Genomic DNA, 57,671 nt, shown 5'->3' with positions numbered 1-57,671 from the left:
GGGTCACCACCCTAGAAGAAACCCCGAACATTAATGAACCTACTATTCTAATTATCAATCAAGCCGAGCAATTAATCGGCCTGTGTGTAGACCGCTCCTGGGGAGAGCGAGAAGTTACCGTGCGTCAAGTAGAAGGAACCCTAGGGTTACCTGATGGATTTAGCGGCTGTACCATTCTCGGCAACGGTCGAGTGGTTCCCCTGGTAGACGCCAATGCCATGGTACGCTGGATAATCAGTTGTCAGCGCACCAGTAACCTAGAGAGTTTATCCCCACAATATGGCTCCACCTCAAAGGGATTTGTGGAGCAACAACCTCCCTCGATCGGGATACAACCAAGTACTAAAGACACCATCTTAATCATTGACGACTCGATTAACGTGCGCCGGATGTTGGCATTGGGGTTAGAAAAAGCTGGGTATATTGTAGAACACGCCAAAGATGGTCAGGATGGGATAGAAAAACTGCTTCGGGGATTAGAGGTTAAAGCCATTATTTGTGACATCGAAATGCCCAGGCTGGATGGCTACGGCTTTTTAACTCGGGTCAAAGGAGAGCCAAGCTTAAAGACCTTACCCATTATTATGCTCACCTCCCGGAGTGGTTCTAAGCATCGCAAACTAGCTATGACTTTAGGTGCATCTGCTTATTTTTCTAAGCCTTACAATGAGCGGGAGTTATTGAAAACGTTAAATGAAATTATGGTAGAAGACGTATTGATTTAATATTGTTGGTAATATAATGTCCGGTTGACTACTTATCATTTTTAGTTGTTCGTCAATTAACGATTAATAATTAACGATTTACCTAAAGACGAAGTGATTAACCGGACTCGTTCGCGTAGCGTAGCCCTTCGGGCTAATCGCTTTTAGCGGAAGCTTAGCTTCATCGCGAAGCGTGGCCTTAGGCCAATCTCTTGGTGCGCGTTCACGCTTAGCTCCCACGAAAACGCTGGGTCGCACCGGATCATGGGTTATTTCGTCAAAGTTTCAGCGTTAACGAGGGTGCTATTGAGATCAGACTTAAAAAATAACTCTTCCTAGCTCAACTCCCCCAAACTCGACGATATTGCTTGAGCTTCTCCGAACCAGGGCAGTCTGCACATAGTAGTAGTAATTGAAATGGTCAAAGGTATGACCTGATTCACTACTGGTTGAACTTCCCTCGAAGGTATAAGCAGTTTCGCTTCTGGTATCCGAATTAAAAACTAATCCAGAGACAGTATTAACAGCACCATCACGCTTTCTAATGCGTCGTAGTGCTGCTGTGACACGAGCATTCGTACTTCTTCCCGTCGAATCACGGTAGGAAACACTAATGTTGTTGGCATTTTTAACATTAACAGACACTGGACAAATGACAGTAATTGAACCGGTTTTTTCTGGTTTGAACTTAATCCGTCCCGCCGTGATCAGATAAAGGTCTTGTTGTATAGCAGAATCAATGGGAACACATCCTGCTCCATCCATCACCCAATCAGGAACCTGAGCCAGGGCTTTACTAGCACCAAATGTTGTAGTCTGGGCCAATAACGCTCCGATTAATAGTGCTTTTTTCATGTTTATTTCCTCATCACAACTTGCTCAAGTCAATCTGGGATGCACCTATATAGTTATCACCCAAGTCTTTCCTTTTTACGCAAGAGGATAAATTTCACCTAGAGCAGGGGTGGAGGAATCAGAAAACTCACCCCCCATCCTCTCACTCATAAGGGTAGGTTTTTTACTTTGACGTCAGGTGTGGGGTGTGGGGTGTGGGGTGTGGGGTGTGGGGTGTGGGGGATAAGAAAATATACCATTATTGTCGTTAAAAATCATCATTGTCTTGATGCAGCGCGGTCATGGGGGTTTCCCCCATGACCGCGCTGCATCGCTTGTTCGTTGTTTTCCTTTTCCTCTCCCTCTGGGTCGTCCCATGTTTTACCCAAATGTAAAAAACCTACCCCTGTGAGCCATCCTCTCATCCCTCATTAGATATACAGATATATACAGAGTATGCGATCGCATTCGCTAGTTTTGCGTTGTTTGTTTTGCGTTGTTTTTGAATGAGTACACACGGCTTTTGAGATATCCTGTATCGATCCCTTTCCCTAAAAAAAATAAGAGAGCCGTCTTCAAGCTCTCTTGATCATCAGGGTGCATCTACAATAATCACAATATAGCAGTTTTAATGAGGGGTGTCACCCCTCAGCTTAATTTTGCCAAATGGCTGTGCCTTCCACTTCCAGTTAACCCTTGGCACTACCTAGGACAGGTGATGAGAAAGTTTAATCAAATTTGGACAGATTTTCCCTTAGAGCGTTGGTCAACTAATACAAGCTAACAAAATGCTGAACATATGAATCAAACGAAAATCTAGATCATCCCATGCCCCAATTTATCCATTTACCCCTATACCCATGATCAAATTCGATTCCGGAAGAGTTACTGAGGGTGGAATATTCTCGAATCAATGATTAGTACAGGACTTAGACACCAAGACCCTTAAAACCCGGTTTCTCTTATCAGTCAAAGGCTGAAATCGGTGTAATTACCCTCAATAACCGGGTTTGCGCCGTAAATCCTATAGGATTTGTCGAACGTTACGAATTCATAGGCTTTTTAAACAAAGTTTAAGTTAAGCAAATTTCTCTGAACAGAGTCTACCAAAAGTTCAGCCAAGTTGATACATTAATCATAGGCACACAAACCAATCGGAATTCAGGACTGTGCCTCCTGTCCTGAAGAACTTACAGCCCTAGAAACTTAGTCATAGAGATTAACAAGACATGTAGGGTAAGGTAGGCGTTAAATCAGCATGAATGGGAGTAATTGAGTTTAATTACCACCTACCCTAGACAACTAAAACCATGTCTAGCCCTAATTGGTCGATGTTTTAACTAGCTAGTGGTAATGATCTGAAGCATCTTTGTTCAGCGTCTTAGGCTAGCCAAACTGTTAAAACATCAAAAGCCAAACCACTCAGGAAAGTAAGTAATGGAGGAATATACTTTTTTGTTGAGCGTCGGCTGTAAGACTCTGTAAACCCTAGCTAGATATTTTGTTGAATAAGTATAACCATGAACCAGGTACCGTTACCTGGTTCATGTTAGTTTTAGCCACTATCAAAAGAAGCTCTACGCTATACCGCCTCAACTAGCTCACTGATTGAACCACAGCAAAAACAAATCTCCCCCCAGCCACAACCGATAGAACGCAACAGATAGAACTATTCAAGCAAGAGCTGTCTGCCTGTGAAATTGCGATCGCTATTCCTGCATCCCGGCATACAACAAACGTGCAAATAGCCGTACCCCATCATCCTGCTTCAGCTCTTCATAGGAGGGGGGCTGCCGCAAGCCCACCACCCGCAGATCTGCCAGCAATTCGGGATGAAACTGACAGGTAAACGATCGCCGAACGGTTTTACTTTCAAAATCTATGTAATTGATGCAAGTCCCAGAACACTCTGTCAAAACCTGATCATCATCATCCGCCGTCGAGCACAAAATTTCAACAGCATCAGGGAGCTGGATAAGCCAAGACAAAGCACTATTCGCTACAATGTGACGGCTGGGAATGAGAGCATCATGAATTAACCGATACGCCCAGTTTGCAAATAAGATTGCCTCTTCGTTGACCTCGTCCGAATGAAACATGGCAATGTTGAGTTCATGCTCATAGGCAATCGACGTATCAATCACCCCTTCGTGCTCATCAGCAGTAATCTCATGGGCAACAATCACTGCCTCAGGAACACCGGAGGTCTCATGGTCAGGGGATTCATACTGGCGCAGCTGGCGATCACCAATCTCTTTTGCTTCGTTGTGAGCCACCGCAAACTCCTGATGCTCCCAATTGTCTGCCACCACACGGCCATCCCGCTTCTTGACGACCAGGGACTGCCCTACTGCCTGGATTTCTTGACAGACAAGTTGTAAAGCCCTTAAAGCCTTGCCATTGCCATCCCCCTCCAAAACATCTAGAGCCAACACTTCCCTGACTGCCCGACGAATCAGGCTGATGTGAGCCTGAGCCGCAAGCTGGTGCCCTAAACAAATAAATATGGCAGGTGCGCTTGCAGGAGTCCGAGAGAGGAGAATCTGCTCAGATAGACGGAGAAGATCCTGATGGGAGCAACTTGCCCCTGCAAAGGTAGATGGATTCCGGACAGATGGATCCCCCCCCTCTACCACAATTGCCAATCCTGAGCTGATGACGGGGATCAGTCGCTCCAAATCTAACGGACCTGAGGCCCAATAGGGAAAGAGAATTGAATCACAGTCAGCAACTTTTTGCGCCAAATAAGCCACATTAACCGAGGCACGGACCTCCTCACCTAGGGGGTTACAGCCCACATGTTTCCAGGGTTCAATAATTGCGATCGCATGTCGAAACAACTGAGGATTTGCTATCAACGCCGCAAAAGCTTCTGGAGAGTCGATCACTTTTTCGAATGGCTGCCCCTTGCCCCATTCACAGCTGGGATTGTCGGACAGTAAAGAGCCAGTCGATAGAGGATTAGAGGAATGGCGATCGGCCAAAAACCGTCCCAAAAGAATGTGAACGGACTCAAACTGAGAGCCACTATAGCTCAGATAACCTGGCTTGAGTCGCCAGTTACTTGGTGGTGACTGAGTAATCATCAGAATAATTTCACATTGTCTTCAGTATCTTTGTCTTCTCGACCCCGACAAGAATCGGTTCCTAAGAAACCAAGTCTTAGGCCATTGAAGATAGCGGTGCGACACCGACTACCAGGTAAAAACAAATTACAACACCCCCCAGAGGTTATGCTGGGGTAAATGGTGTGGGATTTGCTGGCTTTAAATCAGTATCGATAAGCACTCAATGAAAGTATCACACTTAGGGACAAGTGGCAAAGTTTCGCGCCTTAAAAACTGAATAACCGTGACGGTGGTTGTTTGTGTGTTTGGCCTTCCCCCCAGGGCAGGGTAAACGCATCTTATTTGGTATAAATGGTAACATACAAAAAATTGATTAACTCAATTTTTTGTGAAATTCGAATAAATCCCATCCTAAAGCAGTTTTTTTTGTTCAAAGTCAACAAATTTTCCGCTGACTTTGAACAAAAATCAAAGTCGGATTTGCGTACGAAACCAGAATGTAGAGTACTCTCAAATCGACCAAGGATAACACGGCCAATAATTGAGAATAAGTTGCGCTTATTGAGAATCAACAGGGTAATTCTAGATTTTTGATACTATTGTTTATTTTTTCACTGTAAATTTTAATACAAATTTAGATGCGTTTACCCTGCCCCCCAGGGCAAACACATCTAAATAAATTAGATTTACAAATCTCCGCCCAGCAGCAACAGATAGAACGCAACAGATAGAACTATTCAAGCAACAGCTCCACCAGCTCAAAAACCGTTCCGCCAAAAACAGGGATGGGGAGAGACTTTATCCCATCACAGGCTGGTGGTAGTCTGCCTGGATTACAGAAAAGGTTCAAGTTGGGATTGGGCAACCACTGGGATTGGGCAACTACAACAACAGCAATTGCAACACCTACTGAATTAAACTCCTTGAGACTATAACTATCTTATCGGTCTGGGAAAGGATGATGCTCCACAAGAGTTGCTACATCTCATTGACAGAGTTTATAGTTAGATAAATCTAACCAAAAAGCTACTCTGGCAAATAGTTAAAACTTGAACATTCCAGATCATGATTGGTAAAAATTGTAATCAACTTAGTTTTCCCATAACCATTTTTTTTTATCGATATTGTAATCACTTACAGCTTGAAGCCAGGGATTTATGTTTATGTAATTATCATTGTAATACTTATATTCAATACGAGTTGTTTATAGAAATATATAATCCAGAATGTAAACTTGCTTTATTAAAGCTAATTCAATGTCCTTATCAAAAAAGTAGCCAGGGTAAAACTTATGATTGATCATCTGCCGTTATCAAGGAAAATAGGTATTTAGGAATCTTGGCTGGAGCAATAATTTAATTTTTATCTAGTTTAATTATTCACTTCGTTATAATTTAAAGTTAAATTTAAACAATAAATAAAATTACCTAAAATGTAATTAATATTCTATTGAATATAGACTGTACTGTGTATAAAACAAATTTTCAAAACTAAGAGCTTCGTGTCTTTGATTTCCTTCCTAGCACCCCTTGAAACAACTCTGCTTTTTTAAGGGGGATGGAAGGGGGTTAATCAGGCAGAGGGAGTAAGCATTCAGCGGTCAGCGCTCAGCGGTCAGCTTATTTTATTCAAAAGGTGCGACCCGTGGCGAATTTAATAATTAGATGCGGAAAGCGCACCTAAGCATCTCAAGTAGCGTGGCCACAGGCCTTTAGCTGATAGCTGTTCGCGTAGCGTGCGCGTAGCGCATTAGCTGATAGCTGATAGCTGATAGCTGATAGCTTACCAGAGGGATTTAGGGGAATCAGAATTTTTTGACCAACAATCTCTTAGCAACCGCCCCAATACTTCTGTAACTGCTACAGGACATGGTTGATTGCTCTTATTCACAAGGATCCTTCTTTATACTATGTTGTATTCACCAAAAGCTATAGTAAAAGAACTGGCTTCAACGCCTACTACACTATGCTAGAATCTGGGAAAGTCCTCCAAAATCGCTATTACCTCCAGCAGCAGCTGAATGACAATCCAGTGCGCCAGACTTGGCTAGCACTGGATTCCGAGTCTGACACGCAAGTCGTAGTCAAGCTTTTGGCTTTAGGTGGTCCCGTACAATGGGACGATTTGAAACTATTTGAGCGGGAAGCGCAAGTTCTCAAACAACTGGATCATCCTCGGATTCCCAAGTATCGGGATTATTTTTCCCTCGATGAGAGTATCCTATGGTTTGGACTGGTTCAGGAGTATATCCCCGGTCTATCCCTGAAACAGCAACAGTCTCAAGGGTTTAGATTCTCTCAGCAGCAGGTAAATACTATCGCAGCTGATATTTTAGAAATTCTTCAGTACTTACATCAGCTCAACCCCCCAGTCTTACACCGAGATATCAAGCCAAGCAATCTAATTTGGGGTGAGGACGAGCAGGTATATTTAATCGATTTTGGAGCAGTGCAGGCTCAACCAACTACTGCGGGTGCCACATTTACAGTGGTGGGAACCTATGGTTATACACCCATGGAACAGTTTGGGGGTCAAGCTGTGCCTGCTTCTGATTTGTATGCCTTAGGGGTGACCTTGATTGAACTGCTGACTGGAGTGGCACCTGCTGAGTTACCTCAGGAAAATTTGCGGATTCAATTTCGTCAACTACTCGGTTCTACTGTTGAGCCTGGCTTGGTGACGTGGCTAGAGAAAATTACAGAACCAGCTGTGGAGCGTCGCTTCAGTGATGCTAAACAAGCTACTGAAGCGCTATACACTAACCCAGTGGTTCCATCAAACAACACCTCCCCAACTGGTCTGCCAGACACTGTTGTCCGTATTCATAAATCAGCAGAACAACTAATCATTGATATCCCCTCCCACTGGGAAATGATAGTGATGAAACCCTTCAAACATGCCCTAAAACAAGCTAGAGGGGTGGTAAAGGGGGTATTTTCTTACTCACTACAGCGATTCAAGACCTTAGAAAAGTCTAGGCAACACCGGATATTAGTTGGTGTTGGGTTGGGAGTAGTTGTAGCAATTTTACTGGATTTATTTAAGCACCTTATTCTTCAAATATTAGTAATATTATTAGCAATTCCAGTCTCATTACTGCCTTTAGCAATACCAATTTTTTTAGTGATGTGGATAACATCATTAAACTCAGAAAAAGACTTTTCTGAGGCAGTTCGTATTTGTTTTGATAACAAAAAATTTGAAATTATTAAGGCATCCTTGAGCCGCAAAAAATGGGATCGAGGAGAAAACTCACAAATTAAAGAAGTTTATATTACTGCCTATCGGGATGCACAAGGCAGATACCATCGGGGGATTGCGATCACTACTCAGGTAGAACGACCATCACCCTTTGGTCAAAAATCCCAAACCTACATCTTTGGCGAACAATTACCAGAAGCTGAATTGAATTGGTTAGTTGAAGAAATCCGAGCTTGGTTGGATGTCAAATCTAGTGATTCATCACCAAGTCCAGAAGTTTGAAGGTTTAAAGTTGAAGGTTTAAGGTTGAAGGTTGAAGGTTGAAGGCAAAATAAAAAACCAATCAATACCGAAATTCAGCAACTAAGGCTAGATAGAGACGATGATTTTGCCAGCCTCATATTTGGTGCTCAACTTAACCAGATGTTTATTTACCATATTTTTGCTTACTTGTCAATTTAATTTTAGATGCGTTTGCCCTGGTCCCTACCCCAGATGCGCCCCATTTTTTGGAGTTGCCCTCATAACACTCATAACAGTTAGTCTTCTTAAGTGTTCTGGATTACCACCACCCGAATTTATAACTTCCAAAGTTCCCTCTAGAAACTTAATCCGACAAGCTTGACGCATTATCTTGCCACTTGAAGTTTTAGGAATGCTACCTGGTTGGATCAATGCTATTGCATAAACCTGTAGTTCGTGTTGCTCCATCAACGCCTGACGAATATCTCCATTTACTTCATCGAAATCCAGTTTTCGCAGCCAACTTCGCTCCACCTCCTGAACAACGACTAATTTCTCTTCGCCATCTACCTCAACCCCAAATGCTGCCTCAGAATTTTTACGCAGTGCTGGGTGGCTCTGTTCAACCGTAAATTCAATATCCTGAGGATAATGATTTTGACCTCGAATGATGATTACATCCTTCAAGCGCCCAGTGACAAATAGCTGACCATTCTTGATGAACCCCAAGTCACCAGTACGTAGAAATGGACCTTCACCAGTATCTGCTAGATATGCCTCAAATGTATGCTTTGTTTCTTCTGGTCTATTCCAATAACCTTGAGCAACACTTAAATCTGATACCCAAATTTCGCCAACTTCATCTGACGCACACCTAGTTAAAGTATTGAGATTGACGATAATTACTTTTATTCCACAAATCGGGAAACCACAACTAACCACATATCGACTTCCCTTTTGATTTCCATCGCACTCAACAATCTGATTTTTTTCTAGTGCTGATGCAGCAATTGAGGCAATTTCAGGCACATCATTGTGAGACTTGGTAGCAACTAACAAAGTTGCTTCTGCAAGACCATAAGCTGGAAAAAAAGCTGTGGCACGGAACCCACAAGGTTCAAATGTTTTAATAAATTTTTCTATAGTGTCTTTACGAATTGGCTCTGCTCCATTACTAGCTGTTTTCCAACTCCTAAGATCTAAATTAGTTATTTGTTCTGATGTAACTTGACGAACACAGTAGTCATAGCCAAAGTTTGGACTTTGGCTATGGGTTACCTTATACTTAGAAATAACCTCTAGCCAGCAGGTCGGTCTTCTAACAAATGTCAATGGTGACATTACGTAACAAGTAATACCAGAATAAATAGGCTGTATAAGTCCATCAATCAAACCATAATCATGGAAGTAAGGCATCCAAGTGGCAGCAATACTATCTGAAGTGTAGTTCCATGCTTGCTTGATATAGGCAGAATGGTGCATTACATTGTTATGGGTCACTATTACTCCTTTCGGTGTAGATGTAGACCCAGAAGTATATTGTAAATAAGCTATGGCATCTAGATTAATTTTTAATTCTTGCCATTGGTTTGCTAGTTGCTCTGATATCTCCTCAGTAAACAACCATAACAACATATTATTATACCCAAAGTCTTTTTGCCATTCACTTGGGAACTGAGAAGAAATTTGAGATGTAGTCAGCACTAGAGAAACTTGGGCATCCTTAACACAAGCTTGAAGTCGAGGCAGAGTTCGCTTCAATCGAATTGCATCAGGTGGAGGAGCCGGAATAGCAATGACTCCTGCATATAAACATCCAAAGAAAGCACAAATGAAATCTAGAGGCTGTGAATAGAGCAGCAATGCTCGTTCCCCCCTGGTTACCCCCATCTCCTGAAGCTGAGCTGCGATTGCTCGTGACCGCTTTTCCAATTCTCCATAAGTCAAGCTGGCTGTCTCTGTTTTTCCATTAGAAATAAAGGTATAGGCTTTTTGGTTCGGTTCATTTGTTACTCTATAACATAGCAGGTCTATCAAAGAGGTAAATTTTTTCTTAGTATTCATAAAATTTGTCCTTCATTCATTAATCATCCATCAATTCCTGAATTTTCGGCGTTACTGGAGTTTAGACTAAAGGGATAGGAGCAAACTATAAACAAAAGCCAAAAACCGCCTCAGCGCTCAAATATCTGAAAATTTCAGCATAGCTCCTAAGTGATTTTAGAATTTTTTGGAAAATGACAAAGTTTTTATTACCAGACGACTAATCCTTTGTCTTCAGGTATTATTTAATCTTTCAATATGATTAGTTTTACCAGTTTTTTTTGCTACTGGTTTGTGACGCTGTCTTGATGCAAAGCGCGAGTGGGGGAACCCCCTTTGGCGGCACTGCCTCCCCAAGACCGTAATGGTGCTTTTGACCCGTAATTAAATTCGCCACGGGTCGCACCTCTGCATTGCTTTTGTCGTATTACTGTTCTTGATGCAGTCGCTCATGGGGGAAACCCCCAAGACCGCGCTGCATCGCTTTTATAAGCTTCCCAAAAATCTGTATAACACACAGCACATTGTCGAACCACTGGAGGGAAAGACTGCTACAGTGTAAAGCTTTGAGTTTTGGAAAATGTGCAATTAATTTTTTGCACCTGCTTAAAGGCAATGTTGTATCACTACATGTTTATCACTACCAATTAATTACCTACTCTGGATCTCTGTAACCCTTACATTGCAAGGCTTTGAGTTTCATTAAATGTGCAATTAATTTTTTGCACCTGCTTAGTTTAGCATAACAGGTACGGAAGAAGCAAATTTTTAAGAAAATCTATTCGGCTATAGTAAATTTACTTTTTAGTTGGTATAATCCGGAGCAAATTGTCAACAGGTAGGTTTTATGCTAATAAAATATTTACCTGTTTTTCCCACAAAACCTACCTTACTTATTTTTACCATAAAATTCTACAACCTTTACATAGCCAGCATTTGACCCTGTTTCGTTACCCCGTAAGAACATAGATAATGAACAGCTTTACAAAATGTTACACTAATAAAGTGCATTTCAGAATAGCTTCTGTTAAGCTACTGGATGATACTTTGTATCAGTATAAAAAACTAACCAATACAGTGTTTTTTTATACCATTACAGTAGTGATATAGAAAGGATTGAACCCTGAATATGCTCACACAAAACCAGATTCAACACTTTGAAGAAAAGGGATGGTTAGGCCCCCTGGATATATTTACAAGTTCAGAAGTAGAATCTGTTAAAAAATGTATACAAACTAATAGTTCACTTAAAGAAGTAGAGGGTCAGCCGATGATGATGCTCTACAACAATGTCCTGAACGTCAACACATCTCGTGACCTTCATTTGTTTCATCAACCGATAGCCGAGATGTTTAAAAACAACAAAATTGTTCGGGTACTAAACCAGTTGGGTGGGGACAATTTACTATTGTGGAACAGTAATGTTTTTTGCAAAATGCCAGGGGAAGGAGATATCAAATGGCATCAAGTTTATGATTCTTACGACCCCAGCGCCTATGATCCTCAAAAGCCAGCACTGCTTTACCCCAATACTGAAGATATTATAAATATATCAGTATGGATAGCTTTAGATGATGCTACTCTCGAAAATGGCTGCTTACATTTTGCTAATGGGACACACAAGGAAAAATTTGGGCGAGTGCAGGTACCTGCTGAGGAGGGAATGTTTGCGGGTATAAAAAACCATAAAATGGTTTGGCAAGGGCGGAGAAAATACTCAGTAGTGTTTGACTTCGATGACAATGAATGGGAAGTGGAAGCTGTACCAGCGCGCATGGGGCAAGCTATTATTTTTACCGAAAGAGTTATGCATTCCTCTCCCCCCAATAAGTCCAAGCAACAACGCCGACTAGGTATTAATGGACGTTATGTTCCTCCCAGCGTACAGGTTTATCCACACCGTTTAAAAGGCGATTTCATCGACGAAAATTTTCATAATATCAAAAAGCATTTTTGTATCCTGGTATCAGGGCAAGATGATTATGGAATCAATGTCGTTCGTGATTCTCATGATCTAGACAATATAGAGTTAGAATTTCAGACCATGTCCAACTTAGTTCGCTTTGGTCATGTTCAACTACCTAAAGGCAAGAAAGAAATAGAGCTTGAGACTCTCTATCAACAAGCAATGGAAGGGGATTGTCTAGAGGAGGAGCCAGATCCGATTCTGCAACCTAGAAAGTATATTCAATGGCAAGCCTGGAATCAACTTAAAGGCATGAGTTGCAGTGAGGCGATGAAGCAATACAGTCAAATAGTAGCCAAACTGCCAGTAGTGGATCAAAAAAAGGAGCTGCCTCTAGAAGAAAAAATTAAAGCTTGGTTAGTCGCTTACATAGCCAAAGTTTTCAACATTGAAGCAGATGAGGTGAATAGTACTCTTCCTTTTGAGCGCTATGCTCTAGGATCGGCTGATGCAGCAACTCTAGTTGCTGAGTTGGGAGCTTGGCTAGAACGAGATATTCCTGCTACTGCGCTTTATAGTTACCCAACTATAGAGTTTTTGGCTAAGCATTTAGTTTCGTCATCCTGAAGATAAGGTGCAAATTACATGGATCCAACCGCGATTATAGGTATTGGTTGTCGTTTTCCAAGTGCTGGAAATCCAGAAAGCTTTTGGGATTTGCTGCGGCATGGGGTGCATACCATCACTGAAGTTCCGTCAAATCGATGGGATGTTGATGCCTTGTATCATCCAGATCCAGCTACACCAGGAAAAATGAACACCCGTTGGGGCGCTTTTCTGGAACAGATAGATATGTTTGAACCGAGTTTCTTCGGAATTTCTCCCCGAGAAGCAGAGTCAATGGATCCCCAGCATAGACTAGTCTTAGAGGTAGCCTGGGAAGCTCTGGAAAATGCAGGACTGGCACCAAATAAGTTAGCTGACAGCCAAACAGGTGTGTTTATAGGAATCGTTGCTAGTGATTATGGCCGACTGGTGTTCAATGATCACCTTAATATAGATGCTTATGGCGGCATTGGCATCACGCCTGGTATTGCAGCGAATCGTCTCTCCTATATACTGAATTTGCACGGACCTAGCTTGGCGATAGACACAGCTTGCTCGTCATCGCTGGTAGCATTGCATTTTGCCTGTCAAAGCCTGCAAAGCGGTGAATCTAATTTGTGCTTGGTTGGAGGGGTGAATTTGGTTTTGTCCCCCGAATACACTCTCACTTTTTCTCAAGCTCGGATGATGGCGTCGGACGGTTTTTGTAAGACTTTTGACAAAGACGCCGATGGTTATGTACGAGGGGAAGGATGTGGTGTAATTGTCCTCAAACGCCTCTGTGATGCCCTCCGGGATAGAGACAATATTTTAGCAGTTATCAAAGGCTCGGCAGTTAACCATGATGGTCTAAGTAATGGAATGACTGCACCCAATGGGGTTTCACAGCAGGCAGTTATCAGGCAAGCATTAAAAAATGCTGGTGTAGCGCCAGCCCAGATTAGTTATGTTGAAGCTCACGGTACTGGCACTTCCTTGGGAGACCCAATAGAAGTTGAATCCATAAAAGCAGTACTGGGTCAAGGGCGATCGCCTCTTGATTCCTGTGGGATTGGTTCAATTAAGACCAATATCGGTCATTTGGAAGCTGCGGCGGGAATAGTTGGTCTAATCAAGACAGTTCTATCACTACAACATCAGCAAATACCATCCCACCTGCACCTCAAACAACTGAATCCCTTAATTCAGTTAGAAGGTACACCCTTTTTTATACCTACTGAGTGCCAACCTTGGTCTGTTGCTACAGAACCTCGCTTGGCTGGGGTCAGTTCGTTTAGCTTTGGTGGCACAAATTGCCATGTGATCTTGTCGGAAGCTCCCAAACAAGAAACCAAAGCTAATGAAATTGAACGCCCTGCTCACATTCTTGCTCTCTCAGCCAAAAATCAGAAGGCTTTGAGTGAATTAGTAGAGCGCTATCAGGCTCATCTGAAATCAAACTCATCCGCAAAGCTGGCAGACGTTTGTTTCACTGCTAATACAGGAAGAACGCATTTTGATCGCCGCCTTTTCGTTACGGCAACATCTACAAAAGAGATGCAAAAGGCTCTGCACGATCTTGCGGAGGGCAAAGATACAGTGCCAACCGGTCAAATATGCAGTCCCAAGCGCCAGAAAATAGCGTTCTTATTTACTGGTCAAGGGTCTGTGTATCTGAATATGGGGCGTCAACTCTACGATACCCAACCGACATTTCGTAATTGCCTCAAACGCTGTGAAGAAATTTTGCGTCCCTATCTGGAAGAACCACTACTCTGTGTTCTCTATCCAGATATTGATTTGTCTTCTACAACATCTGGCGAGGCAAACCAAAAGTTATACAACACGGCCTATACTCAACCTGCTTTATTCGCTCTGGAATATGCCCTATGCCAATTATGGAAATCTTGGGGCATAGAGGCGGATGCTGTCATCGGTCATAGTGTGGGGGAATATGTCGCTGCCTGTGTTGCTGGGGTTTTTAGCCTGGAAGACGGTCTCAAATTGATTGCAATGCGGGGACAATTAATGCAACAATTGCCTTCAGGTGGTGAGATGTTGTCCTTGCTCGCATCAGAATCTCAAGTGCGAGAAGTGATTGCTCCCTATGGCGATCAAGTTGCGATCGCAGCTCTCAATGGCCCCAGCAGTATAGTAATTTCTGGTAAAAGTGAAGCCATCCAGGAGATTTACAGCAGCGTGTCAACGCAAGGAATAAAAGCAAAATTTTTGCAAGTATCCCATGCTTTTCACTCTCCGCTGATGGAACCAATGCTAGGGCAGTTTGAGGTAGCAGCATGGCAAATCTCCTACAACAAGCCTCAGATTCCTCTAATTTCTAATGTTACTGGGCAACGAATAGGCGATGACACTAGCACTCCTGAGTATTGGGTGAATCATATACGACAACCAGTCCGCTTTGCTGATGGTATGCAGACTTTAGACCAGGAAGGCTGTCAAATTTTCTTGGAAATCGGACCCCAGGCAATTTTGCTGGGAATGGGACGCCAATGCTTGCCAGAGGAAACGGGGGTTTGGTTGCCTTCTCTGCGCAAAGATCGCGAAGACTGGCAACAATTGCTAGAGAGCTTAGGGGAATTGTACGTAAGAGGTCTAGAGGTAGACTGGTCAGGCCTTGACAAAGATTATATCCGTGAGAAAGTAGTATTACCTACTTATCCTTTCCAAAGAGAACGGTTCTGGACTAAAGCAACTAACTTTAAAGCAACTGACTTTGTAGATAAAGAAGAGTTCCGGGATTGGTTATACGAAGTAGAATGGCGACCTCAAGCTAGTTTTGGCAGCCAGTTTCCATCAGAGGAACTTCTAGACCCATTGACCATTAACCAGAAACTACAACCTTTGGTGTCGTCTTTAGCCTCTGTTAATAACTTGGATAGCTACAGTCAACTTGTGAGACAATTAGAAACTTTGAGTGTGGAATATGTCTTGCAAGCCTTTGACAAAATGGGATGGTCATTTAAATTGGGGGAAAACTTCTCCACTGAATCCCTAGCCCAAAGATTAGGTGTAGCACCACAATATAAACAACTTTTGAACCTGTTGTTAGAGATGCTAGCAGAAGTAGAAATTCTGCGCTACACCGAAAACCAGTGGGTGACACTTCAAACTCCTGAAAAAGTCAATCTACAACAAAAAAATCAGACCTTACTTGCTCAATTTCCCAGCGCTAATGCAGAACTAACTATGTTAGAGCGTTGTGGTTCCCAATTGAAAGCAGTTTTGCAGGGAACTATAGATCCGCTGCAAGTTGTCTTCCCTGAAGGGGATTTAACTATAGCTACTCAAATATATGAAAAGTCTCCTGAAGCACAATTTACCAACACTTTAGTCCAGCGTGCGATCGCTACTGCCCTGGAAAATTTACCTCCAAGCCGAGGGGTGCGATTATTAGAAATTGGAGCTGGGACAGGGGGAACTACTAGCTATATATTGCCTCATCTGAATCCAGAGCAAACAGAATATATCTTCACCGATATCGGGACCTTATTTACCAGCAAAGCACAGGATAAATTTAAGGATTACCCATTCATACACTATCAAAACTTAGACATTGAAAAAAATCCCGAACTTCAAGGATTTGAACCCCATCAGTACGATGTAATAGTGGCAGCTAACGTAATCCATGCTACAGCCTCTTTGCGTAAAACTCTAGAGCATGTGAGGCAGTTGTTGAGACCTGGAGGGATGTTGGTGTTGTTGGAAATCACAACTCCCAGGCGGTGGGTAACTTTATTTGCTGGAATGTTAGACGGATGGTGGAATTTTAGGGATTTTGATTTACGACCTAATCAACCCCTACTAAGTGTATCAAAGTGGCAGAAATTGCTAATAGAAAGCGGTTTTCCCAAAGTGGTAAACCTGCCCAATATTCAGGGAACAGAAGAGGTTCTATCTTCCCAGAGTGTAATTATTGCTCAAACTGCAACTACTCCATCGTTGTCGCCCAGTGAGGGATGGTTAATTTTTGCAGACCAACAAGGTATCGCTCAACAGTTGGCAAATCGACTGCGGACCTGCGGACAAGTCTGTAATTTGGTGTTTCCAGGAAAGGAGTACCAACAGATAGCATCAGATGAGTTTACTATAAACCCGGAAAATTCTGATGACTACTTAAAACTGGTGACAGAGGTAAAAGCTAATCTGCCCGATTTTAAAGGAGTGTTGCATCTATGGAGCTTAGATACTCCAAGAGCAGAGGAACTAACACTAGAAGACCTGAAAGTAGCTTCAATACAGGGATGTGGAACTGCATTATATTTGGTTCGAGCCTTGAACGAGGCAAAATTTCAGCTTTCGCCTCATCTGTGGCTTGTGACCAGAGATGCACAGCCTGTTGTTCCCATCAAGGATTCGGGATCGGGATTAGCACAATCACCTTTATGGGGAATGGGTAGAGTTATCTCTCTAGAACATCCTGAATTGTCGGTACGAATGATAGATTTAGACCCTAATTCAGGGTTGGAACCTTCCTGTGCCAAACTTTTAGCAGAAATCGGGGATTCAAATGGTGAAAACCATATTGTCTTTCGAGATGAACAGCGTTACGTCGCACGCCTAGTGCATAAGAACTTCATAGAATCTCAAAGTCTCCAGTTCCGGTCGGATGTTACTTACTTAATTACTGGTGGTACTGGTTACTTGGGGCTGAAGTTCGCCCAATATATGGTAGAGCAAGGAGCTCGCCAGCTAGCATTAATCGGACGCAAAGGCCTTCCCGAACGGGAACATTGGACCAACCTTGACCAAGAGAGTCATGAATGGAAACAGGTTCAAGCTATTCAGCTCATGGAAGAGAAGGGAGCTAGCGTAACAGTGTACCCATCTGATGTTACCGACCAAGCTCAAATGTCCTCAATTATTAAGTCGATCCATACTGTTCAAAAACCACTGCGGGGTATTATTCATGCTGCTGGTTTAAGTGACCAACACAAATTAAGTCAGATGACTCATCAAATACTTGAATCGATACTTAGCCCGAAGACAGTTGGAACGTGGGTTCTTCATCAACTAACCAAAGAAATAAACCTAGACTTCTTTATCTGCTTTTCTTCGATTGCGTCAGTATGGGGTTCCCTAGGTCACGGACATTATGATGCAGCTAACCACTTTCTTAATGTTTTAGCTTCTTATCGTCGTTCGATCGGGCTCCCAGCATTAAGTATAAATTGGGGAAGTCTCGGTGTTGGGGGAATGGTTTCTGACGAAAGTTATGTACAATGGATGAAGCAGATTGGCTTAGGAGAATTACGACCACAGCAAGGATTTAATGCCTTAAGTTTTCTTTTAAAAACCAATGCTATCCAACCACTAGTGACAAAGGTAGATTGGTCTACATTTAATAAATATTATGAAGTAAGGGGATTAGGAAAGCTATTTAGTGACCTGATGACTCTCTCTACTGTGGATATGAAAACCCCTTCAATAGAGACAATAGAGAGTCAGGAGTCTAGCATTTTAGAACAATTAAAAGCAGCTTACCCAAGTAAAATAGAAAACATTTTATTGACTCATTTTCAAAATGAAATTGCGAAATCATTACGGACAAGCGCTTCAGAAATAAGCTTACAAAAACCTTTAAATAGTATGGGACTTGATTCCCTAATGGCTGTAGAATTGCGAAATATGAGTCTAGTGAAGCTAGGGATAGATATTCCTACTGTAAAATTTATAGAAGGGCTTAGTATTGCCGATATAGTAACTGAGGTAAAATATCAACTGAACGAGATTGATCTCAGTCAAAAAGTTGAGGGAGAAAATCACCAACAACTTTACACAAAGGAACCAGACCAGATAGAACGAGTAAGGGGTGAATTATGAATTTAGTTGAGTTTTTACAAGAGCTTTCAATTAAAGGTTGGCAGATCTGGAGTGAAGGTTCGCAGTTACGCTACGATGCTCCCAAAGAAGAATCAACTGCATCAGTATTGGCTCTGCTGAAGCAACATAAGACAGAGATTTTACAGTTACTGTGTGACAACCCAGATCTTCTCGATGTTCATCCCCTTTCCTACGGACAACAGGCAATGTGGTTTCTCTGGAAACTAGCACCTGGTAGTTGTGTTTATAACGTGTCCGTACCTGTTCGTATTTGCTCCCAGGTGGATGTGACAGCTTGGAGGAAAGCTTTTCAAGCTCTATGCCAACGTCACCTCATGCTCTCAAGCACATTTACTAAGCTAGGTCAAGTACCAATTCAACAAGTACATCGCGATCAAGACGTGGACTTTTTGCAGGTTGATGCCTCTGCTTGGAGTAAAGAGGAATTAAATCAGAGAGTGATTGAAGCTCACAAACACCCTTTTAACCTTGAAAAAGAATCGGCGATGCGCGTCAGGTGGTTTGTGCGGTCATTTCAAGAGCATATCCTACTGCTGACAATACACCACATTGCCTGTGATGGCTGGTCTTTAGACATCATCTTTCAGGAATTACCTAAACTGTACCAAGCTCAACAGACCAATTTACCAGCATCTCTTCCCCCTCTAAAGTATTCATATCAAGATTATGTTCGCGCTCAAAGGAAAATTTTAGATAGCCCCAGAGGAGAAATCCTTTGGCAATACTGGAAACAAAAACTAGCGGGCGAATTACCAAGCTTAAATCTACCCACAGACAAACCACGTCCGCCCATACAAACCTACGAGGGGGCAGCCTACCATTTTAGATTATCTGAAAAACTCAGTCAGCAACTTATAGAATTAGCTCAGAAGGAAAATATCACGCTCTACACACTATTGTTGGCAGTCTTTGGTGTCTTTCTTTATCGTTACACAGGTCAAGAGGATATTTTAGTTGGTTCTCCCACGTCAGGTAGAAATAGGGCTGAAGAGGCTCCAATTGTGGGCTTCTTTGCTAACTCGGTTGTTATGAGGATGTCGGCCTCGGAAAATCTAAGTTTTAAGGAGTTTCTCACTAAAGTTCAGCATACTGTATTAGAAGCAGTAAACTATCAAGATTACCCTTTCGCATTGTTAGTAGAGCGATTGCTGCCAAAGCGCGACCCTAGCCGATCTCCGATTTTTCAAGTTTTTTTCCTGCTACAGCAAATGTCTGAATGGCGGAAGCTGCTCTCTGGTGAAATGAAGACGTCTTCGGATTGGCAAGGACTTAAGTTAGAAGCCTTTGACAGACCAACGAAGGAGTGTCAATTTGATTTCATACTAGAAATGATACAGGTTGGCTCGTCCCTTGGTGGACTTATTAAGTACAGTACTGATCTATTTGAGGAACAGACTATTGCCAGAATGGTGGAGCATTTCCAGACATTATTACAAGCAATAGTAACAAAGCCGACTGCTAACATAGATCGATTACCATTACTAACAGCAACCGAGCGGCAGCAGTGCCTAGCAGTCGGAAATAACTTGGGGAGAAAACAGGGGCAGAATAAATTTATCTATCAATTCTTTGAGGATTTATTTGGCTATCCAGGAGAGGTTAGTGGCAAGCAAACTCAGTTGGGAGAGTATACAGAAGTAGTGCCTGTAAATCTTCCGACTGATTTTTCAGTTTATGTTTTAGATTCCTATGGAGAACCAGTACCTCCAGGAGTAACAGGAGAGGTTTATGTTAGAGGTGGCAATTTAACTGAGAGTGACATAAATCGGACCCAACAAGCCCCAGTTAGTTTTGTAGAGCATCCCGAACTTGGTAGTTTATTGAAAACTGGGGAACGAGGTTGTCTTCGTGCCAATGGTTGTCTGGAATTGCAAGGATTTGGGCAACGTTGGGCTTGGATTAAAGGGCATCGGGTGGAGTTGCAGGCTATAGAAAAAGCCTTACTGGCAATTACTGGGGTGGAAGACTGCTATGTGATGATGCGACAACGACAACTAGTTGCTTATGTAGTAACCTCTAAATCTTTCTTGTCAGAGTCTCTCCACAACCAGTTAAAGACCGAATTACCCAGCTATATGCTGCCAAGTGCCTATGTAACAGTATCTAACCTGACCTTAACAGGCAAAGGACTAATAGATGAATCAGCGTTAGCCCAATTGGAGGTGATTGACTCCGAGTTAGTGTCACGTTGGGAACAACAGTTGCGTACGCTGCCAGAAATAGAGCAAGTAGCAGTGGTAGTTCAGCCACAAGTAAAAACTCTTCCCAGATTACATATTTCTGATTTAGTCCCCTCGCCCCCAAAGGGAATGGGTACAGATTCTCCTCAAGTTGAAACTGACAACTTGATAGACAAAGTTAACAAGAACTTGCCACAGGAAGTAAACCAGCCCGCCATCAGCCAAGGAGAGCCTCTAACAGAGCCAGATGCACAAACCTTAGGGGAGATACTGCAACGAGCAGCTCTAGAGAATCCGACTAAAGGTGTAGTATATATCCAACCCGATGGAACTGAGTTCGTACAGTCCTATAAAAATTTATTAGAGGATGCCCAAAGACTATTGGGAGGATTGAGAAAACTCGGTCTCAAGCCCCAAGACAAAGTAATTTTTCAACTAGCAGACAATCAAAACTTTATTAGTGCATTTTGGGGATGTATTCTTGGAGGATTTATACCTGTACCAATTTCCGCAACAGGCAATTTGAACAAGCTGCAAAATAGCTGGCAGATGCTAGGAAAGCCATTGGTACTATCAGAGCAAAAGTTAGCTCCAAAACTTCATCAGTGGGCAGAAGAATTAAAATTAGAAAACTTTCAGATAGAACCCATAGAACCATTAAAAAATTCAGAGGCAGATCGCAATTGGCATAAATCCAACTCAGAGGACTTGGTGCTATTGCTGCTAACTTCCGGCAGTACAGGTATGCCCAAAGCAGTCATGCACAACCACCGTAGTTTGTTAAGCCGTAGTGCATCAACCGTTCAATTCAACGGCTTTAGCAAAGAAGACATTTCCTTAAATTGGTTTAGCCTCGACCATGTTGGGGGAATAGTCATGTTCCATCTGAGGGACGTTTATTTGGGATGTCAGCAAATCCATGCTCCAACAGAACTGGTGTTGCAAGAACCGACACGGTGGTTAGATTGGATTTGCCACTATCGAGCCACAATTACTTGGGCTCCAAACTTTGCTTATGGGCTAATTGTTCAAGAACTAGAAAATCGACAAAAGACTGGCAGTCAACAAGAAAATCACCGAGGATGGGATTTGTCCTCTATGCAATTTATTCTCAATGCTGGAGAGGCAATTGTTGCAAAAACCGTCAGGCGATTTTTAGAAGTATTAGGTCAAGATCAGCTCCAAGATCGCGCGATGCATCCAGCATGGGGCATGTCAGAAACCTCAAGTGCGGTAACGTTTTCATCCAAATTTTTGCTGTCCTCAACTACAGACGAGCAAAAATTTGTCGAAGTTGGTTCCCCAGTGCCAGGGTTCGCCATCAGAATAGTAGATAATCAAAACCAGATAGTGAAAGAGACAATGGCGGGTCGAGTACAAGTAAAAGGACCGTCTGTCACATCTGGTTACTATCAAAATACAGAAGCAAACCAAGACGCTTTTACAGAAGATGGTTGGTTTAATACTGGAGACATAGGCTTCCTGCGACAGGGGTGTTTAACAATAACTGGACGGCAAAAAGATATTATCATCATCAACGGTTTAAATTACTATAGTCATGAAATTGAAGCAGCAATAGAAGAAATAGAAGGTGTAGAAGTTTCTTATACGGCAGCTTGTGCTGTCAGAGATGCCGAAAGCGATACAGACAAATTAGCCATATTTTTTAACCCAGCCAAAACCGCAAGGGATCGAGAAGCAGATTTGTTAAAGGAAGTTCGCTTACTAGTAGTGGATCGTTTTGGGATTAATCCTGATTATTTGATTCCTGTAGAACGAGACGTTATTCCCAAAACAGCGATCGGTAAAATTCAACGTTCTCAACTAAAACAGCGTTTTGAAACAGGTGAATTTAACACCATTCTCAAACGGGTAGATTTATTACTATTGAATGTAAATACTATCCCAAGCTGGTTTTACCGTAAAGTCTGGCAAGCCAAAGTCGCTGTTTTTAATCTGTCTTCCCAGACAACTACAACCCTAATATTTAGCGATACTTTAGGGCTAGGAACAGTCTTATCTGAGGAATTAGAAAAACATCACCAGCCCTGTATCCAAGTGTCTGTCGGTGAAAACTTTACCAAAATCAGTCACAATCATTATTGTCTGGTGCCCGACCGAGCAGAACACTATCAGATGCTTTTAGAGCAATTGGCACAAGAAAACAAAACGATTGGCCAGATTGTCTGCTTGTGGGAATACGATCAATATAGAGGAGAAATTGCTCACTTAGAAGGGCTGGAGCAGTCACAAAAGCAAGGGTTGTTTCGTTTGCTTTTCTTAGTTAAAGCATTAGAAAAATCTAGGAGTGAAGAGCAGTCGGTGCAATTACTGTGGGTATCAAGTTACAGTCAGTCGATAGTACCGAGTGATAAGATAGCCTATGAGAAAGGGACAGTTTTGGGCTTATTGAAAACAATTGGTCAAGAAATGACCTGGTTGAACTGTCGCCACATCGATCTGCCAGTACTAGAGGTTGAACTCAATAAGGAATACATTCGGCAAGAACTGGGCAATTTTGCCAAAGAAACAGAAGTAGCCTACAGAGACGGAAAACGCTTGGTTTGTGGAATCGAATCTGTAAATCTAGCAGAAGAACCAAAGCAAGAATTACCCTTCATAACAGGTGGTATCTACTTAATAAGTGGAGGGCTGGGAGGTATTGGAACTGAAATTGCTAGTTTCCTACTTAAGAATTATCAAGCACGGTTGCTGATAGTTGGTCGCACTTCTCTACCCGATCAAAATACTTGGTCAACTCATTTAGATAGTGGAAATGAACTGGCAAATAAAATCCAAGCTTATCAACAATTGCAGCAACTACCAGGGGCAGTCATTTATGAAGATGTAGATATCTGTGATTATGCTCAGTTGCAGCAGCTATTGACAACAACTCTATCCAAATGGGGAGGCCAGCTTGATGGGATTATCCATCTGGCAGGAGTATTCACCGAACAACTATTAGTATCCCAAACCCTAGAAAGTCTCACTGCCGTTCTTCGTCCCAAATTCCTTGGGACTTGGGCCTTACATAAACTACTGCTGGAAGATAATCCTCAAGGTTTGTTTGTTCATTTTTCGTCCATCAATGGTTTCTTTGGCGGTACCACTGTAGGTGCTTATGCTGCTGCCTCTAGTTTTATGGAAGCCTTTTGCGATTACCAGCAGACCTATACTACCCTGCAAAGCTACTGCTTATCATGGAGTATGTGGGATGAAATCGGCATGAGTCTGGGCTATCAAATGAAAGACTTGACCCATGCTAAAGGCTACTTTTCGATTAATAAGGCACAAGGGATGTGCTCTTTATTAGCCGCGTTGTCTCGTGGTCAACGTCATTTGTTTGTGGGTTTGGATGGGAGTAAACCCAACATTGAACGTTTAACTATTACCTCAGAACCTCAAAACCTACAGCAGTTAACGGCTTATTTCACCTCCAAGGTAGAACAATTACCAGTGAGTCATTTAGAAGCCTTGGAATTACGCGATCGCTTTGGCAGACTCAGCCGTTGTGTGTGGGCACAACTTGCCGAGATGCCTCTAACTGAAACTGGAGAAATTGTTCGAGAAAAGCTGATTGGACTTAGCACAGGTATTGGTCTTTTTGAACAAACAAAACCACGCAACCAAGTAGAACATCAACTCGTTGAAATTTTCCAGCAGGTACTAGAAGTGCCTGTTACTAGTATCCATGACAATTTCTTTGCTCTGGGTGGAAATTCTCTGCTAGCAGTGCAAGTTGTTTATCGTATACAGCAAGTCTTTAATCAAGAAATTTCTCTGCATATACTGTTTCAAGCACCTACAGTTGGTGAACTGGGGCAAACCATAATCAAAGAAAATCTCCTACCAGGGCAAAAATCAGATGCCAGTTTACCAACCCTTGTACCTGACCCAGAAAAACGCTACGAACCCTTCCCCCTAACTGATATTCAACAAGCTTATTGGCTAGGTCGCAATCAAGCCTTTGATTTAGGTAATGTTGCTAGCCATATTTACATAGAGATCGATTGTGAAAACTTAGATATAGAACGCTTAAACCAGGCTTGGCAGAAATTAGTTGACCACTATGATATGCTGCGAGCCGTAGTGTTACCCGACGGACAACAGCAAGTCAAACAACAAGTACCAGCCTATCAAATACAAGTTTTTGATTTGCAAAACCAGCCAGAACCAGCAGTTAGTGACCACCTCAAGGCAATTCGGGAGCAAATGTCTCACGAAATATTACCCTCTGAGCAATGGCCATTGTTCAAGTTGCAGGCCACTCACTTCAATGAAAAGCACTATCGCCTCCATCTGAGTTTTGATGCTTTAATTGCTGATAGCTGGAGCCTAATGCTATTGGGGCAGTATTGGCTGCAACTGTATCGAGACCCAGAAAGTTCCCTGCCTTCATTGGAACTGTCATTTCGCGACTATGTACTGGCTAAAATAGGGCTGGATGTTACACCACAGTATCAGCGTTCTCAAGATTACTGGTTCGAGCGCTTGTCTACTCTCCCACCAGCACCAGAATTACCCTTTGCCAAGCAGATAGTTGCTCTAGAGCAACCCCAGTTTACACGTCGCAGTGGGCGATTAAATGTTGTTGATTGGCAGCGATTAAAAGACAAGGCAAGTCAGGCAAATTTGACTAATTCTACGGTTTTATTAGCTGCTTTTGCTGACATCTTAACCTGTTGGAGCAAGAGTTCTAAGTTTACCATTAACCTGACCCTGTTTAATCGCTTACCCTTACATCCCCAAGTTAATGAGGTACTTGGAGATTTCACATCCCTGACGCTCCTAGAAGTTGACAACTCAAAACCGACTCCTTTTATTAAGCGTGCTCAACAGCTACAGAAACAACTGTGGCAAGATTTAGACCACCGTTATGTCAGTGGTGTGGAAGTGCAGCGAGAATTACGTCGCCTCTATGGAAGTTATCAAGCTATGGGGGTTGTCTTTACTAGCGTTCTGGGGGCTGGTATCGAGTCGGAAGAACAATTGTGGGTTAATCAGCTAGGAAAAATGGTCTATAGCATTAGCCAAACCCCTCAAGTCTGGCTAGACCATCAAGTGCTTGAAGAACAAGGCGAATTAATATTTCAGTGGGATATAGTTGAAGAGCTTTTCTGTGAAGGTGTTATTGATAATATGTTCCAGAGTTACACAGATTATCTGCAACACCTGGCAACCTCAGAATCTGCTTGGATAGACCTCTACCCTCAACTGTTACCAAAAGCCCAACTCCAACAACTTGCAAAACTTAACCAGATGAATCTACCTGTTCCCCAACAAACCTTACACGGTTTGTTTCTGCAGCAGGTGGAACAAAATTATCAAGAATTGGCAGTGATTACCCCAGAGCGCTGCTTAACCTATGGAGACTTACACCAACGCGCCCGTAACATCGGCCATTGGTTGCAACAACTGGGAGTTTCGCGCAATAGCTTAGTCGCTGTAGTAATGTTCAAGGGATGGGAACAAGTTGTTGCAGTCTTGGCAATCTTGATGGCTGGTGCGGCCTATGTGCCTATTGACCCCGAACTCCCCCAGGAGCGAAGAGAATTTTTACTGACCCAAGGGGAAGTGAAGGTGGTTCTGACCCAAGAACCTCTGTTAGAACAACTAGCAATACCAGAGGGAATTGAGTGTTTGTCTGTAGATACTTTTGAGTCAAGAAAAAATGATTCAATATCCTTCGTCCCCGTACATAATCCAGAAGATTTAGCCTATGTAATTTATACGTCTGGCTCTACAGGTTTACCCAAAGGGGTGATCATTAAGCATCAAGCAGTAGTAAACACCATCCTCGACATCAACCAGCGATTCAATGTTACAGCTAATGACCGAATACTAGCTGTGTCGGCGTTGAATTTTGACCTGTCAGTATATGACATTTTTGGGCTCTTGGCTGTTGGAGGAACTTTGGTCATCCCATCTGCGATTGATGCCAAAGATCCTGCTCGTTGGTACGAGTTAATTGTTAAACACCAAGTTACATTGTGGAACTCTGTACCCGCACTAATGCAAATGTTAGTTGAGTACTTGTCTGGGCAGCTCAACCAGTCCCATGGTCCCCTACGATTAGCATTGCTTAGTGGCGATTGGATACCGCTAACGTTACCAGAGCGAATTAAACAGTTGTGGAGCCAGATCCAAATTGTTAGCTTAGGTGGTGCAACTGAAGCCTCAATTTGGTCAATTTATTATCCGATCGAACAAATTTCCCCTGTAACTAAGAGCATTCCTTACGGTAAATCCCTTGCAAATCAAACTGTTTCTGTCCTCAACGATCTAATGCAGCCTACTCCAGTCTGGGTATGTGGAGATCTTTATATCGGAGGAGTTGGTTTAGCTTCTGGGTATTTATTAGATGATAAAAAGACAAACGCAAGTTTTATTACTCACCCAGTTACTCACGAACGATTGTACAAAACCGGTGATTTGGGACGATATTTGCCTGATGGTAATATTGAATTTCTTGGGCGCTCAGATTTCCAAGTTAAAATCAATGGCTATCGCGTTGAATTGGGTGAAATTGAGGCGGCATTAAGCGAGCATTCTACTGTCAAGGATACTGTTGTTATGGCCCTTGGTGAGTCGGAACACAAACGTTTAGTCGCTTATGTTGTCCCCAGTGAGCCCTCTGTTGAAAAAGCAAAGCTACCAGGATATAGTTTTCTTGGAGACCAGATTGACCCAGTCCAAACTAAACAGGTGTTCGGTAAACCTTCAGAGGAAGAAAAATCTATTCCACAACAACTACACGAGCATTTACAAGGAAAATTGCCACAGTATATGCTGCCCAATGATTATGTGTTGATGGATGTCTTCCCTTTAACTGCAAATGGGAAAGTTAACCGTAAAGCTCTACCGGCTCGTGAGGTGTCAGTACAAAAAAGAAGTTTCCAGCCCCCCAGTACTCCTATTGAGGAGAAGTTAGCTGGCATCTGGGCAACAATATTAGAGTTAGAGGTAAATCAAGTTGGTGTTAATGATAATTTCTTTGACCTTGGTGGCAATTCATTACTTGCGACTCAGTTAACTTCTAGAATTCGAAAACTTTACCAAGTCGATCTACCACTGTCTGACTTTTTTGAAGAACCGACAATTGCTGGTTTGGTTGAACACATTGAAGTGATTAGTTGGATGGAGCAAGATATACAATATTCAGAAACCACAAATATAAATATAGAGGAGATAGAATTATGAAAAATCAAACAATTGTCAAGTTCCTTTCTCAACTGCGTAAACTTAATATTCAAGTTTCGTCTGATGGAGAAAAATTACGCTGTCAAGCTCCTGAAGGTGTGTTAACACCTGAAATATCGCGGCAGATAGCTGAACGCAAAGCAGAAATTTTGGCGTATTTGAAACAAGTTAGACAAAAAACAGATAGCAATATTCCACCCGCTATTTCGGTTGTCCCCAGAGACAAAAACTTGCCCCTCTCTTTTTCTCAAGAAAGACTCTGGTTCTTAGACCAACTTGAGGGTTCAACAGCTCCTTACATTCAGCAGGGAGCCATGGAAATAAGCGGGAATCTCAATATCCCAGTCCTCCAGCAAGCCTTTTGTGAAATTATTCGACGCCATGAAGTATTCCGAACCCGCTTTCACTCAGTCAATGGCATACCGATGCAGGTCATTGTTTCCGATACTGCTTTGGAAATATCAGTTGTAGATTTGAAGCATTTACCAAAAACACAACAGAAAACAGAAATAAAACAGTATGCCCAGATACAAGGACAAACCCCCTTTAACCTGTCCGAAGATTTGCTCCTGCGAGTGAGTCTGCTACAAGTATCACAGCAGGACTTTATCATGCTGGTTACCATGCATCACATTGTTACTGATGTTTGGTCAGGTGGAATATTAGTTGAAGAATTATCAGTACTGTATGAGGCTTACAGTCAGGGCAAACCCTCCCCTTTATCCGAGGTATCTATCCAGTATGCTGACTTTGCTTCTTGGCAAAGACAATGGTTATCAGCGGAATTACAACACAAGCAACTGGAATACTGGAAACAGCAATTAGCTAATGCTCCTGCCTTGTTGCAGTTGCCGATCGATAAATCAAGGCCACCAATACAGACTTACGAGGGTAACATTCAAACCTTTGCTGTTGGCCAACACTTGACTAAGCAACTTCAAGAACTTAGCCAGCATTCGGAAACCACCCTTTTTATGACAACGTTCGCAGTGTTTGCTGTGTTTCTGTTTCGCTACAGTGCTCAGAATGATATGGTGATTGGTTCGCTAATTGCTAACCGCAACTATTCAGAAGTAGAATCCCTGATTGGCTTTTTCGCTAATACTCTACCCTTAAGGATGAACCTGCAAGGTAATTTAAGTTTTGAGCAGTTGCTCAGGCAGGTCCGTCAAGTAACTTTGTCAGCATATGCCCATCAAGATGTCCCTTTTGAACAGGTGGTAGAAGCCCTGCAACCAGAGCGTTCTTTGAGTTACGCACCTCTAGTTCAGGTGATGTATCTGTACCAAGATGCTCCAGTGAAGCCTTTAGAGTTATCTGGCGTCACTATCAAACCCTTGCCACAGATACATCCAGGGACATCCAAGTTTGAATTGTCCTTATCAATGGAACAGACAGAATCTGGGCTGATAGGAACCTGGGAATATAATACTGACTTATTTGAAGAACAAACAATTACTAGGATGACGGAACATTTCCAGACCCTGTTAGCAGCGGTCGTGGAAGCTCCCCAAGAGCATATAGATAAACTGCCTTTGCTTAGTGAGAGAGAACGCCATCAATTATTAATTGAATGGAATGATACTGCCAGGGAATATCCAACAGATCGATGTATTCATCAATTGTTTGAAGAACAAGTAGAAAAAACACCAGACGCACTAGCGGTGGTCTTTGAAAACGAGCAATTAACTTACCAACAATTAAATCAAAAGGCCAACCAACTAGCACATTACCTGCAAAGTCTGGGAGTGGGACCAGAGGTACTAGTGGGTATTTGTGTAGAACGTTCAGTAGAAATGATAGTAGGACTGTTGGGAATCCTCAAGGCGGGTGGTTCATATGTGCCACTCGATCCTAATCATCCCTTAGAACGGTTAAGTTATATGCTGGCTGATTCAGGAGTTAAGGTTTTGTTAACTCAAGAATCTATGGTTGAGTTATTACCCGTACAGACTGCCCTGGTAGTTGACATCGATCGTGCCAATTGGCAAATGCAAAATACTCAGGAGAACCTTGAGATTGAAGTAAATTCAAGTAATTTAGCTTATGTTATTTACACCTCTGGTTCTACAGGTGTTCCCAAGGGCGTTCAAATTTGCCATAAGAATGTGGTTAATTTTTTGAATTCTATGAGTGATTTTCCAGGTTTAGACCAGGAAGATACTGTCTGTGCAGTTACTACTATTGCCTTTGATATTGCAGCCCTTGAGATCTATCTGCCTTTAACAGTAGGAGCAAAAGTTGTTGTCACCTCTCGTGAAATTAGCACTAATGCAGATAGCCTATTATCTGCATTATTAAAGTCCAAGATTACTGTTATGCAGGCAACACCAGCTACTTGGCAAATGCTCTTAACTGCTGGTTGGTCTTCCGATTATCCCCTAAAAGTGTTATGTGGTGGTGAAGCATTAACAGCTCAACTAGCCGATCGAATTATAGCAACTGGTAGCGAATTATGGAATCTGTATGGTCCAACAGAGACAACTATCTGGTCTGCAATTTACCAGGTACCCGCTAGCACTACAGCAGCGAAAAATGGATATGTTCCTCTGTCTATCGGTGGACCAATAGCTAACACCCAAATTTATATTCTAGACTCACATCTACAGCCAGTCCCTGTTGGTATAGCTGGAGAATTGTATATTGGAGGTGAGGGTTTAGGCAGAGGATATTTTAATCGTCCAGAACTAACTTCAGAAAAATTTATCCCAAATCCATTTTATAATAGCAGATCGGAATTCCTTTACAAAACAGGTGACTTAGCCCGCTACTTAAGTGATGGTAATATAGAATTTATCGGTCGCATTGATAATCAAGTGAAATTAAGGGGATTCCGAATCGAACTTGGGGAAATCGAATCGATTCTTAATAGCCACTCCCAAATTAAAGAAAGTGTAGTGATTGCACAGGAAGATCCACTTGGGAATAAACGCTTGATAGCCTATATCGTTAGTGACGATAAATTACTAAAGACTAACCAACTGCGTGAGTTTCTGAAACAAAAGCTACCAGAATACATGGTACCTTCTGCTTTTATGACTTTAGAGACTTTACCGTTAACTCCCAACGGTAAAATAGACCGCAAAGCATTACTAGCAGTTAATGTTGACTTGAGTCTAGAAGAGGAATACATAGCACCAAGCACGCCAAATCAAGAAATAATAGCTAATGTTTTCACTTCAGTTCTTGGACGAGTAAATGTAGGAATATATGATAACTTCTTTGAATTGGGAGGACATTCCCTATTAGCAACCCAGTTAATCTCCCGACTTAGGCAAAGCTTTGAAATAGAAATTCCTCTCCGGGCGATCTTTGAATCACCCACTGTAAAGCAATTAGATGGAAAAATAATACAGTTAAGAAGAGATGGAGATCAATTCACTCCGCCTCCAATCAAACCAAGAAATAAGAAGGGAGAATTACCTCTTTCTTGGTCTCAAGAGAGGCTGTGGTTCCTGGCTCAATTAGAGGGAACAAGCCCAACTTATAATATACCAGGAGCAGTTCGGATTAGTGGGGATTTAAATCTCAAAGCTTTTGAGCAAGCCTTATCAGAAATAGTGCATCGTCACGAGATATTACAGACCAGTTTTAGGACTGTTGACGGTAGACCTTGGCAAGTTATTGAACCAGAAACCACTATCAAAATAAACTTAGTCGATCTACAGCAACTAGAGGCAAAAGAAAGAGAATCTGCTTTATACCAATATGTACAACAAGAAGCGATCGCGCCGTTTAATTTAGAGAGTGCCCCCCTAATTAGATGTAGTTTACTGTGCTTAGACGAGAAAGAGTATGCATTATTATTAACGATGCATCACATTATCTCCGACTTATGGTCAATAGGAGTATTGATCGAAGAACTATCAAGCTTGTACCAAGCTTTTAATGGGGGCGAACCATCTCCTTTGTCAGAATTAGAAATTCAGTATGCTGACTTTTCAGTGTGGCAAAGAGAATGGATAAATGGTCAGGTACGAGAAGCTTATATTGATTACTGGAAACAGGCGTTAAATGGGGCGCCAGAACTACTTGACTTACCCACCGATCGCCCACGTCCTTCTGTACAGACTTACCGAGGTAAAACCCAACGTTTTTGTATAAATACTGATTTAACTGACAAGCTGCAAATTCTTTCCTGCCAGTTGGGAACTACGTTATTTATGACCTTGCAGGCAGCGTTTGCAACTTTACTATATCGTTACAGCGGTCAATCAGATATTTTAATTGGCTCAATTATTGCCAATCGAAATTACATTGAAATTGAATCTTTAATTGGTTTCTTCGCGAATACCTTAGTGTTGAGAACTCGTTTTGAAGACGACCCTAGTTTTGAGACTCTGCTCGAACAAGTTAAAACAACTACGCTGAAGGCTTATGAATATCAGGATATTCCTTTTGAAAAAGTAGTGGAAGCCTTACAACCACAACGTTCTTTAAGTTATTCACCCTTATTTCAGGTGATGTTTGTCTTGCAAAATGCTCCCATGGGCGAGTTGAAATTACCAGGCATAACTATAAGCGAACTAGAATACGAATATACTATTGCCAAGTTCGATCTAACTCTATCAATGACTCAAACTAAAGAAGGATTGGTAGGCTCGTGGGAGTACAACACAGACTTGTTTGATGATTCAACCATCAAACGTATGGCTAATCATTTCGAGAACTTGTTGTCAGAGATCGTAGCTAATCCTCAACTTACAGTTGACGAAGTTCCCTTACTGAGTGAAGCAGAACGCCATCAATTGTTAATTGAATGGAATGATACTGCAAGGGAATATCCAACAGATAAATGTATCCATCAATTGTTTGAACAGCAGGTGGAGAAAACCCCAGATGCAGTGGCAGTAGTGTTTGGGCAGGAACAATTAACTTATCACCAATTAAATCAAAGAGCCAATCAACTAGCGAATCACCTACAAAGCATGGGAGTTAAACCAGAGGAGCTGGTAGGAATTTGCGTGGAGCGTTCCATTGAAATGATGGTAGGACTGTTGGGAATACTTAAGGCTGGTGGTGCTTATGTTCCTTTGGACTCCAATTATCCCCAGGAACGCTTGAGTTATATGTTAGCGGATTCGGATGTTAAGGTGTTGTTGACTCAAGAATCTTTGCTCGAATCTTTACCACTAAACCAAGCTCAGGTGGTTTGTTTGGATAGAGATTGGCAAGAAATTGAGCAAAACACTCAGGATAATCTTGATGTTGGGGTATGTTCCGATAATTTAGCTTATGTCATTTACACTTCTGGTTCTACTGGAGTTCCCAAGGGGGTTAGTGTTATTCATCAGGGAGTAGTACGGTTAGTTAAAGAAACTAATTACGCTAGCTTCACTTCTCAAGAAGTGTTTTTACAACTAGCTCCTATTTCCTTTGACGCTTCAACCTTTGAAATTTGGGGGAGCTTACTCAATGGAGCTAAGTTAGTGATAATGTACGCTCATACTCCTACTTTAGAAGAGATTGCAGGGTTTATTGAGAAATACAAAGTCACAACTTTATGGCTAACGGCAGCTCTATTTAATTTAATGGTAGAGCAACATTTGGATCGATTAAAATCTGTGAAGCAATTGTTGGCAGGTGGTGACGTTTTATCGCCACCTCATGTACAAAAGGTAGTTGAGTTTTTACCAGAATGTAAATTAATAAATGGTTATGGTCCTACAGAAAATACGACTTTCACCTGCTGTTATCTGGTCAAACAATCAAGAGTGAATGGGACTTCTGTACCCATTGGTTGCCCGATCGCTAACACCCAAATCTACATCCTAGACAAACACCTACAACCATTACCCATAGGCGTACCTGGAGAGCTATACATCGGAGGTGATGGTTTAGCTAGAGGCTACCTCAACCGGCCTGAGCTAACCCAAGAAAAATTTATCCCTAATCCCTTCTCCAATTCCCAATCAGATCGCCTTTACAAAACAGGAGACCTCGCTCGCTATTTAAGTGATGGTAACATCGAATTCCTTGGTCGTATCGATCGCCAAGTTAAGGTGAGGGGCTTCCGCATCGAACCACGAGAAATTGAAGCCTTACTGAGCACCCACCCACAAATCCAACACGCTGTAGTGATCGCAACAGAAGATCTTCCTAGTAACAAACGCTTAGTAGCCTATGTAGTCAGTGAGGATGAATCACTCAGTACTAATCAACTGCGCGAATTTCTCAGACAGAAGCTGCCAGAATACATGGTGCCTTCTGCATTTGTAACTTTAGACACCCTACCGTTAACACCGAACGGCAAAATAGACCTGAAAGCACTCCCACCAGTAGAAGAACAACTGATTTACTCAAAAGAATATGTTCCTCCTCGGACTGTCACCGAGAAAACTATCTCCGACATCTTCGCAGCAGTGCTGAAAGTCCCAACAGTTGGATTAAATGATAACTTTTTTGAACTAGGTGGCCACTCACTAATCGCCACCCAATTGATTACCCGTCTACGGCAAGTCTTTGCAGTGGAACTACCTCTTCGGAGATTATTTGAATCTCCAACTGTAGCCCAACTCGATCGAATTATAAGTCAATTAATTCAAGAAGAACCATCCCAGCTCAAAGCCTCAAATTTAGACCTGCCAACAGCTATTGCTGCACCATCTGAGCTTCACCAACCCTTCCCACTGACAGAAATACAACAAGCTTATTGGGTGGGACGAAATGATACTTTTGAACTCGGAAATATATCTAGTCATATTTACGTCGAGCTTGATTGTCCAAATATAGACATAGAAAATCTCAGCCAATCTTGGCAAAAAATTATCAAGCACCATGAGATGCTGAGAGTGGTAGTACGGCCTGATGGACAGCAGCAAATCTTACGTCACGTTCCGGATTACCAGATTGAAGTGTTCGATTTACGTCGGCATTCAAAAAATAGCGTTAATGCTCATTTAGAAACCATTCGGCAGCAGATGTCTCACGAAATTTTTGCTGCCGAATCATGGCCTTTATTTAAGTTTTGTGCAACTCAGGTAGATACAAATTGTTATCGTTTGCACTTAAGTTTTGATGCCTTAATTGCAGACGCCTGGAGTCTAATGATTCTGGGGCAACAATGGTTGGAAATGTACTATAACCCACAGACAGAGCTTCCTAAGGTAGAGATTTCATTTCGCGATTATATACTTGCAGAAATCCAGCTTAAAGACACACCGCATTACCAACAGTCTCAAAAATATTGGTGGGATCGAATTGCCACACTTCCTTCAGCACCAGAACTCCCCTTTGTACAACAGCCAGCGGCTCTTAAACAGCCTCAGTTCAAACGATTTAGTGCAAAGCTTACTGCTCAACAGTGGCAAAAATTGAAAAGCAAAGCTCGTGCAATTAATTTGACGGGTTCTGGAATCTTACTAGCAGCCTTTAGCGATGTCTTAGCTTATTGGAGTAAAAGTCCTAATTTTACCATCAATCTCACACTCTTTAATCGTCTACCTTTACATCCTCAAGTCAACCAGATTGTTGGTGATTTCACATCCCTGACACTGCTAGAAGTTGACAACTCTATAGTAGCCACGTTTGTTGAGCGTGCCCAACGCCTACAGGCAAGATTGTGGGAGGATTTAGACCATCGCTATGTCAGTGGTGTGGAAGTGCAGCGAGAGCTACGACGTCAACGAGGCACTTATCAAGCTATGGGGGTTGTCTTTACTAGCACTCTAGGTTTCAGTGACATGGCTCAACAAGATTGGTTGGTCAACCAGTTGGGGGAAATGGTCTATTCCATTACTCAAACTCCACAAGTTTGGCTTGACCATCAAGTCAGAGAAGAAGAAGGAGCTTTATTATTCAACTGGGATGCTATCGAAGAACTATTCCCTGCTAACCTGCTAGACGATATGTTCAGTAGCTATTGCAATTATCTTCAGCAATTAGCTACTGATGAGACAATCTGGATGGAAAAATATCCGACTCTGCTTCCACCACAGCAGCTAGAGGTTATACAACAACTAAACCAGGTTAATCAACTTAAGACCGTAACTTCTGAGCAGACATTGGATGGTTTGTTTGTGCAACAGGTGAAACAAAGAGGAGCATCACTTGCTGCGATCGCACCAGAATTATGCCTAACTTACGAACAGTTATACCAACATGCTGTCAAGCTAGGACACCAGTTGCGGTCACTAGGAGCAACTACAGGCACTCACATCGCTGTAGTTATGAACAAGGGATGGGAACAGATTGTTGCCGTGCTGGGAGTATTGATGGCTGGTTGCACCTATATACCGATCGATCCAGGGTTGCCACAACAACGTCAGTGGTCGCTTTTAACACAAGCACAAATCCAGTTGGTTGTCACTCAAGAGGCACTGTACCAAAGTCTTTCGTGGCCAGAAGAAATTGAGTGTGTATATGTTGAGTATAACCCTCACATAGGAGTCCAGAGAACCTTAGAAAGATTGCACCAGCCTGGGGATTTAGCTTATATCATCTATACCTCTGGTTCGACGGGCATCCCTAAGGGTGTGATGATTGACCATCAAGGAGCGGTTAATACAATTATCGACATTAATCAGCGCTTTGGTGTTACGGCTGATGACCGAGTTCTCGCAGTTTCTGCTTTAAATTTCGACCTGTCCGTGTATGACATTTTTGGCACCTTAGCAGCAGGAGGCACAATTGTTATACCAACTGCAGCAAAAGCTAAAGATCCCGCACATTGGCTCTCGTTAATCAATGCGCACCATGTTACGGTTTGGAACTCAGTGCCTGCACTGATGCAGATGTTAGTAGAGTACACTTCAGCCCAATCCACACCACAGCATCATCCACTACGACTTGCTTTGTTATCGGGTGACTGGATACCGTTGAATTTACCGCAGCAAATCAAAGCTATCTGGACAGGTATAGAAGTAGTGAGCTTAGGTGGAGCAACAGAAGCTTCAATTTGGTCGATTTATTATCCGATAGGAGAAGTTGACCCTAACTGGCGGAGTATTCCTTACGGGAAACCCCTTGGTAATCAAACCATGCATGTCCTGAATCAATGGATGGAACCTGCTCCGGTGTGGGTTCCAGGACAGATTTATATAGGTGGGCTGGGATTGGCACAAGGCTACTGGAAAGATGACGAAAAAACAGCCAAGCACTTTGTTCTTCATCCTCTGACCCAGGAGCGATTATACAAAACGGGAGATTTAGGACGCTATCTACCCGATGGAAATATTGAGTTCCTTGGCCGGGAAGATTTTCAGGTAAAAATTAATGGTTATCGAATTGAGTTGGGAGAAATTGAAGCAACACTAATGCGGAATTCCTTAGTGAATAAAGCTGTGGTGAATGCGATAGCTGACTCAAGAGACAGGAAGAAAATTGTAGCTTATATTGTGCCCTCAGAAACGCAAGCAAAGTTGCCAGAAGCTTATTATCCTAGTGAAAAAGAGGGGATAATCACTGACCCAGTTGAACGAATTGAGTTTAAGCTCAAGCAACCTGGTCTAAGGAACCTGGAGTCAACGAATAAGGGTATAGATTTGCCTTTGGATATTGATGAGGAAGCCCTAACCCAAGCTTATTTCCAGCGACAAAGTTATCGACAGTTTCAACAGCAACCATTGGAGTTGCCAGAGTTTAGCCAGTTTTTAAGCTGCTTGCGTCAGTTAAGTTTAGCAAATAAACCGCTGCCGAAATATCTTTATCCTTCAGCAGGAAATCTTTATCCAGTCCAGACTTATCTGATGATAAAATCCGAAGGTTTAACTGGAGTTGAAAAAGGGATTTATTATTATTGTCCTCGACAACACCGCTTAGTTTTTATCAGTACACTAATTAATGCTGAAGGAGATAAGATTTACGGAGGGAATCAGCCAATTTTTGAACAAGCTGCTTTTTCATTGTTTTTGATTGCCAAACTTGATGCGATCGCTCCCATGTATGGGGAATTAGCAGAAAGATTTTGCTTGCTGGAGGCTGGGCATATTGGGCAGTTGTTGATGACTAAGGCTCCTGAGTTTGGTATTGGTTTGTGTCCGATCGGGAATTTAGATTTCCAACAGTTAAGCGATTTGTTTAAGCTAGAATCCCATCAAATGTTACTGTATAGCTTTGTAGGTGGAAAAATCGAGCCAGCCCAAGCTCAACAGTGGCTAACCTCTTCAGTCTCTCCTGCAAAATCATCTGGTGGTTCTGATCCGATTTCTCAGTTGCGCAAACATCTACAATTACACTTGCCCGACTATATGCTCCCAAGCAAGTTGATGTTACTCGATGCTCTACCGTTATCTGCGAATGGTAAGATTGACCGTCGGGCTCTCCCTGTGCCTGATAATCTCCACGATCTGGAGGAAGAAACCTTTGTGGCTCCTCGGGATCTTGTAGAACTAAAGCTCACCCAAATTTGGTCAGAGGTTCTTAATGTTTTCCCAGTGGGAGTCCAAAGTAACTTTTTCGACCTTGGGGGCGATTCTATTGTTGCCATTCGCTTGATGGCTCAAATTGAAGAGCAGTTTCAAAGAAATTTATCTTTAGCAACTTTATTTCAAGGTCAGACCATTGAGAAACTAGCAACAGTTCTCCGGGAGGAATCAGACCATATTTCTTGGTCTCCGCTAGTACCCATTCAAACTTCTGGTTATCAGCCTCCCTTCTTCTGCATAGCCGGAGGAGGGGGTAATGTTCTGTACTTTTATCATTTGTCGCGCTATTTAGGTCAAGAGCAACCGTTCTATGCTTTGCAAGCTGTTGGTCTTGATGGAGAATCAGAACCTTTTACACGAGTCGAGGATATGGCGGCCCACTACATTGGATTAATAAAGTCCATTCAACCGGAAGGTCCATACTTTTTAGGGGGGCATTCCTTTGGTGCATTAGTGGCTTTTGAAGTCGCCCAGCAATTACAAAAGCACGGAAATGAGGTAGCTCTATTAGCTATTCTAGATATGCATGCACCAGATACGAAGCGACCAAAGCCTGGCAGCCATAAGCTAGATACAGATTGGAATAGTGCAAAAATGTTGACCAGCATTGCTGGCATTTTTGGTCGTATGTTTGGAAAAAACATTGATGTATCATACGAGTTTCTCCAACAGCTGACTTTTGATGAGCAATTAAATTATGTTAACGAGCAATTTCAAATGGTCAATATTTTCCCTCCTGAAACAGGAGTTAAGCAAATTCGCGGTCTGATTAAAGTGGCGAGAGCAAGTCAAAAGGCTTCTTGCTACGTTCCACAGGAGGTTTATCCAACTCAGATTACTCTCTTTCGAGCTAGTGACGAAGTGCCGATAGAACTTGCTCCTAGTGTGGATATTTATAGGCTGCTTTACGACAATAGAAAAAACGATCCAATGTGGGGATGGAGTGAGTTTTCTGCTGGAGAAGTAGAACTTCATCCTGTTCCAGGAGACCATCTGACAATTATGACAGAGCCATACATTGGTGCTCTAGCTGAAAAGTTAAAATCCTCCTTAGAAAAAGCACAAACAGCTAACCCTATGGGTCGTCCGTAGGCTAATTTTTAAGGCGGTGTTGTGGGGCAATCAGCACTCCACAACACCGTTAAATTTATCCCGGCTTAAGTTATAAACCCGTCCATAAATACAAAAATAGGAGAAGAATCATGAAATTTCCTGATGGCCCAAAAACCCCAGCCTTGCTACAGTCTATTAATCTCATAGTTAATCCTCTCAATTACTTAGAGGATTGTGCTAAACGCTATGGAGGTATCTTTACAATAGGTTTTTTGAACTATCCTCCAACGGTGGTTGTCAGTCATCCCCAAGGCATGAAGGCGCTATTTACAGCCAGCCCACAAACCTTTAAGACAGCCGAAGCGATGCAAGAGTTACCAAGCACTTTTTCAGGTAAAACTGCACTAACCACGATAGATGGCGATCCTCACAGACGTCTAAAACAAATGTTAATGCCCGCTTTTCATGGCGATCGGATGCGAGCTTATAGCCAGTTGATTTGTGACATTACTCAGCAACAAATGATGCAGTGGAAAAAAGGAGAACGCTTTGACGTTCAGGGTTCCATCCAAGATATCTCACTGCAATTCATTATCCGTGCTATTTTTGGGGTAAATGAGGAAGCGAGCTTCCAACAGCTTAAGCAAACATTGATTTCACAGCTGAAGTTGTCGAGCAATCCTTGGGCCTCTATCATTTTGTACTTCCATACCCTACAGCAAGATTGGGGGCCTTGGAGTTTATGGGGGCGTTTTGTGCGCCTTCGCCAGCAGGTTGATGACATAATTTATGCTGAAATTAAGCGACGTCGGGATAATCCAGCGTTATTAGGTGAAGATATCCTTAGCTTAATGATGAGTGCTCGCGACGAGCAAGGCGAGCCGATGACAGATGAGGAAATGCGTGACAATTTAATTACATTATTAATAGCAGGTCATGAAACTACTTCTATAAGCATAACATGGGCTTTGTACTGGATTCACCGCTTGCCAGAGGTCTATGAGAAGCTTATGGCTGAATTAGAAACTCTTGGCGATAATCCAGATTCAAGTGCGATTACTAAGCTTCCCTATTTGAATGCCGTCTGTCACGAGAGCCTACGTATATACCCCCCCGTTATTTTGGCATCGTTTCGTATTGCCCAAAAGCCTGTAGAAATTATGGGCTACCAATTTGAACCAGGTACATTCATTTTGCCTTGCACATATTTAACTCACAGGCAAGAAGATTTATATCCAGAACCGAATCATTTTAGACCAGAGCGTTTTTTGGAGCGACAGTTTTCTGCTTATGAATTTGTGGCTTTTGGTGGCGGAAGCCGTCGGTGTATTGGATATGCGTTGTCTTTGTTTGAAATGAAATTAATCCTGGCTAGGATTCTCACTAACGTAAAACTAGCCCTACCCAATAACCGTTTTCCTAAACCTGTACGTAGCACTTTTACTGTTGCACCATCCCCAATATATCTCATTCCTGCCTAAAAGCTATTCTTAAAAACCTAGAATTAATAACGAATGGTACTGTAGATGGTGAGTGTCGGCTTTCAAAGTTTGATAACACAATCGTAAGTTTGATACCAAATCCGCTTGTCAAAACCCCTTTATGAATATCGACTAAATCTTTGTATGTCAGTAATGTAGGGCTATGCCGATAAGGGGGGTATGGGAAAAGGATTTGGTATGAGTCCTTATTATGGGACGATTACGGACTATGTTAAAACATTCTGATGTTATAAAAACAATAAATGAGCTTCGCGGAATATATACTTTTATACCAGTTTTAAATAGCGATTATTTAATGATAAATACTTGGATTAAATTACAAAATTTACCAAGTTTTGGTGAAAATGATGTCGTTCTTCAAAAGTACTTTGAATTTGACGACAAACCTTACGATTTATCATCATCTGCCTGTAAAGGTGCCCTAGTATATAGATTGACAAAGAATAAATATTTCTTGATGTATTTAAACTTGAAAAATGTTGTATCCCAAATTGAAAATAAATTAAGAGATATTGGTGTGGAAGAGATCGTTATTGAAACATTCTGAGTAACTCAGAAGTTACGCAACTGGCACAGTGCGTACGCACTGAGTTATAGTACATTAGTACTATAACTCCGTCAAGTCTGTCATCAGCCCTTGTTCAGATTAGTAATAGTAATTAATGGTCGTAAAGTCGTTTTTTCCATGTCTTGATGCAAAGCGCGAGTGGGGGAAACCACGGCAGTTGCTCATGGGGGAAACCACGGCAGTTGCTCATGGGGGGAACCACGGCAGTCGCTCATGGGGGAAACCACGGCAGTCGCTCATGGGGGAAACCCCCGCAGGTCGGCGCTGCCTCCCCAAGACCGCGCTCCATCACTAATGTATAGACCTCTTGCAAAAGTCTTTCTTGATATAATTATAAATTTTGCAATTTTTGATTTAGCGTACGCTTAAGACTAACAAACTTGCTTTGTACTCTCTTTGTGTATAAGCCTAGTATACAATTCAGCTAATTTTTACCAAAAGTGCGATTGTAACTCAAAATATTTTTGCAAGAGGTCTATACTTGGCCTTGGCCTTTGGGCCACGCTACGCGAATGGCCACGCTACTTGAGGTGCCTTTAGCCTTAATCCTTCAGCCTTCATCCTTTGGTTGGTAGGTCATAATGGATAGAGGAATACGGAATAGTGTAGTTGCTAGTTTGGACAAGCCAAACTTAAATTTCAGGGATTTGGGTAAGTCTTGCCAGGATACCGATACAAAACCGAAACGGGTGTAAAATGGGGTCAGCCAACCCATGCATTCGAGATAAAGAGGCTGAGTTGCCTCTTTGATTAGATTTTCCATAAGATAACTCCCCAAGCCCTGATTGCGCCACTTAGGTGCCACAACCAAACTCCCCAATTCTTGGGCATCGGGAAAGTTGCGCAATTGTCCACAAGCCACCACACGCCCCTCAAATTCAATCACCCGAAACTGAGTCCAACGTAACTGGGTAGGCTCTAGTTTAGCAATCAGAATTAATTTAAGAATTGCCCAGGTATCCTTAGCACAGGCAGGGCGGAAAATGCATCCTAGTGGTAACGATCGAGATGGTTTAGTCATCAGCTGTTGTGAATTGAATTTTTGTTCATGGTTGACCATCAAGCGTCAAGCGTCAACCGTCAACCGTCAAACCTCAACAAACAACCAGTCAACAACAGACCAGTCAATAACAGACCCTCAGCATGTCAATTTATCAGTTACCAATTTCATAGGTTAGTTGTGATCTCCGTCAGCCCTGACCCAATACAATTATTGCTACACTCAAAGAAAATTCTGACTGAATGCAAGAGACTGCTCAATATTCCTGTGCCTATTGTGGTGAAACCAATTTGACCTTTGTAGATCTAAGCGCTGGTGAACAGCAATCCTATATCGAAGATTGTCAAGTCTGCTGTCATCCAAATATTTTGTATGTAAGGGTAGATCAAGAAACTCTCGATATTGAGATTGACAGCGATTATGATGGCTAACTAAAAGGCAGATTGACCCAAGTTCACTCTTGGTAAGGATTTATGATGAGATTTGTGGCTAGCATGGTGCGTCTACCAAGGACCTTGCTACTGATAGGGACAGTAGCGAAGCTCACCCATTTGCTCAATCTTAAGGTAAATGCCCATGCCCACTCATGCACTATTATGCTCCAAGCAGTTGCTAGGGGGACTATACGTTAACGAAGAGGAGGAACACTCGGTATTTCCTCTGAAACATACAGAGGTTTACGCCAAAATTACCGGTCACATGTCACGGGTACAGGTCACACAGACCTTTGACAATCCTTTCAGCGAACCCTTAGAAGCGGTCTATATCTTTCCACTACCGGATGAAGCAGCGGTGGATGAGATGGAGATTAAATTAAGCGATCGCATAATTGAGGGCAATATCAAAAAACGGGAAGACGCTCAAACTATCTACGAGGAAGCTTGCAGTCAGGGGCGGACTGCGGGACTCTTAGAGCAAGAACGGGATAATATTTTTACTCAATCTCTGGCTCACATTAAACCAGGGGAGCAAATTGAGGTCACCCTTCGCTATACCGATCAGCTACAGTTCCAGGGGGGTAATTATGAATTTGTCTTCCCAATGGTAGTTGGCCCCCGTTTCATACCTGGTACTCCCATTGATGAGAGTGGGGATACTGACTGCGTTCCCGATGCTTCCCGGATCAGTCCACCCTTGATTCCGCCAGACATGCGCTCAGGTCATGACATTGGAGTAACTATCGATATTGACGCTGGAGTAGCAATTACAGAGGTTTGTTCTACCTCCCATCAGATTAACATTGAACAACTCAACATTGAACAAAAGGGGCAAATCCTGCGGGTCAAACTGAGTCAGGAAGATACGATTCCCAACAAAGACCTGATTCTACGCTATGGGATTGCCAAGGAGTACACTCAGACAACAGTACTTACCCACGCAGATCAACGGGGCAATCATTTTGCTGTGTATCTTATCCCCGCGTTGGACTATAGCATCGATGAGATTGTGCCAAAGGATGTGGTGTTCTTAATCGATACCTCTGGTTCTCAAATGGGGGATCCTCTGCTAAAGTCTCAGGAATTGATGCGTCGGTTTATTAATGGACTCAATCCCAAGGATACCTTTACCATTATTGATATTTCAGATACTGCTACCCAGCTATCTACCAAACCCTTATCGAATACCCCCCAAAACTGTAGAAAGGCGATTAACTACATCAATCAATTAAAAGCCAACGGTGGTACCTATTTACTCAAAGGTATTCGTAACTTGCTGAATTTACCAGCTGCACCAGAGGGACGACTACGGAGTATTGTACTGCTAAGTGATGGCTACATTAGCAATGAGAATCAGGTACTAGCAGAAGTACAGCAACAGCTTAAACCTGGAAATCGCATCTATAGCTTTGGTGTCGGCAGTTCTCCGAACCGGTTTCTGCTGAATCGCTTAGCTGAAATTGGACGGGGAATAGCTAGAATCGTGCGTCAAGATGAACCAACTGAAGCAGTAGCGGAACAGTTTTTCCGTCAAATAAATAACCCAGTGCTAACCAATATTCACGTTACTTGGGAAGGCTCAGGGGAAGCAATAATTTATCCCAATCGCACTCCGGATCTATTTACCCAGCAGCCTTTGGTTATCTGTGGACGTATTTCTCCCATTCAAGAGTTCCAGGCAGAACAGTTGCAGGTTAGCAACTTGAAAACCCCTACTAGTGCTCTCAGAATTACGGCTACTAGGGCCGATGGTAGTTACTACGAGAAAAGATTTAACCTCAATTTCGATCAAGCCGACAATCCAGCCATTGCTCAGCTTTGGGGTAGAGCAAGGATTAAACACTTGATGCAGCAAATGTTGAGCTGTGAAACTAAAGCTGGGGTAGAGGCAGTGACGGAAACAGCGTTGAGTTATCAACTATTGTGCCAGTACACCGCTTTTGTTGCTGTCAGTGATCAGGTACCGGTTACAGGAGAAAGCCACCTCATATCGATGCAAGTACCAGTAACAATCCCAGAAGGAGTTAACTGGGAAGGCATGATCAAAAGTACTTTTGCTAGTGCAATTCAGGATAGACTCAGGCTACAAAAGTGGCGTTCAGGGTTGAGAGTGGGGGATAAGGGCAGCACCAGACAAGCAGAAATTGACATCAATTCCAAATTATTGCCTCATGACCAGGGGAAAAAGGGGACACCGAAGAACTCTAAGATCAACCGATCGTTACTGTTTTCCCTCTATCCCTTGTCTTCTCCCACGGCCTGGTCTTCTCCTATTCCAAGGTCTGTCCTACCAATAACTGAATATAGGAAATTAGGGGTTAAAACCAAAGCTTGGATTCAACAGTCAGAGTATAGGCAAAACAGGTACCACAAATCTAAGCTAACTAATGATAATGATAATTTATATGCTCCCGGTAAGGCATCAGAAATTATCCCTCAGGAGTATATTACTTCTAAGACACTTCAGGATAGAAAAAATCATAATGATAATCCCTATTATAGTCATCAGGAATCAAAAATTATCAATGAGGAGTATTTAGCCAATCAATCACCAGATAATTTGGAATTGAATAATTTTGAATTGACCTTGGTCTGTCCTAGATTGATTCAAAAGGTGAAGTCAGAGATATTAAGCTCAGCGGCAATCAGCCATCACAGGTTACAGTTGGTCAGAGTTAAGGGATTAGATGAAATAGGGACAACTTGTTTAACCCAACATCTGCAACGGTTGAACCTACCCCTAGGGGTAGCTGGTGAAATTGTCTTCGAGTTCCTAGTGCGTAGAGGTCGCGTGATCAGGGTGATGTGGGATGAAGCAGCCTCTACCCTGACGGAATCCCAAATGATTGATTTGATTAAGCGATCGCTTTCTTGTTGGCGAGTTCCCCAAACCTCTGTCAAGAGCGTGTGTTTAACCTTACGGATTACCGAAGGTGCAACTCAATGACATCTTGCTTAATCGTGAGATCATAATCTTGATAGAAATTGTGTCCTAGCAGTCCAATTGACAGGGATGGACTAACAGCAACTAGTAGGTTGTTAGCCACAATCCCTCCTGCGGCAGCGGAGGTCAAGCGACCCAGGGGTACATCAACTGTACCATTAGCTGTATCCATCGTGGCAGTTCCTTCTGGCTTCAATGCCAAAGCTTTTGCCATTTTTGGGGTAATTGTCACGACGGATGCTCCTGTATCAACCACCATTTCAAAGGTTCGTTTACCATTAAAAGTGACATCAATTACAGGAGTGTTATAGACTCGACGTTTGATCGGGATTGTAATCACTCCTGAACTGTTTTGCTTTGAAATGCCGCAAAGTTTGCCAAGGTCAATCAGATTGCCATTGGCATCCCGCATGAAACAGGGTAAATCGATTTGAGCTTTAGAAACAGCAGGAGTCACGGTGCTGGTTGTGATTACAAATAATGTTGTTAATAGTTGGATTGGTAAATAGGGTTTCACCTGATTTATCTACTCCAGTATTTTTGATTAGTACAAACTGTTAGTAAGTATTAAGGCTGAAGGCTGAATCGGTAATTAGGGTTTGCTGAAAAAGTCTTTTGGTAAGGGATTGAGTCAGGAGTCAGGAGTCAGGAGTTAGGAGAATTATATAGAAGGTAGTCCGAAGAATTCTCCCTTGATTTTTCTGCCCTTGTCTGCCCAAAATCCTAACTTTTTGAGCTTTTTGGACCGATTTGCTTGCACTTTTTTCGACCCAAAAAGGCGAAAACCTTTATCTGTCAATGCGCATGAGAGTTAATCAGCAAGCCCTAATTATCGCCTAATCCTAGATTACCCAGGGAAACTCTTAAACCAACACTACTTATAGATAGAGTTTATAGCTAATACCTAATAACTCAACTAGCAGATAGGGAATCGTTGTTGGCTCGTTATCGGGAAAAGTTTGGGGAGTTATACTGAGAGCTTGCACCAGTACAAAAAAAACTTAATAAAGGAAGTCATAACAATCGATTTCAGTACTGAAATTGATGCAGGAAGGGAACAGGGGAGCCAGCGCCAGCTGCACATTGAGCATCGGCCAGCAATCCCTAACCCAGTGGGGATTGCTGGCCGATGCTCAAACAGTTGATCGAACCATGGGCTAACTGCCTGTTCTCACTGTGCGATCGCATTCAAGTTTGACCACTCTCGCCATCCCTTGAGTTCGTGCTCAACCCGTTCTATGGGATTAACCTCCTGGCAGCCAGGTTGATCAAACCGCCGGATGATATAGTCAGTCTGATCATGAGCTCAGGTCCAATTCAGTGGGAGCCACTATCACTTGTTCCGATATCTCTTCGACCACATTAGTGGATTCAGACTCCCCGGTCTCTACTGCCGGTTGTTCCGATATCTCTTCGACCACATTAGTGGACTCAGACTCCCCGGTCTCTACTGGCGGTTCTTCCTGTATCTCCTCGACCACATTAGTGGACTCAGACTCCCCGGTCTCTACTACCGCTTCTTCCAATATCTCATCAACAACAGTAGTGGACTCAGATTCACTTGGTGCTACCGCCGGTTGTTCAGAACTATCTTCGACCACAGTAGTGGATTCAGACTCCCCGGTCTCTACTACCGCTTCTTCCGATATCTCATCAACAACAGTAGTGGACTCAGATTCACTTGGTGCTACCACAGCTTCCTCTGATGTAATGTCCAGTTCTTCTAGCACTTCAGGTGAGGGGCTAGGGGTGACAGGAGAACGTCCGAAGAAACTGCCAAAGCGACTCCAAATGTTTAATTTTGGCTTTTCTGACGGTTCAGCTAGAGGGCTTACTGATTGAGCTGCAGTAGTTGCTTCCTCAACTGGTGCTGGGGTTTCACTAGCAGGAACCAGCTCTTCTGTTTCCAAAGTTGTTTCCAGCTCAGGTAGGTTGGGCTCAACCTCAGGGGTTGCTTCCTCCAGAATTATTGGCAGTTCACTGGGTGTTACAGATTCCTCTAGTTCTGGTATTTGCTCTGTTTCAGTAGGGGCTAATTCTCCTGGTGATGTAGTGTCTTCTTCTGTAGTTTCTTGTTCTAGGGAAGTCGGTTCAGAGGTGAGAGGTTCTTCAACTATAGGAACAACCGACGGTATTGGTGTTGGCTCTACTGTAGGCGAAGTAGTCAGTGATGGACTCGGAGCTGGTGTCTCTTCTGGTACAGGTATTGGGGTTGGCGGTGGCTGATAGTTGGGGTCTACAATACCACCAGCTTCCTCAGCCGAGAGTTGACCCAGTACTAGCTGGGAAAGGGTGTCTTCACCATTAGGCTGGTAGTTAATCACCTGTACTGTGTTGTTGAAAACATTCTTGACTGGGTTGCCCTGTTCATCGAGAAACTCTAACTCTACCCAGTTTTTGCCCTCTTTAAACCCTGTCAGATAAATCGATTCCCAACGGTCGAGTAGGAAACTTTTACCGTTCACAGTAACCCGAATATGCCAATCAACACTATCATCATCGAGATTGTCTTGATCCACTAGCTGGACAGGGGTATTACTCAAGGGCGTATTCGTCAAATAGAAGTCCAGTAGAATCGGCTCTGCTCCGTAGTCGCCTTTTGGAACGCTGTAAGTTAGCAGTGGCAGGGCTGGATCTGGGTTGTTGTCGTCAGTTTTAGTAAAGATATGAAATGTGGTCTGGGCATAGGCACCTTTATTTTTAAAGCTCTCATCCCAGGGGCGAGAGGCAAATGCCCGCAAGGTATGGGTGCCAGGGGATAAATCCTCTAGGATTAGAGGTTGGTCTAGGTCATAGATGGCTTGGAAAGGTTGGTTGTCCAGGATGACGTTCAGATGAGGACCTATACCTAGATCGGGATCTTGGAAAATTGGCAAGTCCTGAACCTGAAATTTCACTGATACTGTTGTATCTTCGAGCACCATGTCATCACTAGGTCTGACAATGATGACTTGAGGCTGGTAAGCCTCTAGGCTCTCACTAAGCTCTTGAATAGCTAGGGGTGGCCCTACTTCTGATAACTGATTAACTTGGTTGGTTTGGGAGCTGGCATCAATGCCAAAGCGCTTCGATGTCTTGATGCGATCGCTTCCACAGGCCACCAGACCCCAAACTAAAATCGTTGTGATTAGGAAGAAAAAAAGTCTTTTCACCATGATTATCTGGCTGTTCCTACCCAACAAGCCATCTCCTTTGATCACCAGCCTTTAATCTTAACTTACAGGTTGACCTCTAGTCTTGCTGCTTGTCTAATGGTGTTGGTCTATGAGGGTTGGGGTTGCCTATTGGCAGGATGATCAAGTCTGTTCTCACTTTTGCCCTCTTGGTTTCCGTTCCCTTGGTTAGGGGATCTACCCGGGGTCGCACCCCTGTTTCAAGTCTTCCGCTTTTTTATAAATATTCCGCTTCTGTATTAACCATATCCCTAGACGTTTAACCTTTGAGGGTCCTCTTTATAGATTGAGGACACTTTTTTTTAAAATATTTAGCATTTCTTTACGTTTTGTAACATTTTGAAGAAATTATCATTGATTTTTCCTATAGTTACTTTTGATTTGTTGTGATGGCGGCTTAGACACAAACAGTGGTATACCTATTGATACTGCTAATTGAAAATAGTTAACGATTATCCAAAAAATTGTTAACTATTTTTAACTGAATTCAAAAAGCGCCTGAAGCAAGACCTATTATCTTCTAAGGGAGGTATCCGTTTTGACGTAAATTCAGAACAGGTCCTTGCTTCCGTTAGAAAGCAGTGATTAGAAAAGTGCTTTCTTATCCATAAAAATAAAACTCCCCTAGGGGTATTAGTCGTTCCTTGTCTAGAGAGGAGATTCCTCATGCCACTCGAGGTCGATAACGACCCGGTACCAGCTTCCTTTGAGAAGTGGGGTAAGCCAGGTCATTTTGATCGAACCCTAGCGAGAGGTCCCAAAACCACCACTTGGATTTGGAACCTTCACGCTAACGCTCATGATTTCGATAGTCATACCAGTGACTTAGAAGACGTTTCTCGCAAAATTTTTAGTGCACACTTCGGTCACCTAGCCGTTGTCTTTGTGTGGTTGAGCGGCATGTACTTCCATGGTGCTCGTTTTTCCAACTACGAAGCATGGCTGAGTGATCCCACTACTATTAAGCCCAGTGCTCAAGTGGTTTGGCCTGTGGTTGGTCAAGGCATTTTGAATGGCGATGTTGGTGGGGGCTTCCACGGCATCCAAATCACCTCTGGTTTCTTCCAGCTGTGGCGTGCTTCCGGTATCACCAATAGCTACCAACTGTACGTAACAGCTATTGGTGGTCTGGTAATGGCAGCCCTGATGCTATTTGCTGGCTGGTTCCACTACCACAAGAAAGCTCCGAAACTGTCATGGTTCCAGAGCGTGGAGTCGATGATGAACCACCACTTAGCTGTGCTGCTGGGCTGCGGCTGCCTGGGTTGGGCAGGTCACCAGATCCATGTGTCTTTGCCCATCAACAAGCTCTTGGATTCTGGGGTGGCTCCTAGTGAGATTCCACTGCCCCATGAGTTCATATTAGATAAGAGCTTGATGGTAGATCTTTATCCCAGTTTTGCTAAGGGCATAACCCCCTTCTTCACCCTGAACTGGGGTGTCTACTCTGACTTCCTCACCTTCCATGGTGGTCTGAATCCGGTAACCGGTGGATTGTGGTTGTCAGATACCGCTCACCATCACTTAGCTCTAGCAGTCCTGTTCATCATTGCTGGCCACATGTACCGTAATACCTACGGTGTTGGTCAAAGCATGAAGGAAATTCTAGAAGCTCACAAGGGTCCGTTCACTGGCGAAGGACACAAAGGTCTTTATGAAATCCTGACTACGTCTTGGCATGCCCAGCTAGCGATTAACCTAGCTATGGTAGGCTCCCTGAGCATCATTGTTGCTCATCATATGTACGCGATGCCTCCGTATCCGTACATCGCAACAGACTATGGTACTCAGCTGTCCCTATTTACCCACCATATGTGGATTGGTGCCTTCTGTATTGTTGGAGGTGCAGCCCATGGTGCTATTTTCATGGTGCGGGACTATGACCCAGCCAAGAATGTGAACAACCTATTAGACAGGGCGATCCGTCACCGGGATGCAATTATTTCTCACCTGAACTGGGTGTGTATCTGGTTGGGTTTCCATTCTTTTGGTCTTTACATTCACAACGACACGATGCGGGCTTTGGGTCGTCCTCAGGATATGTTCTCTGATACGGCGATTCAGCTACAGCCAATCTTTGCCCAGTGGATTCAAAACATCCACAACCTAGCGCCGGGAGGAACTGCTCCCAATGCTTTGGAAACCGTTAGCTATGCCTTTGGCGGAGGCATGGTAGAAGTAGGCGGTAAAGTGGCAATGATGCCGATTGAGCTGGGTACTGCGGACTTTATGGTCCACCATATCCATGCGTTCACCATCCATGTCACTGTACTAATTCTGCTCAAAGGGGTACTGTTTGCCCGTTCGTCACGTCTGATCCCCGATAAAGCTAACTTAGGCTTCCGCTTCCCCTGCGATGGTCCAGGTCGTGGCGGTACCTGCCAGGTATCCGGTTGGGATCATGTGTTCCTAGGCTTGTTCTGGATGTATAACTGCATCTCTGTGGTTATTTTCCACTTCAGCTGGAAGATGCAATCTGATGTCTGGGGAACAGTATTCCCGGATGGAAGTGTGTCTCACATTGCCAATGGCAACTTTGCCCAAAGTGCGATCACCATCAATGGCTGGTTACGGGACTTTTTGTGGGCACAAGCCTCAAATGTAATCACATCTTACGGCTCAGCTCTGTCGGCATACGGCATAATGTTCCTAGCTGGTCACTTCGTCTTTGCCTTTAGCCTGATGTTCCTATTTAGTGGTCGTGGGTACTGGCAAGAACTGATCGAATCCATCGTTTGGGCTCATAATAAATTGAAAGTAGCCCCATCGATTCAGCCTCGTGCTCTGAGCATCACTCAGGGTCGGGCTGTGGGGGTAGCTCACTACCTCCTGGGAGGAATCGTCGTTACCTGGTCATTCTTCCTGGCACGAATGCTGTCAGTGGGATAACCGCTGACCAGGAATCGATGCCAAACCTTGAGTGGGATACCATAACCTGTGTCTCGCCTGTCGATACCCTAAGCAACCTGGAACTTCGGTTCCAGGGAGTTAATTAAGAAAAAACAATGAGCAGCATGATTGCATAAGTCTCATAGGTCAGCGAGGAGAATTTCCTTAAAGCATATGGCAACAAAATTTCCAAAATTTAGCCAGGACCTCGCTCAAGATCCGACAACACGTCGAATCTGGTACGGGATTGCCACAGCCCATGACTTTGAAAGCCATGATGGCATGACCGAGGAGAATCTATATCAAAAGATTTTTGCTTCTCACTTCGGCCATCTTGCAATCATTTTCTTGTGGACTTCTGGCACCCTGTTCCACGTCGCCTGGCAAGGTAACTTTGAAGAGTGGATTAAAGATCCTGAAACTATTAAGCCCATCGCCCACGCGATTTGGGATCCCCAATTTGGCTCAGGGGCAATTGATGCCTTCACCCAAGCTGGTGCTTCTAGCCCCGTAAACATCGCCTATTCCGGTGTTTACCACTGGTTTTACACCATTGGTATGAGAACCAATAACCAACTGCATGGTGGTGCCATGTTCTTGTTATTGTTGTCATCCCTATTACTGTTTGCAGGTTGGTTGCACTTACAGCCTAAATTCCGCCCCAGCTTGAGCTGGTTCAAGAATGCAGAGTCTAGGCTGAATCACCACTTGGGAGGTTTGTTTGGTGTTAGCTCCTTAGCTTGGGCAGGTCACTTGATTCACGTGGCTATCCCCGCATCTCGCGGACAGCACGTTGGTTGGGATAACTTCCTGAGTGTCAAACCCCATGCAGCTGGATTAGGACCTTTCTTTACCGGGAATTGGGGAGTCTATGCCCAGAACCCAGATACCGCTGGACACATCTTTGGTACCTCTGACGGTGCAGGGACAGCGATTCTGACTTTCTTGGGTGGCTTCCATCCCCAGACTGAGTCCTTGTGGCTGACCGATATGGCTCATCACCACTTGGCGATCGCAGTGATCTTCATCATTGCTGGTCATATGTACCGCACCAACTGGGGTATTGGTCACAGCATCAAGGAGATTCATAGTGCCCACAATCCCCCAGCAGGTACTCCCTTTGGGGGCCTCTTAGGTGAGGGTCACAAGGGTCTATATGACACCATCAACAACTCTCTCCACTTCCAGTTGGGCTTAGCCCTGGCTTGTTTGGGTGTGGTCTGTTCCTTGGTAGCCCAACACATGTATGCGATGCCGCCCTATGCTTTCATAGCAAAGGATCACACCACCATGGCAGCACTGTATACTCACCATCAGTACATTGCTGGTTTCTTGATGGTTGGAGCCTTCGCTCATGGTGCTATCTTCTTTGTGCGGGATTATGACCCAGAGGCTAATAAGAATAATGTGTTAGCCCGGATGCTGGAACACAAAGAAGCTCTGATTTCTCACCTGAGTTGGGTAACTCTGTTCTTAGGTTTCCACACCTTAGGACTCTATGTCCACAACGACGTCGTGGTTGCTTTCGGCACCCCCGAGAAGCAAATCCTGGTTGAGCCAGTATTTGCTCAGTTCATCCAAGCGACTCATGGTAAACTGCTATACGGCTTTGACACCCTGCTGTCTAATCCCGATAGCATAGCTTCTGGCACTGGTGCAGCTTACCTTCCTGGCTGGCTAGATGCCATCAACAGCGGAGCTAACTCCCTGTTCCTGACCATAGGTCCTGGCGATTTCTTGGTACACCATGCGATCGCTCTAGGTTTGCACACCACCACCCTGATTCTAGTCAAGGGTGCCCTGGATGCCCGTGGTTCCAAGCTAATGCCCGACAAGAAGGACTTCGGTTATGCCTTCCCTTGTGATGGTCCTGGTCGTGGCGGTACTTGCGACATCTCTGCTTGGGATGCCTTCTACCTCGCCATGTTCTGGATGCTGAACACCTTAGGCTGGTTGACCTTCTACTGGCACTGGAAGCATCTGTGCGTCTGGCAAAATAACGTGGCTCAGTTCAATGAGAACTCTACTTATCTCATGGGCTGGTTCCGGGATTACCTGTGGGCTAACTCTGCTCCGTTGATCAATGGTTACAGCCCGTTTGGAACCAACAACCTGTCTGTCTGGGCTTGGATGTTCCTCTTCGCACACCTAGTTTGGGCAACTGGTTTCATGTTCCTGATCTCGTGGCGTGGTTACTGGCAAGAGCTAATCGAAACTTTGGTCTGGGCACACGAGCGTACTCCTCTGGCTAACTTGGTTAGCTGGAAGGATAAGCCTGTTGCGCTGTCCATCGTTCAAGCTCGTCTGGTTGGTTTAACCCACTTCACGGTTGGTTATATACTTACCTACGCCGCATTCTTGATTGCCTCGACAGCTGGTGCATTTGGCTAATGGTTGCTGAAACTAGCTTTTTAGGTATTTAAATTGTAGGTAATTAATTTAAATCTCCTGCCTTCCGGTGGGGGATTTTTTGTTGTTTACCAAAAGCGGTTGACCGTAGGTCACGCTACGGGAACGGAGATTACGAACAGGTAAACAACCGCTGAAACCTTGATTATTTCGTCAGTTTTACGTCTACTGAATAGAATTCCATGGCTTGGCAGCCGCAAAACTATAGCGCTATATCACACGCCAGTGATTATCAGGGAAAATAGTATTGACAAAAAATCTAAAATGTGGTATTGAAAAGAAAACTAGTGAATCATGTAAATGAACAACTATCTCGCTTAGTTACTGATTCCCCCAGAATCAGGTAACTCTGCTCTACTTCAATCCTGCCATGCCATGTCGATAGTAGTACTGATTACTGAGGGGGTCAGGTCGTCAGGGGGTCGCTGCTACTGTTCATCAATTACAAAAGATTGCCAGATAGATAAATAGTGTAAAACTTCTGTAATTCTCTGATCCATAGTTCGGTGATCCGAAGTTCCCTATTGGCTAAAACCTTGATTCTTGGTTTGAGCTGGATAAGTTCTATTAAGTTATATCAGGATTCACACCTTTTGAACCTTAAAAACTTTTATGAAAGACCTCAAGCCAAATGATTTACTTGATCGGCGTTATCGAGTAATTGATACCTTAGCCCAAGGTGGATTTGGAAAAACTTACATTGCCGAAGATACTCGCCGACCCACTAATCCCCAGTGTGTTATCAAACAACTGAAGCCACCTAGCAACCATCCCAAATCCTTGGAAAATGCCAGACGTTTGTTCCGAACTGAAGCCGAAACTCTAGAGAGACTGGGGAAGAATGACCAAATTCCGATGCTTTTAGCTTACTTTGAGGAAGATGAAGAGTTTTACCTGGTTCAAGAGTTTATTGAAGGAAACACCCTCAGCAGTGAAATCAAACCTGGTCAAAGCTGGTCTGAAAGCCAAGTTCGTCAAATGCTTCAGGAAGTCTTGAGAGCTCTCAGCTTTATCCACCAAAATCGAGTTATCCATCGTGATATCAAGCCCGATAATATCATCCGACGACATCGGGACAATAAGCTGGTTTTAGTTGACTTCGGCACAGTCAAGCAAATTCGCGGACCCAACCATCAAGTCAGTGGCACAATCGCTGTTGGAACCCCTGGTTATATGTCCACAGAACAAGGTAGAGGTAATCCTCGTGCCAACAGTGATATTTATGGTCTTGGCATGATTGCTATCCAGGCAGTAACTGGCTTAACGATTAATCAAATTCAAGAAGACCCTAATACTGGAGAAGTGATTTGGGAACCTTGGGCAAAGATCAGCGATCACTTAAAGTGGATTCTCTCTAAGATGGTGCGCTACCATTTTAGGGAACGTTACCAGTCTGCCATAGAGGTTCTACAGGCTCTTGAGTCATACCCACAAGTCTCATTACCACAACAGCAATCAGTACAACAGCCGACAATAATACAACCGACACTAGTTCCGCAACAGTACTCTCCAGTCCCCTCAACAGCCATTCCATCGATACCACAGTCTGGGCAACCTCAACCCACAGAGATTTCATTACCACCATCTCAACTTTCGGCAACAGCAGCATCATCGGCGCAACCGTTTGCTGGGTCTCAGTCTTCAGGAGTTGGATCTCAAAACCTTCGTCGGTTCTTGCTTCCCATCGGTGTCGCCACTACTGTTATTGGCATCCTTATCTATTTAATCTGGTTATTTTTATTTAATAAAACTCCGCAGCCTGATATTCAAGCTCGAATTAGCCTTGGGGAAAAGCCCCTAGTTAAAACAGAAGAGGTAGGCACTCTAAATCCCCAATTCCAAGCTACCAAACAACAGGGTATGCAAGCCATGGCTGCTGGTGATTATGACAAAGCCGTGAGTGACTTTGAAGTAGCAATTCGGAAATACCCCAACGCTCCTGAAACTCTAATTTATCTCAATAATGCTCGCATTGGTAATCAGAAATCCTATACTATTGCTGTCGCTGGACCGATTGCTACTGACCCCGATGGTACATTAGCAATTTTGCGTGGCGTTGCTCAAGCTCAAGATGAAATCAATCAAACTGGGGGAATTAATGGCGTACCCCTCAAAGTAGTGATTACGAGTGATGATCAAAATCCCGATACTGCTAAAAAAATTGCGTCAGCATTGGTCAACAATCGGGAAATATTAGGTGTAATTGGTCATTCCGCTAGCAGTGTAACCTTAGCCGCAGGAGAAGTATATAATTCCGGTAAACTAGCAGCTATCTCTGCTGTTAGTACTTCCGTAAAGTTGTCAAACTTTAGCCCCTATGTGTTTCGCTCAGTGCCAAATGATGCGTTTTCAGCCAGAGCCTTAGCTAACTACATGCTTACCCAGTTGAAAAAGCAGAATGCAGCGGTTTTCTATAATTCTAAGAGTGACTACAGCAAGTCTCTCAGAACTGAATTTGTCACAGCGGTTTCCCTAGGAGGAGGACAAGTTGTTGATGAGATTGACATCTCCAATCCAGATTTTAATCCTGCTACACCTGTACAACAAGCGATTGAGCGGGGAGCACAGGTGCTATTTTTAGCTCCTAACCCAGCAGTTATAGATCAAGCTTTGGAGGTTGTTAAGGTCAATGGTAAACGTCTAAGTTTGTTGGGAGGAGATGTAATGTATTCTCCCAAAACTTTAGAGAAAGGTGCAGAAAACGCTGTTGAAATGGTGGTAGCTGTTTTTTGGGATATTGATAGCAACCCTCAGTCAGACTTTGTCCGTAAATCCAAAGCCCTTTGGAATGCCGAGGTTAACTGGCGCACAGCCATGGCTTACGATGGAACCCAAGCTTTGATAGAAGCCCTGAAACGTAATCCTACTCGTGCTGGTGTTCAAGAAGCCCTCTCAGCCTCAGATTTTGTAGCGCCTGGAGTATCTGGTTCAATTCGGTTTTTGCGTTCAGGCGATCGCAATGGCTCAGTCCAACTGGTAAAAATTCTTCCCAAGCAGAACACTTCCAGCGGTTACGATTTCCTGCCAATACCCTCTAATTAGTTTTAGGAGTTTTAGTTAGCTAATAGCTTACTATTATTGTAGTATAACTGTGTAATATTTGTAGAATACTTGTTGACTTGAACAAATTAGACCGATTTCAACTGGAGTTTAGACTCAACTCCAGTTAGTATAAACTCCATAATAATGAAGCTTGTAATAAACTTTATTCGTTAACAAAATGACTTGTATTACCATTGCATTTCTGACTATTGGTTTCAGACATCCTCTTAGGGAATATTTAGCGATGATAAATCAACACTTATCAATCAATGTTGAAACACCAAATCCCCTGCTTCAACCCGGAGATTACCTGTTTTCCAACCTAGAGAAATCGGTACATTCCCATTAACGGGTTTGTACAGGTCAATGTGTTTTGACCAGTCATGGTCTTTACCATTTCGCGTCAGACTTGGCAAGTCATTTTTAGGATTGTGGGTCAGTTCAAGACTCTCACCAGTGCTACC

24 protein-coding genes and 1 pseudogene (1 of these 25 running past the window's edge) are annotated in these 57,671 nt (G+C 43.2%); 16 read left to right on the top strand and 9 right to left on the bottom strand.

Features of this window, described 5'->3' with window-relative positions:
- On the top strand, positions 1 to 725 hold the 3' end of the coding sequence (locus F6K46_RS00125; protein ID WP_293051215.1) for a response regulator. The gene continues 2,506 nt to the left of window position 1, outside the view; the window shows 725 of its 3,231 coding nt (coding positions 2,507–3,231); its start codon lies off the left edge, out of view; the stop codon is at positions 723 to 725.
- A 297-nt stretch (positions 726 to 1,022) separates the two neighbouring features.
- Here F6K46_RS00125 and F6K46_RS00120 read toward each other — a convergent pair whose 3' ends face one another.
- The 3 genes from F6K46_RS00120 to F6K46_RS00110 form a co-directional block, all read right to left on the bottom strand.
- On the bottom strand, positions 1,023 to 1,559 hold the full coding sequence (locus tag F6K46_RS00120) for a hypothetical protein (RefSeq protein WP_075898302.1): 537 nt from the start codon (positions 1,557 to 1,559) through the stop codon (positions 1,023 to 1,025).
- Positions 1,560 to 1,816: 257 nt separating this feature from the next.
- Positions 1,817 to 1,963: a hypothetical protein gene (locus F6K46_RS00115; RefSeq protein ID WP_293051220.1), complete on the bottom strand. Its 147-nt coding sequence runs from the start codon at positions 1,961 to 1,963 to the stop codon at positions 1,817 to 1,819.
- Between the two features lie 1,284 nt (positions 1,964 to 3,247).
- Positions 3,248 to 4,624: a hypothetical protein gene (locus tag F6K46_RS00110; protein ID WP_075898304.1), complete on the bottom strand. Its 1,377-nt coding sequence runs from the start codon at positions 4,622 to 4,624 to the stop codon at positions 3,248 to 3,250.
- 767 nt (positions 4,625 to 5,391) lie between these two features.
- Here F6K46_RS00110 and F6K46_RS00105 point away from each other — a divergent pair.
- Positions 5,392 to 5,541 carry a hypothetical protein gene (locus F6K46_RS00105; protein WP_158069500.1) on the top strand — a complete coding sequence of 50 codons (150 nt, stop codon included), beginning with the start codon at positions 5,392 to 5,394 and terminating at the stop codon, positions 5,539 to 5,541.
- A gap of 1,030 nt (positions 5,542 to 6,571) precedes the next feature.
- A complete protein-coding gene (locus tag F6K46_RS00100) occupies positions 6,572 to 8,089 on the top strand; it encodes a serine/threonine-protein kinase (RefSeq protein ID WP_075898308.1) in 1,518 nt (505 codons plus the stop codon).
- 204 nt (positions 8,090 to 8,293) lie between these two features.
- Here the strand turns inward: F6K46_RS00100 and F6K46_RS00095 are convergent, their stop codons facing one another.
- A complete protein-coding gene (locus F6K46_RS00095; protein WP_293051225.1) occupies positions 8,294 to 10,114 on the bottom strand; it encodes a fatty acyl-AMP ligase in 1,821 nt (606 codons plus the stop codon).
- A 156-nt stretch (positions 10,115 to 10,270) separates the two neighbouring features.
- A pseudogene (locus F6K46_RS00090) lies at positions 10,271 to 10,396 on the bottom strand (IS1 family transposase); the annotation flags it as partial.
- 136 nt (positions 10,397 to 10,532) lie between these two features.
- Between F6K46_RS00090 and F6K46_RS00085 the strand changes: the two are divergent.
- From F6K46_RS00085 to F6K46_RS00050, 8 genes are all read left to right on the top strand, one after another.
- Positions 10,533 to 10,655 carry a hypothetical protein gene (locus F6K46_RS00085; protein ID WP_293051228.1) on the top strand — a complete coding sequence of 41 codons (123 nt, stop codon included), beginning with the start codon at positions 10,533 to 10,535 and terminating at the stop codon, positions 10,653 to 10,655.
- Positions 10,656 to 11,222: 567 nt separating this feature from the next.
- On the top strand, positions 11,223 to 12,626 hold the full coding sequence (locus tag F6K46_RS00080; protein ID WP_293051231.1) for an acyl-CoA-binding protein: 1,404 nt from the start codon (positions 11,223 to 11,225) through the stop codon (positions 12,624 to 12,626).
- An 18-nt stretch (positions 12,627 to 12,644) separates the two neighbouring features.
- On the top strand, positions 12,645 to 18,425 hold the full coding sequence (locus F6K46_RS00075) for a type I polyketide synthase (RefSeq protein ID WP_293051234.1): 5,781 nt from the start codon (positions 12,645 to 12,647) through the stop codon (positions 18,423 to 18,425).
- Positions 18,422 to 27,826, top strand: a complete 9,405-nt coding sequence (locus tag F6K46_RS00070) for a non-ribosomal peptide synthetase (RefSeq protein ID WP_293051237.1) — start codon at positions 18,422 to 18,424, stop codon at positions 27,824 to 27,826. Before F6K46_RS00075 ends, F6K46_RS00070 begins: the two co-directional genes overlap by 4 nt.
- Positions 27,823 to 39,282 (top strand): non-ribosomal peptide synthetase, encoded by an 11,460-nt coding sequence (locus F6K46_RS00065; protein WP_293051240.1) that lies wholly within the window; start codon positions 27,823 to 27,825, stop codon positions 39,280 to 39,282. Before F6K46_RS00070 ends, F6K46_RS00065 begins: the two co-directional genes overlap by 4 nt.
- A 110-nt stretch (positions 39,283 to 39,392) precedes the next feature.
- Positions 39,393 to 40,724: a cytochrome P450 gene (locus tag F6K46_RS00060; RefSeq protein WP_293051243.1), complete on the top strand. Its 1,332-nt coding sequence runs from the start codon at positions 39,393 to 39,395 to the stop codon at positions 40,722 to 40,724.
- 229 nt (positions 40,725 to 40,953) lie between these two features.
- Positions 40,954 to 41,292 carry a hypothetical protein gene (locus tag F6K46_RS00055; RefSeq protein ID WP_293051246.1) on the top strand — a complete coding sequence of 113 codons (339 nt, stop codon included), beginning with the start codon at positions 40,954 to 40,956 and terminating at the stop codon, positions 41,290 to 41,292.
- A 146-nt stretch (positions 41,293 to 41,438) separates the two neighbouring features.
- Entirely contained in the window at positions 41,439 to 41,615 is a 177-nt protein-coding gene (locus tag F6K46_RS00050; protein ID WP_293051249.1) for a hypothetical protein, read from the top strand.
- Between the two features lie 248 nt (positions 41,616 to 41,863).
- Here F6K46_RS00050 and F6K46_RS00045 read toward each other — a convergent pair whose 3' ends face one another.
- Entirely contained in the window at positions 41,864 to 42,334 is a 471-nt protein-coding gene (locus tag F6K46_RS00045) for a GNAT family N-acetyltransferase (RefSeq protein ID WP_293051252.1), read from the bottom strand.
- 221 nt (positions 42,335 to 42,555) lie between these two features.
- On the opposite strand from F6K46_RS00045, the gene F6K46_RS00040 reads away from it, so the two are divergent.
- Both F6K46_RS00040 and F6K46_RS00035 read left to right on the top strand, forming a co-directional pair.
- Positions 42,556 to 42,744, top strand: coding sequence for a CPXCG motif-containing cysteine-rich protein (locus tag F6K46_RS00040; protein ID WP_070392182.1), 189 nt, complete (start codon positions 42,556 to 42,558; stop codon positions 42,742 to 42,744).
- Between the two features lie 139 nt (positions 42,745 to 42,883).
- Entirely contained in the window at positions 42,884 to 45,697 is a 2,814-nt protein-coding gene (locus tag F6K46_RS00035) for a VIT domain-containing protein (protein WP_293051254.1), read from the top strand.
- Here the strand turns inward: F6K46_RS00035 and F6K46_RS00030 are convergent.
- Together F6K46_RS00030 and F6K46_RS00025 are read right to left on the bottom strand one after the other, a co-directional pair.
- Positions 45,675 to 46,151, bottom strand: a complete 477-nt coding sequence (locus F6K46_RS00030; protein ID WP_293051257.1) for a retropepsin-like aspartic protease — start codon at positions 46,149 to 46,151, stop codon at positions 45,675 to 45,677. The two genes, F6K46_RS00035 and F6K46_RS00030, sit on opposite strands and share 23 nt — an antisense overlap.
- Positions 46,152 to 46,992: 841 nt before the next feature.
- Positions 46,993 to 48,849 carry a hypothetical protein gene (locus F6K46_RS00025; RefSeq protein WP_293051260.1) on the bottom strand — a complete coding sequence of 619 codons (1,857 nt, stop codon included), beginning with the start codon at positions 48,847 to 48,849 and terminating at the stop codon, positions 46,993 to 46,995.
- A gap of 684 nt (positions 48,850 to 49,533) precedes the next feature.
- On the opposite strand from F6K46_RS00025, the gene psaA reads away from it, so the two are divergent.
- The 3 genes from psaA (at position 49,534) to F6K46_RS00010 (ending at position 57,207) form a co-directional block, all read left to right on the top strand.
- Positions 49,534 to 51,756 carry a photosystem I core protein PsaA gene (psaA, locus tag F6K46_RS00020; RefSeq protein WP_293051263.1) on the top strand — a complete coding sequence of 741 codons (2,223 nt, stop codon included), beginning with the start codon at positions 49,534 to 49,536 and terminating at the stop codon, positions 51,754 to 51,756.
- Between the two features lie 174 nt (positions 51,757 to 51,930).
- A complete protein-coding gene (gene psaB, locus F6K46_RS00015; protein WP_075898346.1) occupies positions 51,931 to 54,147 on the top strand; it encodes a photosystem I core protein PsaB in 2,217 nt (738 codons plus the stop codon).
- A gap of 630 nt (positions 54,148 to 54,777) precedes the next feature.
- Positions 54,778 to 57,207: a bifunctional serine/threonine-protein kinase/ABC transporter substrate-binding protein gene (locus F6K46_RS00010; RefSeq protein ID WP_293051267.1), complete on the top strand. Its 2,430-nt coding sequence runs from the start codon at positions 54,778 to 54,780 to the stop codon at positions 57,205 to 57,207.
- A 266-nt stretch (positions 57,208 to 57,473) separates the two neighbouring features.
- Here the strand turns inward: F6K46_RS00010 and F6K46_RS00005 are convergent.
- A partial coding sequence (locus F6K46_RS00005) for a hypothetical protein (protein ID WP_293116676.1) occupies positions 57,474 to 57,671 on the bottom strand: 198 nt, incomplete at its 5' end.

This window comes from Moorena sp. SIO3E8 (genome assembly GCF_010692445.1).
Lineage (GTDB): Bacteria > Cyanobacteriota > Cyanobacteriia > Cyanobacteriales > Coleofasciculaceae > Moorena > Moorena bouillonii.
The sequence above is the reverse complement of the archived record's forward strand: the minus strand, read 5'-3'. Positions and strand labels throughout refer to the sequence as shown.

Coding starts and splice junctions, on each gene's coding strand:
- F6K46_RS00120 (WP_075898302.1), bottom strand. CDS start 1,559: ATGAAAAAAGCACTATTAATCGGAGCGTTATTGGCCCAGACTACAACA.
- F6K46_RS00115 (WP_293051220.1), bottom strand. CDS start 1,963: ATGAGAGGATGGCTCACAGGGGTAGGTTTTTTACATTTGGGTAAAACA.
- F6K46_RS00110 (WP_075898304.1), bottom strand. CDS start 4,624: ATGATTACTCAGTCACCACCAAGTAACTGGCGACTCAAGCCAGGTTAT.
- F6K46_RS00105 (WP_158069500.1), top strand. CDS start 5,392: ATGGGGAGAGACTTTATCCCATCACAGGCTGGTGGTAGTCTGCCTGGA.
- F6K46_RS00100 (WP_075898308.1), top strand. CDS start 6,572: ATGCTAGAATCTGGGAAAGTCCTCCAAAATCGCTATTACCTCCAGCAG.
- F6K46_RS00095 (WP_293051225.1), bottom strand. CDS start 10,114: ATGAATACTAAGAAAAAATTTACCTCTTTGATAGACCTGCTATGTTAT.
- F6K46_RS00085 (WP_293051228.1), top strand. CDS start 10,533: ATGCAGTCGCTCATGGGGGAAACCCCCAAGACCGCGCTGCATCGCTTT.
- F6K46_RS00080 (WP_293051231.1), top strand. CDS start 11,223: ATGCTCACACAAAACCAGATTCAACACTTTGAAGAAAAGGGATGGTTA.
- F6K46_RS00075 (WP_293051234.1), top strand. CDS start 12,645: ATGGATCCAACCGCGATTATAGGTATTGGTTGTCGTTTTCCAAGTGCT.
- F6K46_RS00070 (WP_293051237.1), top strand. CDS start 18,422: ATGAATTTAGTTGAGTTTTTACAAGAGCTTTCAATTAAAGGTTGGCAG.
- F6K46_RS00065 (WP_293051240.1), top strand. CDS start 27,823: ATGAAAAATCAAACAATTGTCAAGTTCCTTTCTCAACTGCGTAAACTT.
- F6K46_RS00060 (WP_293051243.1), top strand. CDS start 39,393: ATGAAATTTCCTGATGGCCCAAAAACCCCAGCCTTGCTACAGTCTATT.
- F6K46_RS00055 (WP_293051246.1), top strand. CDS start 40,954: ATGTTAAAACATTCTGATGTTATAAAAACAATAAATGAGCTTCGCGGA.
- F6K46_RS00050 (WP_293051249.1), top strand. CDS start 41,439: ATGCAAAGCGCGAGTGGGGGAAACCACGGCAGTTGCTCATGGGGGAAA.
- F6K46_RS00045 (WP_293051252.1), bottom strand. CDS start 42,334: ATGACTAAACCATCTCGATCGTTACCACTAGGATGCATTTTCCGCCCT.
- F6K46_RS00040 (WP_070392182.1), top strand. CDS start 42,556: ATGCAAGAGACTGCTCAATATTCCTGTGCCTATTGTGGTGAAACCAAT.
- F6K46_RS00035 (WP_293051254.1), top strand. CDS start 42,884: ATGCCCATGCCCACTCATGCACTATTATGCTCCAAGCAGTTGCTAGGG.
- F6K46_RS00025 (WP_293051260.1), bottom strand. CDS start 48,849: ATGGTGAAAAGACTTTTTTTCTTCCTAATCACAACGATTTTAGTTTGG.
- psaA (WP_293051263.1), top strand. CDS start 49,534: ATGCCACTCGAGGTCGATAACGACCCGGTACCAGCTTCCTTTGAGAAG.
- psaB (WP_075898346.1), top strand. CDS start 51,931: ATGGCAACAAAATTTCCAAAATTTAGCCAGGACCTCGCTCAAGATCCG.
- F6K46_RS00010 (WP_293051267.1), top strand. CDS start 54,778: ATGAAAGACCTCAAGCCAAATGATTTACTTGATCGGCGTTATCGAGTA.